Origin of the sequence: Nostoc sp. CALU 1950, from assembly GCF_051172895.1 — a bacterium.
Lineage (GTDB): Bacteria > Cyanobacteriota > Cyanobacteriia > Cyanobacteriales > Nostocaceae > Nostoc > Nostoc edaphicum_A.
Genome location: NZ_JBDNJQ010000040.1, coordinates 1 through 50,776, shown reverse-complemented (window position 1 = coordinate 50,776; position 50,776 = coordinate 1). Strand labels below are relative to the sequence as shown.

The 50,776-nt window shown below is 42.7% G+C and carries 45 protein-coding genes and 1 tRNA gene; 19 read left to right on the top strand and 27 right to left on the bottom strand.

Translation table 11 applies throughout. The annotated features are described in order from the left end of the window. Positions 1 to 322 precede the first annotated feature (322 nt). Positions 323 to 502: a 30S ribosomal protein S21 gene (gene rpsU, locus ABF638_RS13615; protein WP_069073049.1), complete on the top strand. Its 180-nt coding sequence runs from the start codon at positions 323 to 325 to the stop codon at positions 500 to 502. Between the two features lie 193 nt (positions 503 to 695). Here the strand turns inward: rpsU and pth are convergent, their stop codons facing one another. From pth to psbH, 3 genes are all read right to left on the bottom strand, one after another. After that, the gene (pth, locus tag ABF638_RS13610; RefSeq protein WP_435023205.1) at positions 696 to 1,337 is read right to left on the bottom strand and encodes an aminoacyl-tRNA hydrolase; all 642 of its coding nucleotides are present in this window, start codon (positions 1,335 to 1,337) and stop codon (positions 696 to 698) included. Between the two features lie 152 nt (positions 1,338 to 1,489). After that, positions 1,490 to 1,762, bottom strand: coding sequence for a TatA/E family twin arginine-targeting protein translocase (locus tag ABF638_RS13605; RefSeq protein WP_069073044.1), 273 nt, complete (start codon positions 1,760 to 1,762; stop codon positions 1,490 to 1,492). Between the two features lie 149 nt (positions 1,763 to 1,911). Beyond that, a complete protein-coding gene (gene psbH / locus ABF638_RS13600) occupies positions 1,912 to 2,115 on the bottom strand; it encodes a photosystem II reaction center phosphoprotein PsbH (protein WP_069073047.1) in 204 nt (67 codons plus the stop codon). An 85-nt stretch (positions 2,116 to 2,200) separates the two neighbouring features. Between psbH and psbN the strand changes: the two genes are divergently transcribed. Continuing rightward, the gene (gene psbN / locus ABF638_RS13595) at positions 2,201 to 2,332 is read left to right on the top strand and encodes a photosystem II reaction center protein PsbN (RefSeq protein WP_012410654.1); all 132 of its coding nucleotides are present in this window, start codon (positions 2,201 to 2,203) and stop codon (positions 2,330 to 2,332) included. A gap of 279 nt (positions 2,333 to 2,611) precedes the next feature. Here psbN and ABF638_RS13590 read toward each other — a convergent pair whose 3' ends face one another. Then, positions 2,612 to 5,908 carry an alpha-mannosidase gene (locus ABF638_RS13590; RefSeq protein ID WP_435023204.1) on the bottom strand — a complete coding sequence of 1,099 codons (3,297 nt, stop codon included), beginning with the start codon at positions 5,906 to 5,908 and terminating at the stop codon, positions 2,612 to 2,614. 87 nt (positions 5,909 to 5,995) lie between these two features. On the opposite strand from ABF638_RS13590, the gene ABF638_RS13585 reads away from it, so the two are divergent. Together ABF638_RS13585 and ABF638_RS13580 are read left to right on the top strand one after the other, a co-directional pair. Next, positions 5,996 to 7,636, top strand: a complete 1,641-nt coding sequence (locus tag ABF638_RS13585; RefSeq protein ID WP_435023203.1) for a hypothetical protein — start codon at positions 5,996 to 5,998, stop codon at positions 7,634 to 7,636. Positions 7,637 to 7,991: 355 nt separating this feature from the next. Further along, positions 7,992 to 8,288 carry a hypothetical protein gene (locus ABF638_RS13580; protein ID WP_181928597.1) on the top strand — a complete coding sequence of 99 codons (297 nt, stop codon included), beginning with the start codon at positions 7,992 to 7,994 and terminating at the stop codon, positions 8,286 to 8,288. Positions 8,289 to 8,292: 4 nt separating this feature from the next. Here ABF638_RS13580 and ABF638_RS13575 read toward each other — a convergent pair whose 3' ends face one another. From ABF638_RS13575 to ABF638_RS13560, 4 genes are all read right to left on the bottom strand, one after another. Further along, positions 8,293 to 9,183: a lysophospholipid acyltransferase family protein gene (locus ABF638_RS13575; RefSeq protein WP_435023207.1), complete on the bottom strand. Its 891-nt coding sequence runs from the start codon at positions 9,181 to 9,183 to the stop codon at positions 8,293 to 8,295. A 486-nt stretch (positions 9,184 to 9,669) separates the two neighbouring features. Beyond that, entirely contained in the window at positions 9,670 to 11,127 is a 1,458-nt protein-coding gene (locus ABF638_RS13570) for a cadherin-like domain-containing protein (RefSeq protein ID WP_435023202.1), read from the bottom strand. After that, positions 11,090 to 12,574, bottom strand: coding sequence for a hypothetical protein (locus tag ABF638_RS13565; RefSeq protein ID WP_435023201.1), 1,485 nt, complete (start codon positions 12,572 to 12,574; stop codon positions 11,090 to 11,092). The genes ABF638_RS13570 and ABF638_RS13565 overlap by 38 nt, the downstream gene beginning before the upstream one ends. 59 nt (positions 12,575 to 12,633) lie before the next feature. Further along, a complete protein-coding gene (locus ABF638_RS13560; protein ID WP_435023200.1) occupies positions 12,634 to 13,695 on the bottom strand; it encodes a TIGR03032 family protein in 1,062 nt (353 codons plus the stop codon). 412 nt (positions 13,696 to 14,107) lie between these two features. On the opposite strand from ABF638_RS13560, the gene ABF638_RS13555 reads away from it, so the two are divergent. Then, on the top strand, positions 14,108 to 15,028 hold the full coding sequence (locus ABF638_RS13555) for an alpha/beta hydrolase (protein WP_435023199.1): 921 nt from the start codon (positions 14,108 to 14,110) through the stop codon (positions 15,026 to 15,028). 105 nt (positions 15,029 to 15,133) lie between these two features. On the opposite strand, the gene arsS is transcribed toward ABF638_RS13555, so the two are convergent. The 5 genes from arsS to ABF638_RS13530 all read right to left on the bottom strand — a co-directional run bounded on the left by arsS (position 15,134) and on the right by ABF638_RS13530 (position 19,776). Next, on the bottom strand, positions 15,134 to 16,141 hold the full coding sequence (arsS, locus tag ABF638_RS13550) for an arsenosugar biosynthesis radical SAM (seleno)protein ArsS (protein WP_435023198.1): 1,008 nt from the start codon (positions 16,139 to 16,141) through the stop codon (positions 15,134 to 15,136). A 168-nt stretch (positions 16,142 to 16,309) separates the two neighbouring features. Continuing rightward, positions 16,310 to 17,269, bottom strand: coding sequence for an anion permease (locus ABF638_RS13545; RefSeq protein ID WP_435023197.1), 960 nt, complete (start codon positions 17,267 to 17,269; stop codon positions 16,310 to 16,312). A gap of 107 nt (positions 17,270 to 17,376) precedes the next feature. Next, the gene (gene arsM, locus ABF638_RS13540) at positions 17,377 to 18,345 is read right to left on the bottom strand and encodes an arsenosugar biosynthesis arsenite methyltransferase ArsM (RefSeq protein WP_435023196.1); all 969 of its coding nucleotides are present in this window, start codon (positions 18,343 to 18,345) and stop codon (positions 17,377 to 17,379) included. 275 nt (positions 18,346 to 18,620) lie between these two features. After that, entirely contained in the window at positions 18,621 to 19,295 is a 675-nt protein-coding gene (locus tag ABF638_RS13535) for a response regulator transcription factor (protein WP_435023195.1), read from the bottom strand. Between the two features lie 193 nt (positions 19,296 to 19,488). After that, complete coding sequence (locus ABF638_RS13530; protein ID WP_334852683.1) at positions 19,489 to 19,776, bottom strand: Mo-dependent nitrogenase C-terminal domain-containing protein; 288 nt, start codon at positions 19,774 to 19,776, stop codon at positions 19,489 to 19,491. A gap of 528 nt (positions 19,777 to 20,304) precedes the next feature. Between ABF638_RS13530 and ABF638_RS13525 the strand changes: the two genes are divergently transcribed. Continuing rightward, a complete protein-coding gene (locus ABF638_RS13525) occupies positions 20,305 to 20,922 on the top strand; it encodes a class I SAM-dependent methyltransferase (protein ID WP_435023194.1) in 618 nt (205 codons plus the stop codon). A 103-nt stretch (positions 20,923 to 21,025) separates the two neighbouring features. Here ABF638_RS13525 and ABF638_RS13520 read toward each other — a convergent pair whose 3' ends face one another. Together ABF638_RS13520 and ABF638_RS13515 are read right to left on the bottom strand one after the other, a co-directional pair. Continuing rightward, the gene (locus tag ABF638_RS13520; protein ID WP_435023193.1) at positions 21,026 to 21,523 is read right to left on the bottom strand and encodes a GNAT family N-acetyltransferase; all 498 of its coding nucleotides are present in this window, start codon (positions 21,521 to 21,523) and stop codon (positions 21,026 to 21,028) included. Between the two features lie 354 nt (positions 21,524 to 21,877). After that, complete coding sequence (locus tag ABF638_RS13515) at positions 21,878 to 23,533, bottom strand: mechanosensitive ion channel (RefSeq protein ID WP_435023192.1); 1,656 nt, start codon at positions 23,531 to 23,533, stop codon at positions 21,878 to 21,880. Between the two features lie 252 nt (positions 23,534 to 23,785). On the opposite strand from ABF638_RS13515, the gene ABF638_RS13510 reads away from it, so the two are divergent. Further along, entirely contained in the window at positions 23,786 to 24,226 is a 441-nt protein-coding gene (locus ABF638_RS13510) for an SRPBCC family protein (protein WP_435023191.1), read from the top strand. 112 nt (positions 24,227 to 24,338) lie between these two features. Here ABF638_RS13510 and ABF638_RS13505 read toward each other — a convergent pair whose 3' ends face one another. Then, a complete protein-coding gene (locus ABF638_RS13505) occupies positions 24,339 to 25,163 on the bottom strand; it encodes a SirB1 family protein (protein WP_435023190.1) in 825 nt (274 codons plus the stop codon). A 553-nt stretch (positions 25,164 to 25,716) separates the two neighbouring features. On the opposite strand from ABF638_RS13505, the gene atpD reads away from it, so the two are divergent. From atpD to ABF638_RS13490, 3 genes are all read left to right on the top strand, one after another. Further along, entirely contained in the window at positions 25,717 to 27,165 is a 1,449-nt protein-coding gene (gene atpD / locus ABF638_RS13500; protein ID WP_181928584.1) for a F0F1 ATP synthase subunit beta, read from the top strand. A 143-nt stretch (positions 27,166 to 27,308) separates the two neighbouring features. Then, positions 27,309 to 27,722, top strand: a complete 414-nt coding sequence (gene atpC, locus ABF638_RS13495) for an ATP synthase F1 subunit epsilon (protein WP_435023206.1) — start codon at positions 27,309 to 27,311, stop codon at positions 27,720 to 27,722. A 153-nt stretch (positions 27,723 to 27,875) separates the two neighbouring features. Next, positions 27,876 to 30,050 (top strand): SPFH domain-containing protein, encoded by a 2,175-nt coding sequence (locus tag ABF638_RS13490; RefSeq protein ID WP_435023189.1) that lies wholly within the window; start codon positions 27,876 to 27,878, stop codon positions 30,048 to 30,050. A gap of 123 nt (positions 30,051 to 30,173) precedes the next feature. On the opposite strand, the gene ABF638_RS13485 is transcribed toward ABF638_RS13490, so the two are convergent. Then, complete coding sequence (locus tag ABF638_RS13485) at positions 30,174 to 30,836, bottom strand: hypothetical protein (protein ID WP_435023188.1); 663 nt, start codon at positions 30,834 to 30,836, stop codon at positions 30,174 to 30,176. A gap of 129 nt (positions 30,837 to 30,965) precedes the next feature. Here ABF638_RS13485 and ABF638_RS13480 point away from each other — a divergent pair, with 129 nt between their 5' ends. After that, positions 30,966 to 32,729 (top strand): protein kinase domain-containing protein, encoded by a 1,764-nt coding sequence (locus tag ABF638_RS13480; protein ID WP_435023187.1) that lies wholly within the window; start codon positions 30,966 to 30,968, stop codon positions 32,727 to 32,729. An 8-nt stretch (positions 32,730 to 32,737) separates the two neighbouring features. Here the strand turns inward: ABF638_RS13480 and ABF638_RS13475 are convergent, their stop codons facing one another. After that, positions 32,738 to 33,037 carry a 30S ribosomal protein PSRP-3 gene (locus ABF638_RS13475; protein WP_094333099.1) on the bottom strand — a complete coding sequence of 100 codons (300 nt, stop codon included), beginning with the start codon at positions 33,035 to 33,037 and terminating at the stop codon, positions 32,738 to 32,740. A gap of 137 nt (positions 33,038 to 33,174) precedes the next feature. On the opposite strand from ABF638_RS13475, the gene ABF638_RS13470 reads away from it, so the two are divergent. The 4 genes from ABF638_RS13470 to ABF638_RS13455 all read left to right on the top strand — a co-directional run bounded on the left by ABF638_RS13470 (position 33,175) and on the right by ABF638_RS13455 (position 36,494). Then, a complete protein-coding gene (locus ABF638_RS13470) occupies positions 33,175 to 33,645 on the top strand; it encodes a DUF29 domain-containing protein (protein ID WP_435023186.1) in 471 nt (156 codons plus the stop codon). Between the two features lie 55 nt (positions 33,646 to 33,700). Then, positions 33,701 to 34,171, top strand: coding sequence for a DUF29 domain-containing protein (locus tag ABF638_RS13465; protein ID WP_435023185.1), 471 nt, complete (start codon positions 33,701 to 33,703; stop codon positions 34,169 to 34,171). A 44-nt stretch (positions 34,172 to 34,215) separates the two neighbouring features. Then, positions 34,216 to 35,019, top strand: a complete 804-nt coding sequence (locus ABF638_RS13460; RefSeq protein ID WP_435023184.1) for a TIGR01548 family HAD-type hydrolase — start codon at positions 34,216 to 34,218, stop codon at positions 35,017 to 35,019. An 86-nt stretch (positions 35,020 to 35,105) separates the two neighbouring features. Further along, positions 35,106 to 36,494 carry a cytochrome P450 gene (locus ABF638_RS13455; RefSeq protein WP_435023183.1) on the top strand — a complete coding sequence of 463 codons (1,389 nt, stop codon included), beginning with the start codon at positions 35,106 to 35,108 and terminating at the stop codon, positions 36,492 to 36,494. 226 nt (positions 36,495 to 36,720) lie between these two features. Here ABF638_RS13455 and ABF638_RS13450 read toward each other — a convergent pair whose 3' ends face one another. After that, positions 36,721 to 37,524, bottom strand: a complete 804-nt coding sequence (locus tag ABF638_RS13450) for a tetratricopeptide repeat protein (protein WP_435023182.1) — start codon at positions 37,522 to 37,524, stop codon at positions 36,721 to 36,723. Between the two features lie 155 nt (positions 37,525 to 37,679). Next, positions 37,680 to 38,780, bottom strand: coding sequence for a Holliday junction branch migration DNA helicase RuvB (ruvB, locus tag ABF638_RS13445; protein ID WP_181928553.1), 1,101 nt, complete (start codon positions 38,778 to 38,780; stop codon positions 37,680 to 37,682). Positions 38,781 to 39,024: 244 nt separating this feature from the next. Here ruvB and hisF point away from each other — a divergent pair, with 244 nt between their 5' ends. The 3 genes from hisF (at position 39,025) to ABF638_RS13430 (ending at position 40,258) form a co-directional block, all read left to right on the top strand. Next, positions 39,025 to 39,798, top strand: coding sequence for an imidazole glycerol phosphate synthase subunit HisF (gene hisF, locus ABF638_RS13440; RefSeq protein ID WP_435023181.1), 774 nt, complete (start codon positions 39,025 to 39,027; stop codon positions 39,796 to 39,798). A gap of 99 nt (positions 39,799 to 39,897) precedes the next feature. Beyond that, on the top strand, positions 39,898 to 40,089 hold the full coding sequence (locus tag ABF638_RS13435; RefSeq protein WP_069071057.1) for a hypothetical protein: 192 nt from the start codon (positions 39,898 to 39,900) through the stop codon (positions 40,087 to 40,089). 96 nt (positions 40,090 to 40,185) lie between these two features. Beyond that, a tRNA-Ala gene (locus ABF638_RS13430) sits at positions 40,186 to 40,258 on the top strand. Positions 40,259 to 40,565: 307 nt separating this feature from the next. Here ABF638_RS13430 and uvrA read toward each other — a convergent pair. Further along, positions 40,566 to 43,457 (bottom strand): excinuclease ABC subunit UvrA, encoded by a 2,892-nt coding sequence (uvrA, locus tag ABF638_RS13425; protein ID WP_435023180.1) that lies wholly within the window; start codon positions 43,455 to 43,457, stop codon positions 40,566 to 40,568. A gap of 182 nt (positions 43,458 to 43,639) precedes the next feature. Here uvrA and ABF638_RS13420 point away from each other — a divergent pair, with 182 nt between their 5' ends. Further along, on the top strand, positions 43,640 to 44,386 hold the full coding sequence (locus ABF638_RS13420; protein WP_435023179.1) for a Uma2 family endonuclease: 747 nt from the start codon (positions 43,640 to 43,642) through the stop codon (positions 44,384 to 44,386). A 149-nt stretch (positions 44,387 to 44,535) separates the two neighbouring features. Here the strand turns inward: ABF638_RS13420 and ABF638_RS13415 are convergent, their stop codons facing one another. The 6 genes from ABF638_RS13415 to ABF638_RS13390 all read right to left on the bottom strand — a co-directional run bounded on the left by ABF638_RS13415 (position 44,536) and on the right by ABF638_RS13390 (position 50,673). Beyond that, on the bottom strand, positions 44,536 to 44,925 hold the full coding sequence (locus tag ABF638_RS13415; protein ID WP_435023178.1) for a VOC family protein: 390 nt from the start codon (positions 44,923 to 44,925) through the stop codon (positions 44,536 to 44,538). Positions 44,926 to 45,072: 147 nt separating this feature from the next. After that, the gene (locus ABF638_RS13410) at positions 45,073 to 45,609 is read right to left on the bottom strand and encodes a GAF domain-containing protein (RefSeq protein ID WP_435023177.1); all 537 of its coding nucleotides are present in this window, start codon (positions 45,607 to 45,609) and stop codon (positions 45,073 to 45,075) included. 150 nt (positions 45,610 to 45,759) lie between these two features. After that, on the bottom strand, positions 45,760 to 46,206 hold the full coding sequence (locus tag ABF638_RS13405) for an HNH endonuclease (protein WP_435023176.1): 447 nt from the start codon (positions 46,204 to 46,206) through the stop codon (positions 45,760 to 45,762). A gap of 2 nt (positions 46,207 to 46,208) precedes the next feature. Next, entirely contained in the window at positions 46,209 to 46,508 is a 300-nt protein-coding gene (locus ABF638_RS13400; RefSeq protein ID WP_435023175.1) for a hypothetical protein, read from the bottom strand. Between the two features lie 96 nt (positions 46,509 to 46,604). Continuing rightward, positions 46,605 to 50,165 carry an Eco57I restriction-modification methylase domain-containing protein gene (locus ABF638_RS13395; RefSeq protein WP_435023174.1) on the bottom strand — a complete coding sequence of 1,187 codons (3,561 nt, stop codon included), beginning with the start codon at positions 50,163 to 50,165 and terminating at the stop codon, positions 46,605 to 46,607. A gap of 286 nt (positions 50,166 to 50,451) precedes the next feature. Further along, on the bottom strand, positions 50,452 to 50,673 hold the full coding sequence (locus tag ABF638_RS13390; RefSeq protein ID WP_435023173.1) for a hypothetical protein: 222 nt from the start codon (positions 50,671 to 50,673) through the stop codon (positions 50,452 to 50,454). Positions 50,674 to 50,776: the final 103 nt, after the last annotated feature.

Here is a 50,776-nt window from a genome sequence, read left to right as displayed (position 1 = left end):
TTTGCCCCCCTTTTTAAGGGGGGTTGGGGGGATCAAAAGCCTGTGGCGCAACTCTAGAAGACTTGTGTGTACACCGTAGCCTTTTTAAGGGGGGTTAGGGGGGATCTAAAATTTTTGATATCGACAAGAGGACTTTTCAAACATCCTTTTAGAGCGCTTAAATTAACTTTTGGTTAAGTGTCGATTTCACGTTCAAGAAGCACACATAACTAGCGTCAAATGGACGAATAGCTTCTTAACGATGACTTCTACTCAAGGGGATTTTACTAAGGTTGAGGGTAATATTAGAATGGAAACTATTGATGATGAGGAAAAGCTAAGAATGACCCAGGTGGTTCTAGGAGAGAACGAAGGAATAGACTCAGCTTTGCGTCGGTTTAAACGCCAGGTTTCCAAAGCTGGGATATTAGCTGATGTGAAATATCATCGGCACTTTGAAACACCGATAGAAAAACGCAAACGTAAGGCAGTAGCAGCTAGACGAACCAGACGTTTTAAATAAAACCTATAAGAAAACTATGCCGCACCTACAATTAGGGTATAGATGAGTCGCTTTTCCTAAGCACAGAGAACGTTAAGGGCTTTATCTTGGTTGGATGGAAGAAGCTAAAAGCGCTACCCATCAACCAAAATAAGCGCCTTTAAGCATCGGTTAGCTTCCTTTCGCAAGCTGATAGGGCAGTATTCATCTAACCCTAAGACTCAGAATTATTAATGGTGCGGCTATTACAAACATTCATCGCCTTTTCTACTCCCTGCTTGAGGCTTAGTTCAAGACACTCAACCACGAACTGAAGTACAAGAGACATCTGCTGATTCTCCGCAGAGGAAAATCGCCCCAGTACATGGGAGATAGCACCGGAATCATCGTTATTAGCTGCATCTTTGGGTTTACCAATACCGATTCGCAAACGGGGAAAGTTTTGGGTACTAAGATGTGCGATCGCACTTTTCATGCCGTTATGTCCCCCAGCCGAACCAGATAAGCGTAGACGAGTTTTTCCCAAAGGCAAATCCATATCGTCATAAATTATCAGCACTGACTCAGGTGGCAATTTATACCAATTTGTCACCGCTTGTATTGCTTGTCCTGAGCGATTCATATAAGTTAACGGCTTTAGTAAGCGAATCTTACCTCCACCTGGGGCTATACCCTCGCCATACTCACCCTGAAACTTGCGGTTTTCTGCTAAGGAAATGCGCCAAGAACGGGAGAGAGTTTCTACAGCAGCAAAGCCGATATTATGGCGTGTTTGGTCATACTTAGCTTCTGGATTCCCCAATCCAACAATTAGCTGGGGAATCACCAAAGCTGGTTGCGTAACTGCTTCTGTCATTTTGCCTACAGTCAATTGATGAGCAACACATTACTAGTATTTTGTCAAGACAGTTTGGAGGGTTTGTAGTAAGGACTTTAGTGCTTAGAAAATTCAGGACTAAAGTCCTTACTACGAACTTGCTTACCCATCAATTTCAACTTGACAAACTACTAGCTAGGTTGAGAAGAACTAGCGGTATCCTGCTCAGATTTAGCAGGGTAGATTTGCTTAGGTTCCAATTCAGCAGTAGTCTTGACAACTTCTTCTAACTGTTCTGCTTCTTTTTGAAACTCGCTTTGAAACTCTTTGGAAGCTTCTTGGAAACTACGAATTGTTTTGCCCACACTCCGACCAATTTCTGGTAGCTTTTTGGGGCCAAAGATTAACAGCGCCACTACCATAATTACACCCATTTCTGGCAGACCGATACCAAATATATTCATTTTTGTCTCCTGTAAACTATGGAACTACTACAGAAACTCACATACTATAAGAATACTCAATAGTTAGTGTGGACTGAGCATTCACAAAAAAACCCGGATGAACCGGGTGTAACTTAACTTGTTATCCAAACTTGATAGCTGTCTATCCGTTAGCGTCCTAAACTGCGCCAATCGACAAATACATCCTGAACCAACAGTGATTGATTGTAAAGTTGCAGAATAATCAGCAGAAACACGAAAAATAGCAGAATAAAAACAGCCATCACCGGGGTAGTACCCCAACCTGGAGCCACTTTCCCATACTCAGAGTTAAGTGGTTTCAGGATATCTCCCAACCTAGTCCTTTGTGCCATAGTTCACCTAAGATTACTTGCCAAAGCTTTTTTTAATCTTCTGTAATATTCTATAAGAATAGCACTCATAATCAATCTCTCAATTATGGAACCCGCAATAGTTCTTAGCATTTCTATGGCTGCCGTAGTGGTTGCCATCACTGGAATTTCAATTTATACCTCCTTTGGCCCTCCTAGCAAGGAATTGAACGATCCGTTTGATGATCACGAAGATTAAAGGAGTTAGCAGTCAAGAGTCAACACTAGTAAAGCTTGACCTCTCTCCAAACCTCTCTCCTAAAAGGAGAGAGGCTTTGAATCTTACTCCCCTTCCAATACGGTTCGGATAAGGTTTTTTGATGACACGCCCTAGATTGCAAAGACGCGATAAATCGCCGTCTCTACAAAGGACTGATTATTGTAAAGACGGCGATTTATCGCATCTCTTGCCTTAACCGAACCGTATTGACTCCCCTTCCCTTGTAGGGAAGGGGCTGGGGGTTAGGTCTGTATTGACTTATGCAAGACTGGAATTAATCGCTGGTATCACCTTGAAGCTAGCGATTTTCCAAGGCTGTATCGTCAAGATTTGTTGCCCAGATGAGAATTCAGTGTTAGAGGAACGCTCTAATAAATCTACTGTTTCTCCTAGATTCAACCCCAAATCACTTTGCAAAGATAACTCGGTTGTTTCTCCGTGACATTCATAACACCGCAGAATTAACTGCTGTGGGTCGTCCTCTGATGGCTTCAAGGCCATCAAGATTAAATTTTCAGCGGATAAATCTAGGAAACTCACCCCTTTTATAGTGCTGTTAGCGGTAACGAGGCGTTGAGTCAGTGCTGAATTTTGAGTTGTGAGTGGATTTAATATCACTTGTAACGGGATATTCAATTCATAGCCACGCCGTACCGTATGGGCTGATTCCCAGCTACCAGCATGAGGATACAAGGTATATGTGAACTCGTGAAAACCTCTATCAGCCTGTGAGTCTGGCCAATTAGAACTGCGTAGCAGTGTCAAACGGAGTTGATTTGGCTTGCTGTCGTAACCGTATTTGCAATCATTCAGTAAACTGACACCATAAGAATTTTGGATTTTAGATTTTGGATTTTGGATTGTATTTTCTGCTGTTAAGTCAGCCCAACGCAAAGCGGGGACTTCCCATTTTGCTTGTTCTGCGGGGGTTTGTGGTTTAGTTGGGCGGCGAATTGCGCTACAGGGAATTTCATAAGTAGCAAAGTCTGCTTCGATATTTAGAGGAAAAGCAGCTTTCACCAATACATGATTTTCTTGCCAATTGACGGTAGTAGCTATCTTTAGCAGAGGTGAACCAGCTTGCAGAATATAGTCTTGGCAAAATTCCGATTCACCCAACTGACGCACCACGCGCACACGACTTTGCACTGGGCCTGGTTCTAACCACTGAATCGATTGAAGATTTGTTGAGGGTAAAGGATGTTGAGCATAATTGGGATCTATATTCCAAGCATCCCAATATTGACCACTGTCTTTAAAAGCTTGTAGTTGATTCCCCGCCCCACTCAAAACTTCTCGTTGATAAGTTTTATCAAAAACACTTGATAAATCTCCAGTATCAGGATCTATAACAACTCGTAGGAATTCATTTTCTAAAATCCAGTCTGGGAGGAGGGGGGATGAGGGGGATGAGGGGGATGAGGGGGATGGGGGAGAAAGCCAAAATATGCGGTAGCCTATGGGTGGAATTTCGGTGGCGAGAAATAGTAGCGTTGATGGTTCAGAGAATTGGGAGACAAGCTGCTTTCCAGAAGTGTCGTAAATCTGCCATTCTTCTGGTGTGGGTAAGGTTACAGAGACTACCTCAGAACGTTGCCAGTTGAGAGAATTGAAAACGAAAATAGGCAAACTATCGGGTTTTGGTGGTTCTGATAGGGTAATGTGAGATGCGATCGCTAAAAGTGATTCTTGTAATATCTTCGTTCCTACTTGTTCCACTTGCTGCCACTGGGGCAACGCATCTGTGTAAACTTGGGTAATTGAAGAACCAGGTAAAATGTCGTGAAACTGTTGAAATAACACTTGCTTCCAAGCTGCTTCGATTTCTGCTTTGGGATATGTCACGCCACAGCTTACGGTTGCCAAGGTAGCAAAGAGTTCAGCTTCATACAATAAGTTTTCACAACGACGATTCCAGTGTTTTTGATCTGCGTGGGTAGTGTAGCAACCGCGATGGAATTCTAAGTATAGTTCGTCATTCCAGGTGGGGAAGGGAGGGGGAGCAGGGGAGGCAGGGGAGGCAGGGGAGGCAGGGGGGGAATTATAATTACTGACAGACGCGATGAATCGCGTCTCTACAATTTGCTGTAAATATTTTTCAGATGTTGTGAATTCTAAGTCTGGGAAGAAAGGTGACTTTTGCCAGCGTTGGGCGGTTTCTAACATATCACGGGTGGGGCCGCCGCCGTGGTCGCCGACACCGGGAAGCCAGAGGGATTCTGATAAACCAGTTTGGGTTTGCCATTCAAGAGCGTAGGATGCCATTTTAACTGGATCAATGCTTTCACCGATGGGTGCAGACATCAAACTAAAGACTTCGCTACCGTCAGGCGATCGCCACCAAAAAGCCCCATAATCAAATTTGGTAGTATCATTCCACCGCAACTTCTGTGTCACAAAATATTCAATACCGGCATTCGCGAAAAACTGCGGTAAAGTTGCACAAAAACCAAAAGTATCTGGAACCCACACTATGGTTGAAAGCTTGCCAAATTTTTCCTGGATGTAGCGTTGACCATACAATAGCTGACGAACTATTGATTCACCAGAAATTAGGTTGAGTTCTGGTTCCACCCACATTCCGCCGACAACTTCCCAACGTCCAGCGGCTACCTGTGCTTGAATTTCCCTAAACAAATCCGGGCGATGTTCTTCAATCCAGGCATAAAGTGCGGGAGTCGAATGACAGAAAATTAACTCAGGAAAATCTGCTTGCAACTTCAGAACCGATTCAAAAGTGTTTTGCGCCGCATTCCAAGTTTCACTCACAGGCCATAGCCATGCTAAATCTAAGTGAGCATGACCCAATAAGAAAATTTTAGATTTTTGATCCCCCTTCAAAAAGGGGGCTAAGATTTCAGATTGAATTAGGTTTTGGCGTAGAGATAAAAACGATTTTACTAACTCTTTCTTCTCCTCCGTGTCCTCTGCGCCTCTGGGGTTCGCAACCTCCGCCATCATCGCCGCCAAAACATCTAACTTTTCCGGTGCAAACTTTTCCAAATAAAGTTGCACCACAGCTAATTCATCAGCCACAAAGCCCGGATCGGGATTATTATCAACAGTAGACTCGTAAACTAGGAGCGATCGCACTAAAGCACCATCACAATGTCCCGGACTCACTAACCGCAAAGCCACAATAAATTCTTCTCCTGGCTTCACCTCTTGACTGAGAAGCACTCTCGGCGAACAATCAAATAAATCACCCTCCAGCACTAACTCCCCATTTACATAAATCTCAGCAGAATCTGCCCACCAAACCAGCGCCAGCCGCAAAGATAACCCAGTTAAGGGATAACCCTGTAAATCTTGGGGAACCACCAATCTTTGCACTAGCCATAGCACTTTTTTCCCCCCTGTCCAAGCGATATGTTCTTTCGCATTCAACTCGACAGGTTGCCAATGAGACAAATCAGCAGCTACAACATCAGTAATAATCAGGTCAGATTCCTGGTATAGCCAAGTAGACTGAAGATTAACTTGACAAAAAGAGCGCAGTTGCTCAATTGCTTGTGAGATGGATTTGGTTTGGGATTGAGAGACAGTCGGGGTCATATTTTCGCTAAGATGAGGTGTTGGTCGTTTTTATTGTTTGGCGCGAGTCTCACAACTTAACAAGACTTGAACTAAAAAATTACTACTATGTCTTCTGGTTCCTCTGGACGTTATCAAAGCAGACTATTTAACTTTGTCCACCAGCAATCTCGGCGGGTGACACAACAGTGGGAACACACCTTCCGGCATTTGCAAGTTGCTACTAAGTGGGGTGTCGAGGCACTACTTTATCCAGTGTATCTACTGTTTCAGTCATCGGAATCGTCTGGGAAAACGCTACACACTAAAGAACCACAAACTAGACTAAAGTTACAACCAAATGATACCGATTTCCAGCCAGAAACTCTGCCAAATGCTGATACTCCCATTCAAAATGTATTAGAGGCAGTCAATTATCTATCATTAGATGAACCCGCCTGCACTCCTACGAAAACATCTGAACATTTCAATCTCTTGGCTTCATTGGGAGTTTTTCGGCTGAAATTCGTTAATCATGGCTCTAATATTACTCAATCATCAAATATTCCAGAGAATAAAGCCGGAAGTCTCAACCCTTCACACTTGGAAAATGACCTTCAACAGCATCTTCCAATAGTGCGCGGAATTGCCACAAATTTGATGAATCGGAATTTAGTACTTGTTACTGCCGATAATGAAATTTTAGATATCTTAACACCCCAACAGCAGACAAAATTAGAAGACCGAATAATTAACGAAGTTGCTAAGTATTGGCAGTATTGGCGGTTGATTATAGACAAAAAAGAAACGCAGTTACTACCACAAATTGACCGATTATTAGCAAAACTTACTGGCGGAAATTCAGCCCAAATTCCAGTTATAGCTGAGGGTATACCAAAAGATTTACTTAATACGGATAGATTATTAGCATTTTTAGATATAGCTGTTGCTAAGTTGGAATCAAATGCTTTAGTCCCAGCGCAAGAACGTAGTCAAGAAATTGTCCAAGTTGCTCAAACTCAGTTAAACATATTTCTTTATGGCAAAGAGCAATTAGCTGGTAGGGGAGAAATTGCACCCAATGCTGATGGTTTGGAAACTCATACACTAAATATTCAGGCTTTGATTGAGGCGGCGCTTAATTACTTTTTTGGTGTTGGTAGTAGAAAAACCCTTGAGCCAACAACCAGTGATGAGAGATTACCAGGTAAACTCTTCTCATCACGCTTTATAAAAGCTTTTTCCAAAAGCCCTCAATTGGATAATCAGGATTTAACAGATGATCCTTGGCTAACGTGGAATGATTTATTTGGTAACACCGAAACCGTTGCTGACAACTCAGTTACGCTTTCTCAAATAACAAATCCTGCTTTAGTTCCAAGTTTATCAGTAGGGCATTTTCCACAAAAGAATTTGAGTGTAAAACAGCCTAAATTTGGCTCTGGCTTGGTACGAAGAAAACAAACAACTAGTAATCTCGTTTCCAGTCAAAAAGCATCTGGAAAAGTCGCCTCTGCAAAACAAACCGAAGCTCGCATTTCTCAAACTAAAAGCGAGAGTAGAAAAGGGGAAATTTTACAACAGCAATTTCACCAAAGTAGTCAAGTTGAGGCACAGCCAGACTGGATAGAAATTAAAGCAACTTCAAATGGGTATGAGAAGCATCCCTTAGAGCAAGTTCTGGAATGGCTTGATTATGTTATGCTCTGGCTAGAAGAGAAATTTGTAAATATTTTTCAGTCGTTGCGACAGCTATGGCAGGGAAAATAATACTAATTCGTAATTCGTAATTCGTAATTCGTAATTCGTAATTCGTAATTCGTAATTCGTAATTAAGACTCGTCAGATTTAATCTGGGTTTCCAGGTTTATAAGAAGAATTCAGAACTCAGGAGTCAGAATTCAGTATGAATTCTGTACGAGTGGGTGACGAATATTGGTTAAAAGCGAGTGTTTAGTGGGCGAAAAAAATTAAAATGTTCTCACCTTAAAACTCTATCCCTTTATGGGTAGAGTATTCACCAATTCTGAATTCTGAATTCTGTATTCTGACTCCTGTTTTATATTGAGCGTGACTTTTAGTCATGTGAGGTTCAATATCTATAATGTTATTGGTGGTTGTCTAAGTGAAAATTATTGTTTACTGTAAATACTTCAATTTCAAAAATCCATTAGATAAACCAAAAATTGAGACATTTGTGGTAAATGTGCCTCAAATCCCTAAGATAGGTGAAACAATTGTAGTCGAAAGAATTTCACCCCAAAAGCAGTTTGTAATTATCTTTGAGTACATTGTGACAGCAGTACAATTTAACGCTTCTAGGGAATCGGTTGATTCCGCAGATGCTCAAGTAAGTGCATTTTTAAACCACTGTTGGGAGGGGACATCAAATTTCAAAGTTACAAACTTTTTAGAACAATAATCCCTCACCACAATATATGATTAAGGAAATAACGTAACAGCTTTAAACCTGTTGGTTCTTGATAGTCAGTTGGCAACAAAGCTAGCATCGCATTCTGCAATTTTTTTAAAGCTAGGTCAACTTCCTGGCGTTTTGGTCTGGTTGTTTGGGCAAAGTGTAACGGTTCACCTACCCGAATTGTTAACTCTTTTCCCAAATAGAGGTCATGAGTTCCAATCAGCGCAACTGGAATAATTGGTACACCAGCCCGCAAGGCATAAATCACAGTCCCGCGCTTCAAGGGGAGATGCAACTGAGCCTCAGTAGTTCCTAGTCGTCCTTCGGGAAAGAGAATCATCCCATCCCCACGAGTCAAAATTGCCAGAATAATCCGGTCTATTTGTCGCAGTGTGTGTATATCTTCCCCTGTGGGTACTGTCTGTTTAATTGCTGCGGCTAGCTCAACTAAATCTTGCCTTCCTGCTTTAGCCGCTTCCATGACAGCAATTTCTTCTTTCCACACCCGTTCTAAAGGAATCACGCCCCCCGCAAAATCGAGGATAAAGCGTTTCCAGCACTTGTTATAGAGGGTACGAGCATCACCCAGGATGTAATAGTAAGGTTGGGTGGGAAGTTCGGCTAGGAGGAGTAAGGGATCGATGTGGTGGAGATGGTTGACAGACAAGATTGCAGCTTGCTGAGGTATTCTTTCGAGGTGTTCTACTCGTACCTTAAAAAAGGAATGGATGAGCGATCGCATTACAAAACGACGTAGCCCAGAGCTAGCTTTGGGTTCGGAATGCCCCTGATTAATAGCTTCTAGGTGATTGAGAGTTTTTTCGATAATTTGACGAACATCGCGATCGCTAGCCGCCGCTACACCCTCCTTTACCCGCTTGATTGCGGCGGCTGTCAAAGGCGGCAAAGTTTCTGATTGTGTTCTATTTTCCTGCTGATGGCTAGATTCTGTATGAACTTCGGAAGTTACTTCATCAGCTAGGTCTTCTTGAACAGATTCGCTAGAAGAACTTTTGATAACACCCTCTTTGAATTCATAAACTAATCATAATTCTTGAGGTTATATCATTAACCAACCTACGGTTAGAAGTTGTGGAATTATTTCAGGATATTTTAAATACATGAGGTTAATCCAATTCCCTGTAATTCTTCCATAGCCAGGAGCTATTTTTATCTAAAACGGCAATTCATCCACTGTACTTTTTAGGTACGGTAGATGAATTGCAAGTGATTTGATAAGAGTTATCGCAATACTACTCGGTTAAGCATTTTGAACCCAAAGTTTGGTTTTGGAAAAGGGTTAAAAAGTAAGGGTTAAAGGTTTTTAATTTCCCTTTCCCCTTCCCCTTTCCCCCTTAACCGACAAGTATTGAGAGTTATCGGACTATGCCTGCAACATAAAATCTGATGCCGTGAGAGTTGGCGCACCAGTTAAAGTTGCAAATAGACCACCACTGCCAAAACCAGCCGTGCTGCCATTTTGGTTGTAGAACAATTGTCCACTCACAGAATCGTAGACAATTTTTGCCGTGCTAGCCGCTGCTGAAGAAGTGATTTGAAAATCATTGGTATTACTGAAACCTGTTCCCGGAGCAGAAGCGATTGCACTAAAGGTAGTCTTATCCAGTACAATTTTGTCACCTTCAGAACTGTTGAAATCAGCGATCGCATCAATACCAACAGCAGTGGTAGTAAAATCAGCATTGCTGTTGTAAAGGAAAAAGTCAGCACCTACACCACCGATGAGAATATCATTGCCTCTGCCACCCACAAGAGTATCATTGCCTTCTCCACCGATGAGAATATCATCGCCTGACCCGCCCCGCAAAAGGTCATCACCACTATTACCATTAATGATATCGTTACCCTCACCAGCAGAGATGTTATCGTTGCCGCCACCGCCAGAGATATTAGCACCAACAGCGATCGCAACTCTAGCAGTACTAGTCAGGCTACCATCGCTGATGGTGTAATTAAAATTGGCATTACCACTAAACCCATTAATTGGGGTAAACACGATGAAATCATCTGTCGAGTTGCCTGGAGTGCCGTTATTATTCAACACAGCAGTACCATTAATTGCACCAATAACCCCAGTAATACTGAGGTTACTGCTATCGATATCAGTATCATTAGCCAGCAGAGTAGTAGCAAGGATGGTTACAGCAGTATTAAAGCCAGTAGTTAGGCGATCGTTGACGGCAATGGGTGCATTGTTAACGGGCTTGACATTGAGGTTGAAAGTATTAGTAATGCTACCGCCATTACCATCACTAACAGTGAAAGTGAAGCTGTCAGTGCCGTTGAAGTTGGCATTGGGGGTGTAAATGAAGAAGTCGTCACCGGAGTTGTCTGGAGTGTTGTTGTCGTTAAGTGACAATGTGCCGTTAGTGGGGCTGGTGAAGTCACTAATAGTTAAGGTATCGCCATCGACATCTGTGTATCTACGTAGAATATTGCTAGCAAGGATGTTAACGGCGGTATCTTCATTAGTGGTAGCCGTAGTTTGAAAGCCAAAGACCACGTAGCTTGACCCTGCATCAAGCTGTCCGTTGAGGTCGGCATTTGGTGCACCGATAATCAAGTCATCGAAGCCGTCGCCGTTAACGTCCCCCGCACTGCTGACGGAATAGCCTGAGTTGTCAGACCGAGCAATGCCGTTAATCACAAAGCCGTTGCTGCCATCCAGGGACGAGAGGTTGAATTGGGCATCAAAGCCACTATTGCTACCAAATACCACGTAGCTTGACCCTGCATTATACTGACCGTTGGGGGAGGCATTTCTTGCCCCGATAATCAGGTCATCAAAGCCGTCGCCAAAGTTGACCATTGGGGTCAGCACCTGTTGCCCCAATAATCAGATCGTCAAAGCCGTCGCCGTTGATGTCCCCCGCACTGCTGACAGAACTGCCTGAACTGTCAGACGCATTAATGCCGTTAATCACAAAGCCGTCACTGCCATCCAGGGACGAGAGGTTGAATTCGGCACCAAAGCTACTACTGCGACCAAACACCACGTAGCTTGTCCCTGCACGAAACTGACCGTTGGGGGAGGCATTTCTTGCCCCGATAATCAGGTCGTCGAAGCCGTCGCCATTGATGTCCCCCGCACTGCTGACAGAACTACCTGAGATGTCACCTGCAATACCGTTAATCACAAAGCCGTCACTGCCATCCAAGGACGAGAGGTTAAGATTGGCTGCAAACCCACTACTGCTGCCAAACACCACGTAACTCTCCCCTGCATTATACTGACCGTTGGGGTAGGCATATCTTGCCCCGATAATCAGGTCATCAAAGCCGTCGCCGTTAACGTCCCCTGCACTGCTGACGGAATAGCCTGAGTTGTCATATACAGCAATGCCGTTAACCACAAAGCCGTTGCTGCCATCCAAGGATGAGAGGTTGATTTGGGCATCAAAGCCACTATTGCTGCCAAACACCACGTAGCTTGACCCTGCCCCAGACTGACCGTTGGGGTCGGCATTTGGTGCACCGATAATCAGGTCGTCGAAGCCGTCGCCATTAATATCTCCCGCACTGCTGACAGAACGACCTGAGTTGTCAAACGCATTAATGCCGTTAATCACAAAGCCGTTGCTGCCATCCAGGGACGAGAGGTTGAATTGGGCATCAAAGCCACTATTGCTACCAAACACCACGTAGCTTGACCCTGCCCCAGACTGACCGTTGGGGTCGGCATTTCTTGCCCCGATAATCAGGTCATCAAAGCCGTCGCCATTGATGTCCCCTATACTGCTGACAGAACCGCCTGAGTAGTCAGACTGAGCAATGCCGTTAATCACAAAGCCGTTGCTGCCATCCAGGGACGAGAGGTTGAGTTGGGCATCAAAGCCACTATTGCTGCCAAACACCACGTAACTCTCCCCTGCATTAAGCTGACCGTTGGGGGAGGCATTTCTTGCCCCGATAATTAGGTCATCAAAGCCGTCGCCGTTGATGTCCCCCGCACTGCTGACAGAAGCGCCTGAGATGTCAGACTCAGCAATGCCGTTAATCACAAAGCCGTTGCTGCCATCCAGGGTTGAGAGATTGAGTTGGGCATTAAAGCCACTATTGCTGCCAAACACCACATAGCTCTCTCCTGCCCCAGACTGACCATTGGGGTCGGCCAAAGGTGCACCGATAATCAGGTCATCAAAGCCGTCGCCGTTGATTTCCCCCGCACTGCTGACAGAACTACCTGAACTGTCATATATATCAATGCCGTTAATCACAAAGCCGTTGCTGCCGTTAAGCTCAGATAGATTTAAAACTGCATTAGCCATTGTTGTTGATTCTCCTTATGATTTTTTGTCGGCTCTAGAAACGTGAAATTTCACGTCTCTCATCCCATCGTCACTATTCGCCGAATTTCATCACTCTTAAAACCGATCGCCATTGGATGACGCACCTCTGGTAGTGCCACTACGTCGTATAATTCCAGTACCGCCCCCTCCATTCGCAGGGAATGCACAATATCCCCGCTTTTCAGGTCAATCACTAATAGCCCACAGCGAGGTTCAGTATTTTTTTGCAATAATTTCTCGTCTAGAGGCAAACCACTAAAAGTCTTGTTGTGCCTGGGCTGAGAAACTCCGACGATCGCAAAGTCGCCATGAAATGCACAACCACGCATATATCCCGGACAAAATGCCACAGGTTCAAAGCTGCCCCGTTTCAAGTCTAGGTAGCCAAAATCTCCTGTCCCAGAGTTGAGTAACCACAGCTTATCTTTATACCATCGAGGTGAATGGGGCATGGAAAGTCCTGTGGTTACTATCTCGTTACTTTCCACATCAATGACGCAACCACCATCGGCCCGCCTGTCCCGCCATCCTTCTGCCACATCCGACTGACTCACAGCAGTGACGTATCTGGGTTGACCATCTCGTATTGCTAATCCGTTGAGATGACACCTGTCTTCTGCTGCCAATTTACTAATAAACGGCGGTTGCCACAGGGGAATGAAACTGTGGGTTTGACTGACTCTTGCTAAACAGCTAAATAAAGTATTGACAAATATTAGATTCTCTGAATCATTATTTGCTTGAGAATTACTTAGGGCGATATCATGGATATCTAAGTCTCCAGTCACATAACTCACTTGGGGCAAATAGACGACATCGTAGTTGTCGTGAACTTGTCCCGGTTGTAGGGTGTTTTCAAAGCGCCACAGTTGATACAGCGAACTCATGTATAAGCTGCCACCTTGGGCATACAAACCCATGCAACGTTGAAAGGTGCGCTCGAAAACAGATAGTTTGCCGCTAGATTGCAAGCCGATGAAAAATAATTTCCCTGCTTGATAAGTGGTAAACGCCAGACTCAGATTTTGCTCGAATAGCCAGGGAGTAAACTGGCGGGAAGCGTTCACCTCGAAGGCAGGAGCTACAGGATTTTGATTCATTTTTCTCCTAGCAAGGAAGATGAAAGATATTCACGAGGCAGACAGAACTTACGCTTAAAAACGTGGGATTGAATTAAGGATCGCTACTTGCTGTAGCCAGTGAAACTCTTTCAGCGCAGTGGTTTCGCTTTATATCTTGCTGCACTTAACGCTCGTACCAATATCTTCTTTTTAAACTGGGCTTTCTACTGAGAACTAAAGTTTCTGTTAATACTTTTTTCCTCCAGCAAGAACTGCCTTCTGTTAATAAGAATAGAATGTTGGCTCATCGTTTCTTGTCCGTTCTTTTTTTACCACTTAAGCAAAGTCAGGTAACCTTCTTTACCCAATCTTTATAATTTGAATTTTTATACATCAGATAAATCTTGACTTTTTAGTAGCTTGTTGGGAAAATACGTAAAAAATTAACCCTATGATTGACCATAGCGATCGCATACTCTCTCATAGAGAAGGTAGATTCCAAGGTGTTGGAGGACTTGATCTTTATTACCAAAGCTGGCATCCACAGGGTAAAGTCCGGGCAATATTAGCTATTTTGCATGGACTTGGAGCACACAGCGATCGCTACGGTAATGTAATTCAGCATTTGATACCCAAGCAATACGCTGTCTATAGTTTTGATTTGCGTGGTCATGGACATTCACCAGGTCAGCAAGGCTATATCAACGCTTGGAGTGAATTTCGCGACGACCTGGGAGCCTTTTTACAGTTAATTCAGACTCAGAATCCTGGATGCCCAGTTTTTCTCTTGGGTCACAGTTTAGGCGCAGTAATTGTTTTAGATTACATTCTGCGCTATCCCCAACAAGCATCATTATTGCAGGGTGCGATCGCTCTTGCGCCAACCTTGGGAAAAGTTGGGGTTTCACCAATTCGGGTACTTTTAGGAAAAATGCTCTCACGGGTGTGGCCGCGTTTCACCCTAAATACAGGCATTGACATCAGCGCTGGTTCACGAGATCCGCAGGTTTTGGTCGCCTATGCTCAAGATACACTGCGACATACTCGTGCTACTGCCCGTCTAGCTACAGAATTTTTTGCAACAGTTGATTGGATTAATGCTCATGTATCTGATTGGCAATTACCATTGTTGATTCTCCACGGTGGCGCAGACCGAGTGGCTTTGCCAGCGGGAAGTGACATCTTTTACCAACGGGTAAATTGCCAAGATAAGCTGAGAATTGAGTATCCAGGAGCTTATCACGAGATTCAGAGTGACATAAATTACCGCGAGGTAATGGCTGATTTGGAAGATTGGTTGGAGCAACACCTACCATCTGAAGTGGCGCAGTTGGCACGGGGAAACGCTCAGTTAGAGTTTCCTAATTCTTAGCTTTCAGCAGGTGAGGCTTGATTACCGAAACAGTTCTGAGTGCTGACTTGAGATCAAGAGTGCAAAATCAACCTCCTGCCCCCTGCCTCCTGCCTCCTGCCTCCTTCACAGCAAGGCACCACTACAACTAGAACCAGACCCAGCAGTGCAACCATAGCAATAAGCAGCAGTTTGTATCTCACTAATCAAGTCTAAACTCCCAGCTTCTAACAATTTACCAACTGTCAAGGTTTCACCATTGCGAGTTTTTGCTGGCAAATTCATCATTTGGTTAAAGTCGCAATCATATACATTACCCAGATAGTCAATTGAAAGTTCATCGCGACACATTAAATGTTCAACTGTGTTGGGATTAAAATGCAACTCTAAAAACTGCAAATAGCTGGTGTACAGTTTTCTGCGTTCTAAATGCATTTTAGTTCTACCAACTGGTAGGTTGGTAATGGTGAAGAGGTTGTTAAACACAATATCAAAATGTTCTTGTAAGAACATTTTGTAATCTTGTTCTAGGTTACTCTGTTCGGGAGCTAAGGAGAAATTTTCACCATTGGGCAACTGGGGATTAAAAACCAAGTCCAAAATTAAATTTTCGTCTTTACCATAGCCGAGTTGATTAAGCGACTGTAAAGCTTTGACTGAACTATCAAAAACACCAGCACCGCGCATTTTATCAACATTATCGACTAGATAACAGGGTAGAGAAGCCACAATTCTTACTTGGTGTTTAGCAAAGTATTCTGGTAAATCACCAAATCCATCTTCAAAATAAATGGTCAAATTAGACCGGACAATCACTTGTTTACCAGTTGTTCTTGCTGCTTCTACTAGTGGCTTAAATCCATAATTCATTTCTGGTGCACCACCAGTTAAATCCACAATTTTAATTTCGGGAAATTTATGGATTAGCGAAATCAATTGTTCGCAAATTTCAGGAGAAAGTTCTTCTGTACGTTTTGGCCCAGCTTCCACATGACAATGTGTACAGGCGAGGTTACAGCGCTTACCTAGATTAATTTGTAAAACAGTGATTCCTTTTTTTGTCAAAGGTGAACTGAGTTTGTGGTTAAACGGTTTGACCGCTGTATCTAGTGTAATTATTGATTGAGCTTGCATTATGTACTATTCCTTACAAATCACACAACTATATTCAATTTTTCGTAAGAATTCAGGAGTCAGAATTCAGGAGTCAGAATAACATTTGATGAATAAATATACTAATTATTCTAAATTCCTTATAAATTCTGACTTCTGACTCCTGGGTGCTGAATTCTTACAATTTTTCTAACCTTGCAATAATCTGTAGGTTATTCCACTAATAATTGCAGCAGTAGGTAAAGTTAAAATCCACGATAGTAGGATCTGATAAAAAACACGCGTATTGGCTTTTTTGCTAATTAATCCTACTCCAAAAATAGAACCAACTGAAATGTGAGTAGTGGAAACTGGAAGCCCAAACCGACTAGCAACAATGACCAGAACTCCAGTTACTATATTTGCTGATAAGCCTTGAGTATGATTCATTGAGGTAATCTTTTCACTCATAGTTACTGCAACTTTTTGGGAGTTGAGTAAACCGCCAAGTGCCATTGCGATCGCTATTGTGATCATTCCTCCCTGAATTGAGAAATATTCAATAATCAGAATGAGTGAAACAATCTTAGGAGTGTCATTTAATCCTCTCGCAAAACTGACAATTCCAGCGCTGATAAAATGGCAAGTATCAATCATTTTTTGATTGACTGGTAGATGCCATTTTGAATTAATATAGTTAGATAAACTGTAAATTCCTGCTCCCAAGGGAATAGCAATGATTGGACTGAGTAATAGAGGTAAAATAAAGTAAGTTCCCAAAAGTGCGAAATTAACTTGAAGTCCGAATGCTACTAATCCAGCACCAAGAATAGCACCTGTCAAACTGTGAGTAGTGGAAATGGGAAACCCCATCAGAGTGGCAATGAGTACAGTTAAACCAGCAGCGATCGCTACTGCTATATGAAACTCAGGGGCGTTAGCGATCGCATCAGGTACTAGTCCTTTCCCTGAGAAGTTTTTAATTAATGCCCCTGCGAAAAAAGTCGCAGTTATTGCACCAGCAAAGGTTGTAAAAGTTGCCCACAAAATTGCTGTTTGATAGCTGCTTGTTCGGCTACCAAACAGCGTTGCTACACCTTTGAAATTATCATTCGCACCATTTGAATATGCTAAAAAAAGCGTAGCTAAAAACAGACTAATTAACAACATTTTGGGGTTATAGAGAAGAAGTCATAATCCAGAATTCAATTGTCCATTCATTACCCATTTGCACAGAATTATTTTGAATTCTGACACCTGAATTCTTTATTAAGAGATTAACAGCAACCACCACCGCTATAGTACCAGGTTGAATTGGTAACAATTATTTCTAGTGGCTTAATAGCAGCAAGTTTAGCAGCGGTTTTATCACATACGGCTGCGGGAATACCTAGCTGAAGTAGATGACCTGCTGAATCATCAAAGAAGGGTTCAGAACCAGCATAAATTGCTGTTTTACCAGTAAAAATGCAAGCACCATCTTCTGGAATAGCAACTTTAAAAGAGACAGAATCCAGACTTTCTAAAAGTAGGTTTTCTTCTAAATTATAAGTCTGAGAATCTAGGAGACGGTAAGGACGACGGGCGCGAATTTCAATTTGACCAAATCCAGCATTTATGATCCGTTCAGTATACTCTTGATATGTGAGTGCGCCTGATAAACACATGGCTCTCAGTCGCTCATCTTGTTGAAGATGTGCTGGAATTGGACGAGTAGCAATTGGATCGCTCATTTGCAAACGTCCACCTGGTTTTAATACCCGATATGCTTCTTTTAAAGCGCGAGTTAAATCTTCTGGCTCAAAGATGTTGAAAAGGCAATTCTGTGCCACGATATCGACGCTAGCATCAGCAACAGGTAAGTTAAAAGCATCGCCTTCACAGATTTCTACAAAGCTGGTGTCAAACCAGGGGTTTTCTTGAGCAGCAATTTCCAAATTACGTGTGGCTGCTTCTCGCATAGCCCCAACCGGTTCAACGGCAACTACAGCACTTGCATGGCGAGAAAAATAAGCAAATTGCAACGCTTCTAAGCCGCCACCAACGCCGACATAGAGGACAGTAGGTTGGTTTCCTAGTTCGGTGGGGTGAACAGTAGTACCACAACCATAGTTCATTTCCTGCATTGGCAAAGGAATTTTTAATCCTGGTAGTTGCAGGGGCGTACTTTGCACACAACAAAGTCCAACTTGCGGGGTTTGGGCAACTTCGCTATAGAATTGCGCTGCTGTTTCTAGATAGGTCATGCAATTTTGGATTTTAGATTTTAGATTATGACAGCTTTGTGCATCCTAATATAATTAACTCCGAGTTGGATGAGTTTTTACTGAGATTGCCAAAAACCCCAAATCTTCATAAAATAGTGGGTTTTGGGGACTGGGGATTGGGGACTGGGGACTGGGGATTGGGGATTGGGGATTGGGGATTGGGGGTTGGGAAATGGGGCAATTAATTATTCTTCCCCTGCCTCCCCTGCCTCCCCTGCTCCCCTGCCCCCTGCCCCTTCAGCCCAATCCCAAATTCAATCACGTAATGTGTAACCAACACCGCTCACAGTCTGAATGAGGCATTTTTCGTTATTGGCTTCAAGTTTCAGGCGCAGGTAGCGAATGTAAGCTTCAATGATGTTGGCATCGCCCATGAAATCGTAACCCCAGACTTCCTCTAAAATGCGATCGCAGGTAATTACCTGTCGCGGATGGGCCAGTAGATATTCTAGTAAATCAAATTCCTTAGCAGTTAACTCAATTAACCGCTGATCTCGGTACACTTCCCGCGTGCGACGATTTAAACTCAGGTCTTCAAATTCTAAAATATCTGCGGTATCTGCTTGGTGGCTTCTTTGCAGGTGGTTGCGGACTCTGGCTAATAATTCATCAACGCTGAAGGGTTTAACGAGGTAATCATCAGCACCAGCGTCTAAGCCTGCGATGCGATCGCTCACTTCATCTTTGATCGTTAATAAGATTATCGGTACTTTATCACCAATACTTCGCAGGCGGCGGCAAATTTCCAACCCCGACAAACCTGGTAACATCCAGTCTAAAATTACTAAATCCAGATGCAACTCCCGCGCTGCGGTGAGTGCAGTCAATCCATCGTAGGCAATACTGACTTGATAGCCTTCATAATTCAATTCCAATTCGACAAATCGTGCCAGTTTGACTTCATCTTCAACCAGTAAGATGTGCGTCATGATGATGTTAATGATTTCAGCAGGATACGGTAAGCAAAAATACTGTCTGGAAACACTGTCTTCGAGGTGCCAGCTAATTAATAGCTAAACATCTAATTAGGTGTACGTTAGCTTAGTATAAACCCAGGCAAGTAACAACCGTAAGTCTGCAATTACCGATGGTTGCTTGATCAAAGAACAATCCAACTGTCTATTAGCAATAAGCCGTGACATCTTCACCGCATTCATCGGCAAGATAACAGAGCGCTTTAAAACGCAAACCAACCACTTCCTCGTATAGGGGATTTAATTTACACATCGGTGGAATGTGAAATAACTTCCGACCAAATAGTGTGATGTCTCGCTCAAAGGGACACTGAGCAGGAATAGCTTTGCACAGGAAATGAGCCAATTTGGAGTTATGAATTTCTATCGTTTCCAACCACTCGCGGACTGGATGCAGTAGATCATTATGTAACCGAACTTGAATAAAGCTTGTCATAATTTTTCACCTTAATAATTTCAAACTAGATTGAGTTTTTTGTATTTGAACCTCTATAGCAATCCGATTTGATTTCTGAATCACTCGTAGAGGTAAGGGACTGGGGATTGGGGACTAGGGACTGGGAAGAAGGAATAAAAGTGTACTGAGTTTTGTTCAAAAATCAAATATGATTCCTATATAAATACATACGGTTAGGTTCTATAGTTTTATGCGCTGATTGCTCGTTCTTTAGTTCTCTACAGAGATAGAATAAGTTTCTAGGCACACTATTAACTACAAATTCAAGTGCTACAGTTCCCGATAATTTGTCAAAGCGAACATATCTTTTGTGCCAAACTGCATTGTCGTAAGATAGTCGATGCGTTGTGTTATGCCGTAGGCTAACGCACCGACTATCTTAACTAACCCGACAAAAGCCAGATATCATAACCAATTCAGAACCGCTATAGTTAATTTGTGTTGTTAACCAACTTCTTGGAGGCGCGGCTAAAAAAGTATCAAGCTTTAAGGAAGCTGCGAAAACTAATGACTGATGACTTTTTCAGCAATAAAAAGCTACTTTTTGATCTATGGGCACCAAGTTATGACTGGCTCTTTCCTTCAATATTTTATCGAGCCGTTCACAAACGGTTGCTGGAATACGTCGATTTACCAGAGTCAGCAAATGTACTTGATATAGGTTGTGGTACTGGACGCTTACTTGAGCGCCTTGCTACTCAGTTTCCCGATCTGCAAGCCACCGGATTGGATTTATCTGCTAATATGTTGCGGGTAGCAAGACAGAGCAACCGCCACCGCCCACGTTTAATTTATATGGAGGGAAAAGCTGAGTCTCTTCCTTTTGCTGATGGTCAATTTGATGCTGTTTTCAGCACTATCAGCTTCTTACACTATTTGGAACCTAAACAGGTGCTTAGTGAGATAGCACGGGTACTTTCTCCTGGTGGACGCTTTTATTTGGTTGACATTACTTCCACAAAAGAGACAGAACCCCAATTATTGCCCATTTCTCCCCGTGGAATTCGACTCTACAGCCCTAATCAACGTCAAATTCTTGGTTCCTCTGCTCAGTTATTGTGTTTGAATCACCATTATTTACTAGGACCTGTCTTACTAACGATTTTTGCTAAACCTCCGATTTGAAAATGGGGAATGGGGAATGGGGAATGGGGAAAAGTAAAGGGTTGCAAACAGCTTTTTTCAAGCTTAGTTTTGCATATCTTAATTACGAATTACGAATTACGAATTACGAATTAGTCTGACCTCGATATTCCATAAGCACCACAGGAACTCTGAGCAGCCTTTTAGCTAATTGCGACAATCTAAATTTACCCTTGAGCGTAGACAAGCCTCTTGTCCTGGGAAATTTTGGCAAGTCTTCAAAAGATATTGGTACAAAGTCAAAGCGACTGTAAAACTGCGCCAGTCGCTGACCTAAACATTCAAGATAAAGTGGTTGCGTTGCTGTATGAATCAAATGCTGGGTTAGCAAAGTACCTAAACCGCGACCTCTCCAAGCTGATGCAACGACTAAACTACCAAGTTCTTGTGCCCCTGAGAAATTACGTAGTTGTCCGCAAGCTACGAGATTTCCATCGCATTCAATTACCCAAAATTGCTGCCAATTTAATTGGGTTGGGTCGAGTTTCGCTGAGAATACCAGCAATCGAATCGACCACTGATCCGCAGAGATTGCTTTGCGAAGGACACACCCAGATGGTAACGATAGATTGCTCTGGTTCATTCAATTACACTTTGATGGTTTATCGAGTAAGGCAGAAGGCAGATAGCGCAGTCTTAGCGAGTCCGTGAGCGTCAGGCTTTCTGCCTCCTGTCTCCTTGCTCCAACTCAATAGGTTCGGTTAAGGTGCATAGTTCTTAAAAGATCCCCCTTAGTCCCCCTTAAAAAGGGGGAAATAGAGCCATTCTTAGCCCCACCTTTTTAAGGGGGTTGGGGGGATCGAGTCTTATCTAAACCGTATTTAGCTCTAACTTTCAAGCTCTTAGTTAAAATTGCCGATAGATGTTATGCACTATTATTGATGCTTACGGCTGCACTTTCCGAGATTTACAGATGAAGTTGCGCCTTCATCAATTTTTAGTTTCTACCTTTGAAAGAGTTTAGCCATTCTTGAACTTGCTCTCTTGCAATATCGCGCCCTCCCAGACCAAAGGCTAGGGCAATAGCAACTGCGATCGCACCTAATAAAAGTCCAAAAGCCAAATTCACAATATCACTGGCAACTCCAATCTGTTGCAGTGCCATTGCAGAGACTAAGGTAATGATGGCAATCCGCGCCACTTGACCTAAAATCTGTGCTTGTCGATCGCCAGAACTGGTAATGATGTTAAAAGCCAGATTTGCTAGGAATAAGCCAATGGCAAAGATCACCAATCCTGCTAAAATCCGCCCGAATATAATCACAATTCCAGACACTAATGCTGTCAGGGCTGGAATATTCAAGATATTCACCGCCGCCACCGTAGCAAACAGCATGATACCCACTAAGGCAACAATACCTGCAATTTCCGATGGAGTGCGAGTTGGAGTAGGTTCAACTGTTGGTTCTGTTGAAATTTCGATTCGTCTAGTGGGTGTTGTCAGACCCAAAATCGTGAAAATGTTATTAAAGCCTAAATTGGTGAGGATACTTGTCACCAAATCTGCGACAAACCGCCCAACAAAATAGGCAACAATCCAAATTGCTATGGCCGTGAAGATAGCAGGTAGGGCGTTGAGAACCTGTTGCAGCATTGCGATCGCAGGCAATGATATCGCAGCAATTCCCAAAGCATTGAGAGCTGCGATCGCCACAGGAATCAAAATCAAAACATAGACAACTGTGCCGAGAATATTTGATAGAGGTTGCACTCCCGCACTTGCAGATAATCCCAACCGACTACCTAAATGATCGATGCCAGTTGTCGCCAGCAAGTTCGTTACAATCCGCCGGACTACATTAGCTATGAACCAGCCAACTACAGCAATTAATATTGCCGCTAGAATGTTTGGCAGAATTAGCAGAACTTCTGTTATTAAAGCTTGTACTGGTTGTAGAGCCTCCCTGAGTCCGAGAGTATCTAAAACTGGTGCGAGAAACAGTAAAAATATAAACCAATACAGAGCATTGCCAATCGTTTCACTTAGAGACAGCTGATTAAGGCTGGGTGCCCTGTCTTCTGGTTCTGGATTCAAACGCTCATCCAGATTGAATGCCTGTAATGAGCGGACAGTGATAATCTTCACAATGGTCGCCAAAAACCAGGCGACTCCCAAAATGATTCCCGCACCAACCAACTTTGGCAAAAAGCCAATAAGTTGATTGAGAAAATTATTGAGGGGTCGAGAGGCTATCTCCAGATCCAATGTCTGTAAAACAGCTACCGCCGTCAATAGGATAATGCTCCAAAAGACTAAAGTGGAAATGATTTTCTCCACTTGGGGAACATCTTGACGACCCGTTATCCCAGAGGCAATACGGTTATCTATGTTTGTTCGATTGAGGATTCCTCGCGTCACCGCTGCTGCGATCGCTGCAATTAGCCAACCTACCAGTAAAATTGCTACCGCCCCCAATAAACGAGGCGTAAACAAAATCAACTGTTGAACAATACCTTGCACATCAGCGATTCCTTGATTCACTGCTGGTTGTACTGGTTGTAGGCTCGGCGATGATTGTGCCAAAAATTGCTGTCCCCTCATCGATAAACCAATATCTATCAACTGGGTTATTCCCTGCCAAGTTGTGTTCATGGTTTTCCGGTATTAAGGTTTTTAGGTGTTTACCAAAAACACTGGAGATACTTATGAGGTGCTTAGAGGGTGTTTGAATGAATAATGTTGCACCCCAGTAAGTTTACTAGTGTTTTGCCTATCAATTTACCAGCAAATTACCCGTAAACTCATTTTATTTATGATTTGGATAAATGTTCAATACTCAATTAATGTGCTGAAAGTGCTTGATTTTGGGTTATTCTAAGTGCAGCAACAGCATAAAAAAGTAGAATGTCCCAAATTTTGGAACAATCGATTCAAATTAATGCTACAGCTACGGTGGTGGAGCGCTGTATTAGCGATTTGACCCTCATGCACCGCTGGCTCAACCCCGTCCTGCGTTGCGAACCTGTAGGCGAAGCTTGGAGTACGGATATCGGCAGTGAAAGTCGTTTTATTATTCAAATTCCTCTACTAAAACCCACTTTGAATAGCGTAGTTGTAGAACGACAACCGGGTTTAGTCGTTTGGGAATTTCAGGGATTTTTTCAAGGACGCGATCGCTGGGAATGTCAACCCATAGAAAAGGGAACGCTCCTACTCAACCGCTTTGAGTACGATATCCCTAACCCATTAGTAAGTTGGGGTTTTAACACCTTTGCCGCATCTTGGACAAAAGCAGATATGCAAGCCCAGCTGCGCCGCCTCAAACGAGTCGCAGAAAATTCGTAATTGGGCATTGGGCATTGGGCATTGGGCATTGGGCATTGGGCATTGGTTCTTCTTTCTCCCCCTGCTCTCCCTGCTCCCTTATCCCTCCTCCCCACTCCCCATTCCCTATTCCCTATTCCCCATTCCCCAACTCGGTAAGTAGCCGCCGAATCACAGATGCATCTTCGGCATCGGGAACTTTTACTAAATATTTTTGTAAGTCGTCTACGGCTTGGGGGTAGTAACCGAGCTGATAATAGATTAAACCGCGATCGCGCAATTCTAAAGTTAAACCAGGAAACAGCAATAAAATTCGTTCAACGGCTGCCAGTGTTTTTTCTAACTCTTGCTGTTTGAGGTAAATAAATTTTAAATTTGTCAGCATCCTTGCCAAAAATTGCCGATTACTGACTACGGCTAAAAATTCTGGTTGTAGCGTTACCGATTGCTGATAAAGCTCAGACAGCCGTTCTTCGCAATCTTGGGCAAATATTATTTCACCGCCATTGAAAGCATCGACAAAAATCTCTATATCTGGAATATCCGGGCGAATTAGGAAATGTCCTGGCATTCCCACACCCACCATCGGAAAATCAATCCGTCGAGCAACCTCTAGGTAAACCAGCGCTAAAGTAATGGGAATTCCCAGTCGGCGGTCAATTACATCATTGAAAAAGCTGTTGCGCGGGTCGTAATAGTCAATTTTGTTACCAGAAAAATTTAAATCTTCGTAAAGATACTGATTAATACTTTGAACTATCCGCAGAGGATATCGTGAATCAGGGAGGCGTTCTTGAAGCTCCCATGCCATTGTATCAAGGGCATTGAGGTATTCTTCTTGATCTAGCTTGGGATATTCTTCTTGTGCAATATACAAAGCTGCCTTTGCTAAGTCAATGTGCTCGTCAGACTGCTGAATCTCTTGGTAAAAATATTGTCGTGCTGACGAGAAATTCATAAGCTGTTGCTCGGTGGAAGTGTGAGGATAAAGCCGCAGCTACGCCTAACCCAGGCATCACGGCTTGGCTAAAAGCGGTTTTTTGTATCTATCTTTATCTTATGGATATTCAGAAGTTTTGGAAATGTAGTTTGTAGATAGCCTTACCATAATATCTATTGCCAAAGCTGAATTTTTCGTTGCTCCTCCCTTTCCGTTTCCCAGAGGGAGGCTGGGAGGGAGAGGTTCATCGAACTCATGTTAATTTTATGAAGCAAAAGCACTTGTATCAAAATCTAGGTTTTTTGCTATAAGTGCAAATGTAAATATTTGGTAAATTTAGTATAATAGCATCTTTCGGTACACGGCGTGATAGCTAGGGCGATCGCATCTGAAAAATGAGATTAGGGATCAAGGTCAGGATGAGGGCTACAACCACAGCCGCCAAACTCCTTTTTAAGGAATTACTAAGGGAGTTATGTCCCCGTCCGGTGCTAAAGTGAAAATTGACATTGCTTATTATTATGTCTTCTCCGACCGTATCTGAAATATAGCTTCACTCATTAGGCGCAGCATGGTCACAACCGCAGAAAAAACAAACATTGGCTACATTACCCAAATCATTGGCCCAGTTGTAGACGTTAAATTTCCCGGCGGGAAATTGCCACAAATCTACAACGCTTTGAAAATCAAAGGCACCAACGAAGCTGGACAGGAAATCAACATCACCGTTGAAGTACAGCAATTGCTGGGCGACAACCAGGTGAGAACTGTTGCAATGAGTTCCACCGAAGGCTTAGTGCGCGGTTTTGAAGTTACCGATACAGGCGCTCCCATTACTGTGCCAGTTGGTAAAGCCACCTTGGGTCGAATTTTCAACGTCCTTGGCGAACCTGTGGACAACAGAGGCCCAGTAAATGCTGAGGCGACTCTACCCATCCACCGCTCTGCTCCCAAATTTACTGACCTGGAAACCAAACCTTCGGTGTTTGAGACTGGGATTAAAGTTGTTGACCTTCTGACTCCCTATCGACGCGGCGGTAAGATTGGTCTATTCGGCGGTGCTGGTGTTGGTAAAACCGTGATCATGATGGAGTTGATCAACAACATCGCTACCCAGCACGGTGGAGTATCCGTTTTTGCTGGCGTGGGTGAGCGCACCCGTGAAGGCAATGACCTCTACAACGAAATGATTGAGTCTGGGGTTATTAACAATGACAACCTCAACGAATCAAAAATTGCTCTAGTTTACGGTCAAATGAACGAGCCACCCGGAGCCAGAATGCGGGTTGGTCTTTCAGGATTGACAGTAGCAGAGTACTTCCGCGATGTGAACAAGCAGGACGTGCTGTTGTTTATTGACAACATTTTCCGGTTTGTACAAGCAGGTTCAGAAGTATCGGCGCTACTGGGTCGGATGCCTTCAGCGGTAGGATATCAGCCCACATTGGGAACCGACGTGGGTGAACTGCAAGAACGGATTACCTCAACTACAGAGGGTTCCATTACCTCCATTCAAGCAGTGTACGTACCTGCGGATGACCTCACCGATCCCGCACCTGCTACTACCTTCGCCCACTTGGATGGTACAACAGTACTGTCTCGTGGTTTGGCATCGAAGGGAATTTATCCCGCAGTTGACCCGCTGAATTCAACTTCCACCATGCTCCAGCCCAACATTGTAGGTGACGAACACTACAATACTGCGCGGGCGGTGCAATCAACCCTGCAACGTTATAAAGAACTCCAAGACATTATCGCCATTCTTGGTCTAGATGAATTGTCTGAAGATGACCGTCTCATCGTAGCGCGGGCCCGGAAAGTTGAGCGTTTCTTGTCTCAGCCGTTCTTTGTAGCAGAAGTATTCACCGGTTCTCCTGGTAAGTACGTGAAGTTGGAAGACACCATCAAAGGGTTCCAAAAGATTCTGTCTGGTGAGTTGGATGATCTGCCAGAACAGGCTTTCTACTTGGTTGGCGATATTAACGAAGCGATCGCTAAAGCTGCAAAAATCAAAGGTTAGTCATTAGTCGTTGGTCATTGGTCATTGGTCATTGGTCATTGGTCATTAGTCATTAGTTCAAGTGCTAATGACTAATGGCAATTACAAATGACAAAGGACAAAAGACAGAGGACAAAGGACAACAGACAAAGGACAAAAGACAAATGACATTAACCGTTCGTGTAATTTCCCCAGACAAAACAGTATGGGATGCCCCAGCTGAAGAAGTAGTTTTGCCTAGCACTACTGGCCAACTAGGTATTTTAACTGGACACGCACCACTTTTGACCGCCCTGGATACTGGTGTAATGCGAGTCCGCGCTGCTAAAAATCAGAATTGGCAAGCGATCGCTCTTTTAGGCGGTTTTGCCGAAGTTGAAGAAAATGAAGTGACAATTCTGGTTAATGGCGCTGAACGTGGTGACAAAATTAACCTTGATGAAGCCCGTACTGCTTACAACCAAGCAGAAGCGCGTCTGAATCAAGTTACAGGAGACGATCGCCAAGCCCAAATCCAGGCAAACCAAGCCTTCAAACGTGCCCGCGCTCGGTTTCAAGCAGCTGGCGGTTTGGTCTAATTTAACTTTCTATTTCTACTTTGTAGGTTGGATATTGCCCAACCTACAAAATATTTATTAACTTTTAAAAAAATTACGTCAAGTTTAAGAAATCGAGGCCAGCCTTGGTGAAGTGTTAACTTAACTAATTAGTTGCCCAAATGGGCACAAATTATGAAAAGCTTTTCATCTTTGCTTGGTACTCGTAAACAAAATAAGGTAGCTTGTTTTGCAGCATCTATCGTAGCAACATTAGCGATGGCTGCGCCAACGTCTTTGACGAACGCTACGCCAACGTCTTCTCTAAGAGACGCTACGCGAATGACAAACGCTAGTAGTATTCATTCTGCTAATGCTACTACCGTAAAAATAACTACTGCAAAAGAAATTACTTCGGCAACTGTCCAGCGAAATCAGACTAAACCAAATATTGCCCAATTACAAACTAGCAGTATTCAATATCAAGCTGCTGGAATTGATCCTGTTGTACTAATTCCCATCGTCCTTGTGGGCGGTTTCATCATATTTGTCCCTCTGTTCTTTGGCGGACTTGTAGTCATTGGTGAACGCGAAGTAGGCATTGTAGTTAGGAAATTTACCCTTTCCGGGCGTGGACTCCCCGCCGGCAGTTTGATTGCCCTCAACGGGGAAGCTGGCTTACAGGCAGATACTTTAGCTCCTGGTTGGCACTGGGGCTATTGGCCTTGGCAGTATTCTGTAAAAAAAGAGACGGTAATTGTCGTTCCCCAAGGGGAAATCGCTTTGATTGTGGCAGCAGATGGCGCATCCAACCCACCAGAGCGGATTTTGGGTAAAATCGTGGGTTGTGACAACTTCCAAGATGCTCGGAAATTCCTCACCGAAGGTGGGGAAAAAGGGCGGCAAATGGGTTTTCTCACCGCAGGTACGTACCGGATCAACACTGCCCTATTTAAAGTCATCATGGCATCAAATGCCAGCGCTCATGGCATGACTCCAGAACAGTTGCGGGTGTACAGTCTGGCATCGGACAAAGTTGGCATCGTCACTACCTTAGATGGTTTGCCAATCTCTGCCGGTGAACTCGCAGGCCCCACAATTGACGGACACGACAACTTCCAAAATGGTCAGAAATTTATTAATGGCGGTGGGCGGAGAGGCTTACAAGAGCAAACGTTGCTATCTGGTTCTTGGAACTTGAATCCTTGGTTTGTCCAGGTTGAACAAGTGCCGATGACGGAAATTCCTATTGGGTATGTGGGTGTGGTAATTTCTTTCGTGGGTAAGGCACATCAAGATGTCAGCGGTGCGGCTTTCACCCACGGCAATTTGGTTAATCCTGGACATAAGGGCGTATGGATCGAACCGCTGTATCCTGGTAAGCACCCGATTAATTCCCGGATCATGAAGATGGAACTAGTGCCAACGACCAACATTGTCTTAAACTGGTCAGGTCGCACCGAACGTCACAGCTATGATGCTCAACTAGCTTCCTTGACAGTGCGATCGCGTGATGGGTTTGCTTTTGATTTAGAAGTAGCGCAAATTATCCATGTGGGTGCTTTAGATGCGCCGAAGGTAATTTCTCGCGTTGGTGCAATGCAAAATCTGGTAGACCATGTATTAGAACCAACTATCGGTAATTATTTCCGCAACTCAGCCCAAAACTGTACTGTACTAGACTTTCTGACTGCTCGGAGTGAGCGGCAAACTGAGGCTGCTGAGTATATTAAAACAGCATTGCGGGCTTATGACGTGCAAGCGATCGACACCCTCATTGGTGATATTCAGCCACCAGCATCGTTAATGCAGACACAGACAGACCGGAAAATTGCCGAAGAAGAACGCAAGACTTATGAAGTCCAGCAGATGGCGCAAACCCAACGGCAGCAACTTGTCCGGGAAACGGCACTGGCTAATATCCAGCAAGAAATGGTGAAATCGGAGCAGAGTGTACATATTGCTGATCTAAAAGCCCAAGCCCAAATTAAAGAGGCAAACGGTGAAGCCGAGGGGACAAAACTCCGGGCAATTGCTGAGGCTGAAGGTATCCGGGCCACAGGTAACGCCAAAGCTGAAACCTACCGCGCTGGTGTGGAAGCTTTGGGGTCACAAGGTTATACAGCAATGCAACTGATGCAGATTATAGGCGATCGCAATGTCCGCTTGATTCCAGATGTCTTAGTTGGCAGCAACGGCAGCAATAACGGCTTAGTAGATGGGCTACTATCCATGATTTTATGGAATCAAACTGGTAAGGGCGAATTGACACCAACACCTTTGCATCCGCAACCAGTAGTTACCAAAGCGCAACCAACCACAGATAACGGTCTTCCACCGATAGTTGTGAATTTTCCTGTAGATAAGTAACATTAGCAACGTATGTTCGGGGCGTGGATATGTGCGCCCCCAATAAAGTTTGGATAAGCAGAAGAGGCAATAGTTACAAAGAGAAACGTTCAGCCTCTTCTGGCAAACTAAAATTTAATCGTTTTACCTTCGTATTGTCCGTCGCGCAAGATAGATTCGCTCTACATCAGAACGAGCAGCGATCTTTTGGATTAACAAAGGGGTAACTTCCGCCACCACAATTGGTGTATAAAGAGATTGATAAATGACCCGTTGGTTACTTTCCTTAAGTTGGTTTACAAGAGGTTGCTGAATTACTTGATAGTGAGATTTAAGAGTATTTAAGTGATTTTGATGCTCAGTACGGTTCGATCCTCGATAAGGCTGAACTGTTTCTCCTTTTAGATGAAAAATGACCCTGATAGGGCTATTGCTTCCTTGACTAATGCGATTCGCTAATTCGGTTTCCAATTTGCCAACGAAGCCCTTATTATTGATTGCTTGAATAGCCTGTTCTAATGCTTCCTGACTAATTTGATTGCCAGCAGCATCAAGGGATACGCCATAGATATTGCCTTGGGTATCTATTAGCTTAAACCGCGTGATTCCAGTATCAGCTAGAGTTGCTTTGTTAACTACAGTGAGGTGTTCAGCCGCGATACCTGTAGTCTTAGAAACCTCTAACTTAGCTTTTTCAGCCAAATTGTTTAGTGTCTGGTTTCCTGAGAGCGGAAGGCTAAAGGCTACTGTAGGCACAAATGAGATAACAGCAGATAAACAAACAGTTAGACCTAAGAATTTCTGCATCTTCTTGATAACAAGCTATTTTTACTAGTATTTTTTAGCAATTTTTATACTTGCTCGTAAGCAATTCCGAGTTATAAGTAACTAAAAACAGCTATATTTTATTGTGGATGCTATGTAGGCAAAGAAATTTTGCTTTTACAAGAACGTTATTGTTTACTCAAGCAGATTGGTAAAGGGGGATTCTGTAAAACCTTCCTCGCAATAGACGAAGGTCAGTTTCCGCCAGTTCCTTGCGTCATTCAAGAATTATCGTTGGAATACGAAATATCTAAAAATTTCCAGCAAATGGCGCAAAAACTAGAGGAATTAGGAAAGCATCCGCAAATTCCAACTTTATTAGCTTATTTTCAGCAGAATGGGCATTTTTATTTAGTGAAGGAGTTTATTGCAGGCACTAATTTAGCTCAGGTGGTTGAAGAAGAAGGCGCTTTTAATGAAACTCAGATTTGGCAACTGTTAGAAGATTTGTTGCCAGTTTTGCAGTTTATTAGCGATCGCAACATCATCCACCGCGATATTAAACCCCACAATATCATCCGTAGATCCCCAATTACCAAAAAGGGAAACTTTCTCATAGTCGATTTTACCACTGCTAAAATCATCACAGAAATTGATCGGCTAATATCCGAAACCAGTATCGGCAGTCCAGAATACTCTCCACCAGAACAAACAAGGGGAAAAGCGGTTTTTGCTAGTGACTTATATAGCTTAGGTGTCACTTGTATTTACTTACTTACCCAGATTCCTCCCTTTGATTTATTTGATATTGCAAATGATTGCTGGGTTTGGCGAGATTATCTTACTAGTGGGATAAGCAATCGCTTGGCGCAAATCCTCGACAAGCTGCTGCAAAATGCTGTTAACCGCCGCTTTCAATCGGCTGATGAAGTTATGCAAGCAATGGGTATGGAATATAAGACTCAAGATTTTAAATTACCAAATCCTCCTTGGCAATGTTTGCATACCTTAACGGGGCATTCTGGGACATTGAGTAGTGTGAATGCCCTTGCCATCAGTCCCGACGGTTACACTTTAGCCAGTGCTAGCGATGACAAAAACATCAAATTGTGGGATTTAAATACCAAAAAAGTCCTAGCTAGCTTATCAGGACATTCCCAAGCTGTAAAATCAGTTACCTTCAGTCCTGATGGGAAAATTCTGGCAACTGCTAGCGACGATAAAACGATCAAATTGTGGCAAATTGAAACATTAGAGGAAATCTGCACCTTATTGGGACACTCACACGCTGTAAAATCAGTTGCTTTCAGTCCAGATGGGCAGATTCTCGCTAGTGGTAGTTGGGATAAGACAATCAAACTCTGGGATGTCAATACTGGCACAGAAATTTGCACCATAACTGGACACCAATTACAGGTAAATTCAGTCGCATTTAGTCAACAAGGGCAGGTTTTAGCCAGTGCTAGTTATGACAGAACAATTCGCTTGTGGCAGATATCTGCATTAGCAGGTTCCCACAAAGAACTTCAAAACCGCCCATGCTATAGCTTGTTAGGCACCCTTTCGGGTCATGCATGGGCGGTTTTGACAATCGCTTTTAGTCCCGATGGGAAAATTTTGGCGACGGGTAGTGATGATAACACTATTAAATTGTGGGACGTAAACACAGGTCAGCTAATTTGCACACTTGTAGGCCATTCTTGGTCTGTGGTGGCTGTGGCTTTTACTGCCGATGGCGAAACGCTCCTAAGTGCAAGTTGCGACAAAACAGTTAAACTTTGGAGGGTAAGCACAGCAGAAGAGATTGTTACTCTCTCTGGTCATGTAGACTCAGTATCTGCTGTTGCTGTGAACAAAGTTACACAATTAATTGCAAGTGGCAGCCGGGACAAGACTATCAAACTGTGGCAGCTTGTAGAACAGCACAACAGCTAGTTGTAATATCAAGCGCTACCTGTGAAGGCAACTTCTGGAAATTTCAACTGAGCTTCTGCCATTGGACGGTTTCTGCCTTCCTCTTGCCAGTAGTTAATCACTTCTGTTGCTTTGTTAAGCAACTCGACACGATCCAGGTCAGTAATCCAATGTTTGGACTCTAATTCCTTCTTTAACTCTTCCCAGGCATCATTTCTGGGCCAAAAAAAGTACTTAGTCAAAGGACTGGTGCCTTTGCCTACAACTTGATCGACTGCTAGAGCAACGTTCTCGTCTAGCCACAGAATTTTCAAAATAAACTTGGTCAATCACACCTCCGGGAATTTCCGGGCATTACTTAACTAGGATAGCGATCGCTTATTTTAACGCAATACTCTATCAAATGACCAAACAGTGATTGGATTGGGCTAGCATAAGGTGTAGTCGGCGCTAACTAAAGATGCTTATGACTGCTCAACTGCCCCAATCTCAAACAACATCTGGTTCAGGTTTGTATGAGCAAGACTTTTACCTGTGGATTCAAACCACAGCAGAACTGCTCAAGCAAGGTCGGCTCACAGAACTGGATTTGGAGAATTTGATTGAAGAAATTGAAACAATGGGCAGGAGTGAAAAGAAAGCACTTAGAAGCAATTTGGAAGTGGTGCTAATGCACCTATTGAAGTATAAATATCAAGCCGAGAAGCGCTCTGGTAGTTGGCGTGCAACAATTCGGGAGCATCGCAAACGCATCAGACAAGCTCTAGAAGAAAGTCCTAGCCTCAAAGCATATTTTGATGAGGTTTTTGGGCTATGTTATGACGATGCTAGACTCTTGGCTGCCGATGAAACTGAATTGCATTTGGCTACCTTCCCCGAACAATCTCCCTTTACGCCAGAGCAAGCCCTCAACCCCGATTTTTTACCGGAGCCATAATCACACCTTGATTTAGAAGATTTTGCTGTTAATTTTGAATTCGGAGCGAAGCGACGTGACTGCCCAACTGCCCCAATCTCAAACAACATCTGATTCAGATTTGTATGAGCAAGACTTTTACCTGTGGATTCAAACCACCGCAGAACTGCTCAAGCAAAAGAATTTCACACAACTGGACTTAGACAACCTGATTGAAGAAATTGAAACGATGGGCAGAAGTGAAAAGCGGGCATTGGAGAGCTATCTGGAAGTGTTGCTGATGCATCTGCTCAAATATCAAATTCAAACTGAAAGGCGCTCAAAAAGTTGGCAGTACACTATTTTGGAACAGCGCAGGCGAATCCAAAAAGCACTCAAGGAAAGTCCGAGTTTAAAGCCTCACTTTGATCAGGTTTTCGATGAAAGCTATCAAACCGCTAGACGACTGGCTGTCATTGAAACTGGATTAGCGATCGCTATCTTCCCAGAAAAATCTCCCTTTACACCAGAGCAAGCCCTTGACCCCGATTTTTTACCTGAGTCATGATTTCACGTTTTATGATGATGTAAAACTCTTTTGCTTCCTACTCCATGACTCAAAAAACTTTTACAAAGGCGATCGCTATTTTTGATATTGATGGCGTTGTGCGCGATGTTAGCGGTTCCTATCGCCGGGCGATCGCAGATACCGTAGAATATTTTACTACCCAAGCATATCGCCCAAGCCCACTAGATATTGACCAACTAAAGTCTGAAGGCGTGTGGAATAACGATTGGGAAGCATCGCAGGAATTAATTTACCGCTACTTTGAAACCCAAAAACAGAGCCGTGAACAACTGCAACTAGATTACACTGCGATCGTTGCTTTTTTTCAATCCCGTTACCGAGGCTCAGATCCAAATAATTTTACAGGGTATATCTGTAATGAACCTTTGTTATTGCAACCTAGCTATTTAGAACAACTTACCGAAGCAGGTATTGCGTGGGGATTTTTCAGCGGTGCAACTCGTGCTTCTGCGAACTATGTATTGGAAAAACGCCTGGGTTTGGCATCTCCGGTGTTAATTGCGATGGAAGATGCACCAGGTAAACCTGACCCTACGGGACTTTTCGCTACAGTTCGTGAGTTAGAAAATGGAATTGAGCAAAGATTAGCGATCGTGTATGTGGGAGATACGGTAGCAGATATGTATACCGTTGAGAAAGCGCGGAGTCTAGATTCTACTCGCACTTGGCTTGGTGTAGGCGTTTTACCTCCCCACGTCCAGGAAACAGCAGCGCGTAGTGATGCATATAGTGAGACACTGCTAGCAGCGGGAGCAGCAGTAGTTTTGCGTAATGTGCAAGAATTAACCCCAAGGCAGATTCAAAAGTTGGTAAGTTCATCTGCCTGATCTGTGTTCTAAAATCAATCAAGCTATGCGTGGATGAATGACTAGCTGATAACAATTATGCTCCAATTATTGGGAGGTAAATAAAAATGTCTGCACTTAAACTGCCTAATGGCCCCCAAACTCACCCTTGGGTACAGACGTATCAATGGCTGACTAACCCATTGGAATACATGGAAGACTGTGCTAAAAGCTATGGTGATATGTTCACTCTCCGAATTGGCCCAGTTTTTACTCCTCAAGTCTTCATTAGCAATCCTCAAGCGATTCAGCAGATTTTTACCACAGATCCAAAACAGTTAGATTCTGGTGCAGCAGCAGGTTCAGGCTCGCCTTTATTGGGGCCAAATTCTCTACTATCCTTAGAAGGAAAACCTCACCAACGCCAGCGTAAACTGCTGACGCCTCCTCTACATGGTGAAAGAATGCAGGCTTATGGTGATTTAATCTGTGAAATCACCCAGCAAGTAACTAGTGAGTGGCCAGTCGGAGAAACCTTTACAGTCTTGTCATCCATGCAAGAAATTTCCTTTCAGGTGATTTTGAAGGCTGTATTTGGTCTAAAGGACGGACTTCGTTATGAAAAACTCAAAGAAATCCTGATTGCGATCCTGAATCCAAAAAGACCTATTGTACGGGCAATACTGCTCATGTTCCCATTATTACGACAGGATTTAGGGCCTCGTAGTCCTTGGGGAAGTTATCTACGTTTGCGGCAGGAAATGGATGATCTCATCTATGCTGAAATTCAAGAAAGGCGATCGCTTGCCGATCAGTCTCGAAGTGATATTCTGTCTTTGATGATGGCGGCTCGTGATGAAGCAGGTGAGCCGATGACAGACTTGGAATTACGTGATGAGTTGATGACTTTGTTGGTTGCAGGTCATGAAACTACGGCTAGTTCTTTGGCATGGGCGCTGTACTGGATTCATCATCAGCCTGAAGTAAGGGAAAAACTGATACAAGAACTGGATAGCCTCGGTGACAACAAAGACCCAAACGCCATTTTCCGATTACCTTATTTGAATGCAGTTTGTTCAGAAACAATGCGCCTATATCCAGTGGCAATGTTGGGATTAAATCGATTGGTTAAATCACCTTTAGAAATTGCAGGCTACAAATTTGACCCTGGTACTATATTGGTTCCTTGTATTTATTTGAACCATCATCGAGAAGATTTATATCCCAATTCAAAACAGTTTCAGCCAGATCGTTTTCTAGAACGCCAATTTAGTCCAGCTGAATATTTGCCCTTTGGTGGTGGTAATCGTCGCTGTATTGGCATGGCATTTGCCCTGTTTGAAATGAAACTGGTATTGGCAACTGTACTATCTACTTGGCAAATGAAACTAGCTGATACAAAACCAGTACTCCCAGTTCGGAAAAGCTTCCTCTTAGCACCAGGCGGTGGTGTACCAATGGTGGTAACTGGAAAGCGTCAGCAAAATCAGCGAGTTCTTGAGATTAACTCAGTGTAGAAAGTTTCAGAATCAGGTGGGAGCGATTGCTTCGCTTCCCCTTTTGATTTACCTGCTAACATTTTGAGGAGTCTACGCACAGCGTCTGTTATAGAATAATTCGTAGAGTGTGCGTAAGTCCTATTAATTATGAATTACGTTAGCGAGTCCGCGTACTCTTACAGAGAAGCAAGCTACGCTTTTAGCATCTCGTAGAGAGCGTGATTACGAATTACGAATTATTTAATTACTGGATTTTCAAGAACTTATCCAAAGCTGTAACTAAGCTGGGAGGCCAACGGCGGATATTTTTTACCCAGTCGATATCCTTGTAGCGGCTATCAAGTCCATAAGCTGCTACCCAGTTACTTTCGGCTTCACCTTGTTCTCCATTCACCCAATATGCCGCTGTGAGGGCGGCACGCACATCAGCAAATTTGGAGTATTTACGGGCGATATTTCGCATTTCGCGGATTGCTTGCTCTTTTTGACCTGTTTCATAAAGAGCGAGGGCATAGTTAGCACGGGCGAAGGCAAAATTTGGCGCTATCTCATTAGATTTTTTGTAGTCTGCGATCGCATCTTCCCATTCTCCTAAACCTGTTTTGGCATTTCCCCGATTGTTATACGCCATCGCATCCTTAGGATCGAGTTCTAAGACATGATTATAATCTGCGATCGCATCGTCCCATTTTCCCAACCCTTCCAATGCCGCACCCCGATTCAAATATGGATCGGTGACATTCGGCGCTAGTTCTATGGCTTTGTTATAATCTGCCAGCGCCTCTTGCAACTTATTCTGACTCACCCGCGAATTTCCCCGGTTACTCCACGCCCCGGCATTAGTGGGAAATTCCTCAATAATCTTTGTCCAGTAAGTTTCAGCCGTCGCAAAATCACCTTGATTCGTTGCTGTAAACGCTTGATTTGCCCACTCATCGCCTTGTTTTAACTGTTCTTGAGTAATGGGCGGTTGAGATTGTGCCATAACTGGAGTAGCCCAGCCAAACACAAGTAACAGACTGAGAACAATACCAATCAATTTAATCATCTAGGTTTACCTAATTTGTTCTTTGTCATTTGTCATTTGTCATTTGTCATTTGTCATTGAGCATGGGGCAGAAGAATGGAGTTCAAAGGCTCATTAATGGAGTTCAAAGACTCATTTACAATCAATGCCCAATGCCCAATGCCCCATGCCCATAATTACAATAATGACAACTGTTCATTAGGCGGCGTAAATCCCAAATGCTTGTATGCTGCCTTAGTCGCCATTCTGCCGCGATGAGTCCGAGTTAAATACCCAATTTGCATCAGGTAAGGTTCGTACACCTCTTCAATGGTTTGGGTATCTTCACCCGTCGTTGCTGCCATTGTTTCTAACCCCACTGGCCCACCATTAAATTGTTCAATTATCACACTCAGCATTTGACGATCTGTCCAATCTAAACCGCATGGATCTACTTGGAATAGTTGCAATGCCTCAGATGCAATGCTTTCATTAATCTCACCAGATATTTTTACCTCAGCATAATCACGCACTCTTTTAAGTAGCCTATTAGCTATCCGTGGCGTTCCGCGTGACCGACGGGCAATTTCTGCGGCACCATCTTCTGTAACAGGGGTTTTAAGTAATTGAGCAGTTCGCAGTACAATTTTAGTCAGCTCATCAACTTCGTAAAATCGGAGTTTTTGAATCAAACCGAAGCGATCGCGCAGTGGTGAAGTTAAAGCACCTACACGCGTTGTAGCCCCTACTAGGGTAAACTTTGACAGCGGCAAACTTCTAATACGAGCGCTGGAACCCTTCCCGATAGTAATATCTAAGCGATAATCTTCCATCGCCGGATAGAGAATTTCCTCCGTCATCCGCGAGAGGCGATGAATTTCATCCACAAATAAAATGTCCCCTGGCTTAAGATTTACCAGTAGCCCGACAATATCTCGTGGACGTTCTAGGGCTGGCGCACTGGTAATTTTGTAATTTACCCCCATTTCCGATGCTAAAATCATTGCCATTGTGGTTTTGCCCAATCCCGGCGGCCCATAGAGTAGCAAGTGATCCAGTACCTCACCACGAGACTTGGCTGCTTTGATGGCAATATCTAGCACATCCTTTAAATCTTTTTGCCCAATGTAATCGGCAAATCGCTGCGGTCGAATACCCTCTTCTTGCTTATCTTGTTCATCAATAGCAGCTTCAGGTTGCAAAATATTGTCTGTGGATGGTGCTTTCGCCGACTCTCGACGCTGCTTTGGTTCTCCGTTGGGTTCTGGAGGCTGTTTTTTCGAGGAGATTATCGCCATAATTCAGCTATCTACTTTTAAGGGACTAGGGAGTGGGGAGTGGGGAGTGGGGACTAGGGACTGGGGAAGATGAGAGGACAAAGGGAAAAGGATAAATAAACAAACCCCTTCCCCCTTCCCCTTTACCCTTTACCCTTTTTCATAATCCCCCATACCCCATTCCCGTGAAAATTTTCGTTTGGAAATACCCGCGCCAATTTAAAATTTAAATTCCGGTCAATTACCCAGAAGTACAAAAGTTATTATGTTATCTAAAAGAATCTTACCGTGCTTAGATGTGAAGGCGGGACGGGTTGTAAAAGGAGTTAACTTTGTCAATCTCCAAGATGCAGGCGATCCGGTAGAGCTGGCCAAGGTTTACAACGAAGCCGGTGCTGATGAGTTAGTATTTCTGGATATTACAGCTACTCATGAAGACCGAGCTACAATTTTAGATGTGGTCTACCGAACTGCTGAACAGGTCTTTATTCCATTGACTGTGGGTGGTGGTATCCAATCCTTAGAAAATGTTAAAGCTTTGTTACGAGCGGGCGCAGATAAGGTTAGTATTAATTCTGCGGCGGTGCGTGATCCAGACTTGATTAATCGGGCCAGCGATCGCTTTGGGAATCAATGCATAGTTGTTGCTATTGATGCCAGACGCAGAAATAACCCGGAAAATCCAGGTTGGGATGTGTATGTGCGGGGTGGCAGGGAAAACACAGGCTTAGATGCTCTACTTTGGGCACAAGAAGTTGAAAAACGGGGGGCCGGAGAACTGCTAGTTACAAGTATGGATGCGGATGGAACCCAAGCTGGGTACGACATCGAGATTACACGGGCGATCGCCGATGCTGTAGAAATTCCAGTTATTGCTTCTGGTGGTGCAGGTAATTGTGAACATATCTACACTGCCCTAACCCAAGGCAAAGCGGAAGCGGCATTACTCGCATCCCTGTTACATTACGGGCAATTAAGCGTAGCAGAAATTAAGAATTACTTGCGCGATCGCAATGTGCCAGTCAGACTAATCTCCTAAACCTCCATTTAGCATTTAATGACATCTATCTGAGGTTAGACACACTTCCCTGAAAGGGTGTTAATATTATTTTACAAGTATTAACAAATATTAAAAAATATGTTGCTTCCTATTTTACTTTTTGATGTAGCCCTGGTAGCGTGGTCGCTGCACTTAATGGAAAGAGCCTACGAGAGTAAAGAATTTTCTCTCATGTTGGCTGGTACATTGGTTGCTTTGGCTGCTGCTGCCATGTTAGTAGTTTACTTTTTGATGGGGCACTGTATGACCTATTTGTTGCAAGTGTCGTAGTGAGTGTTAGGTGCTTGATGAGATATTTAAAATTTAGTTTCCATAAAAGCTTGACAAAGTACTAATAATTAAGCCATTATGTATAATGGATTTTAAGGGGTTATAGCGCAGTTGGTAGCGCACCTCAATGGCATTGAGGGGGTCAGCGGTTCGAATCCGCTTAGCTCCATTCTTCAGACCTTAAACTTCTCCATTAATTGATGAGAGTGGAAGCATAACTTTTCCGTATAGAAAAAGCTTATGCTTCCAGCTTTTTGACTTAACAAAAATGCCATAAAGTCATGACTACTTTGTTATATGATCTCCGCTAAATCACCCATAAGAAACAGCTTGTAGTGGGGACTTCAGTCCCCAAAGCCAGGACTTTAGTCCTTACTACGAACATTTTTATTGGGCTTGATTAACCGGACATGATATTACATAAATTTAACACCTTGAATGTACTCATAAGGTGCGTTACCTTTCACCAAAGCATTCTACGACTTCTTCACCGCCGGATATTGCTGCAACACTTGCTGCAAATATTGCCCAGTATAAGACCTGGGATTTTTTGCAACTTCCTCCGGTGTCCCCACAGCAATCAATTCTCCGCCTTTGTCGCCACCTTCTGGCCCCAAATCTATCACCCAGTCAGAACAACGAATTACATCTAAGTTATGTTCAATTACTAATATTGAATTACCTTTATCTACCAATCGTTGCAATACATCCAATAATTTGTGGACATCGTAAAAAGATAACCCTGTTGTCGGTTCATCTATTAAATAAAGCGTCTTACCTGTGGCGCGTCGAGATAGTTCTGTTGCCAATTTTACCCGCTGCGCTTCACCACCAGATAAGGTTGTCGCAGGTTGTCCTAGTTGGACATAACCCAACCCGACATCAAATAAAGTTTGCAAACGCGCGATCGCTTTGGGGATATTCTGGAAAAAGTCTAAGCTTTCCTCAACCGTCATTCTGAGAACATCAGAAATCGACTTATCTTTGTACTTCACCTGCAATGTTTCGCGGTTGTATCTTGCACCTTTACAAATTTCGCATTGCACGTAAACATCCGGGAGAAAGTTCATTTCAATCACATTCACGCCCTGTCCGCTACAAGCTTCGCAACGTCCACCTTTAACGTTGAAGGAAAATTGTCCAGGTTTGTAACCCCTAGCTTTGGCTTCCACTGTTTGGGAGAATACATCCCGAATCGCATCGAAAATTCCTGTGTAAGTTGCAGGGTTAGAACGTGGTGTGCGTCCAATGGGAGATTGATCGATAACGATCGCTTTATCAATCGCGTTTAATCCCTGAATTTTATCCAAATGTCTTGGTAAAGGGACTTTCTTGGTTAAATGGTGTTGCAGAGATGGGTAGAGTAACTCGTTAATCAGGGTAGATTTGCCAGAACCAGACACACCAGTAATGGAGACGAGTTTACCTAGCGGAATGTCTACATCTATATTTTGTAAATTGTTGCGATGGGCATTTTTAATTCCCAAACTGCGCCCATTTCCTTCTCGGCGTTCTGCTGGTGTGGTAATTACTCGCCTTCCTGATAAATATGCACCCGTCAAAGAATCTTCTGCTGCTAATAACGCCTCAAAATCACCTTGGGCGATAATATTTCCGCCGTGAATTCCTGCACCAGGGCCAATATCAACTATATAGTTAGCGGCACGAATTGTTTCTTCATCGTGTTCAACGACAATTAATGTATTACCCAAATCGCGCAACTTAGTTAAGGTTTTGAGCAACCTACCATTATCTCTTTGATGCAAACCAATACTCGGTTCATCTAAAACGTAGAGAACTCCCGTTAAACCAGAACCAATTTGCGTTGCTAGACGAATCCGTTGGGCTTCGCCACCGGAAAGGGTCATGGCTGGACGATCAAGGGTAAGATAATCTAAACCGACATCTAACAAAAATTGCAATCTGGCTTTGATTTCTCGCAGGACTAAATCAGCAATTTGTAACTGGCGATCGCTCAATTGAAATTGCTCAATTCTCTCTCGACAATCCCGAATTGAGACGCTAGTTAATTCTAAAATTCCATATTGACCCAATTTCACCGCCAAAGCTTCCGGTTTTAACCGTTTTCCATGACAAACTTCACAAGGTTGATCAATTAAATACTGCTCTAATTTTTGCTTAACTAATTCCGAACCACCCTCATACTGCCGTTGCAAAATTGGAATAGCACCTTTAAAACTCTGCTTCCTCTGTGCTTCTGCGGCTCGTTCATCTTTCTCGCCAAACAAAATAATTTGCTGCTGTTCTTCTGTCAGCTTGCTCCAATTTGTCTGTAATTCAAACCCATAAATCTGTCCGACGCTATAGAGTAATTCCAGATAATAAGAATTATCTTTTTCTGACCAAGGCGCGATCGCAGCATAAACTGGCGCTTCCCAGTCAGGTACTATCAAATCTGGCGCAAATCTTCTTAAAGTCCCGATTCCATGACAGTGCGGACAAGCACCATAAGGCGAGTTAAAGGAGAACAATCGAGGTGATAGTTCCTCCATTACCGCGCCATGTTCTGGACAAGCAAAGTTTTCCGAAAATACTAATTCTTCTTCTTTTTCTTGTCCGTCGTCGCCAAGCAGACTCACCAGAATGGCTGCAATCCCACCCGATTGCTTGAGACACGTAGACAGGGAATCAACCAAACGCTCTTGGATATCAGCTTTTTTCACCAAGCGGTCAATTACCACTTCGATGGTGTGGGTAAAGTTTTTATCCAATTCAATGGAATCTGACAGTTCGCGGATCTCACCATTGATTCGCACGCGGACAAAACCTTGAGAAGCAAGACTTGACAAAAGCTTACGATGTGTGCCCTTTTTCCCCCGGACAACGGGTGCAAGAATTTGGAAGCGGGTGCGATCTGGTAATTCCATGATGCGATCGCACATCTCATCGATTGTCTGGGGTGCAATACAGCGATCGCATATCGGACAATGGGGTTCACCAGCCCGACCAAACAATAGCCGCAAATAATCGTAAATCTCCGTCACCGTACCCACAGTGGAACGCGGGTTATGAGACGTTGACTTTTGGTCAATAGAAATTGCTGGACTTAAACCTTCAATCGCCTCCACATCCGGCTTATCCAACTGTCCGAGAAATTGCCGTGCGTAGGCGCTGAGGGATTCCACGTAGCGACGTTGCCCTTCAGCGAAAATGGTATCAAAGGCTAGGGAAGACTTACCAGAGCCAGAAACGCCAGTAAATACAATTAGGCGATCGCGTGGCAATTCCAAGTCAATATTTTTCAGATTATGCTGCCTAGCACCCCGAATCCGAATGGTATTCTGGCTGTTGTGGCTGGGGTTGGGAAGATGTCCATTCAAGGATGCTGCTAGCTGTTGGTCTGACATATTGGGCGGCGAAGAAGGAGTTTCTTATGAAACAGTCCTTAATAATACTATCTTTAATTAGTTTATAGTAGAACAATCGTACTGTTTTAATTAGTTATCCTTCCAGATTCATGCCGCAGACATCCTTAAGAGTCTGCTAATTTGGAAGCATCTCGATTAAATATCCTTCTGAGGGCGAAGCTATGGTATTGCAAATCCAACCGCCGACCCAGCCAGAGGTCATCTACCCAGATAGTGACGGACAACCAATTGCTAACAGTACCATACAGTTTGGCTGGATTGTAGAACTTAAGCAGAATATCGAGTGTCTATTTGCGGACGATCCAAATGTATTTGTCGCTGGCGATTTGTTTTGGTATCCAGTAGAGGGACGCAACAAAATTGTTAACGCCCCAGATGTGATGGTGGTATTGGGTAGACCAAAAGGCGATCGCCTCTGCTACCAACAATGGAAAGAGGAAGGAATTGCACCACAAGTAGTGTTTGAAATTCTTTCTCCCAGCAACACCCAAACTGAAATGGACAAGAAATTACTTTTCTATGACCGCTATGGCGTGGAAGAGTATTACATTTACGATCCTGAGAAAAATAATTTGCGTGGATGGTTGCGTAGTGAAGATGGGTTAGATGTCATCCCCCAAATGGAAGATTGGGTGAGTCCTCGGTTAAAAATTCGGTTTGTTCCATCATCAGAGGGTTTGCAGCTATATCGCCCTGATGGAGAACGGTTTTTAACTTATACAGAAATTTCTCGCAACGCCGAGCAAGAAAGGCAACGAGCAGAACAAGAACGCCAACGGGCTGAACTTGCAGAACAAGCTAGAAGAGATGCCATACCCCGATTATTGCAAATGAATTTGAGCATCGAACAGATTGCTCAAGCTTTGGGATTGCCAGTGGAAGAAGTGCGAACCCTGGCTCAGGAGTAAAGCCGTGTGCAATGGTTAGCAGTTCAGTTAACAGCGTTGGGAGTAGAAGCAGAGCCTTGACTCGGAACGGAGATTCAGAACTGCGATCGCGTTTTTTCTGTATCAAGCGATCGCTTGCCTAATTAATCGTGTTCAAAGCAACTTGCTACTTAGCCACTCACCAACGACACCAACACGCCATTGAGATCACGCACACGAGCAATAGTTTTTCCCCCAGGCTGCGTTTTAGGAGCATCTAATACTTTTGCGCCAGCCCCGATCGCTCTCATGTAAGCGCTACCAACATCAGGAGTGATAAATGATATCTGGATTAATGGCGGTGGTTGTGTAGCGTCGTTAGGATGGAAACCACCAGGAAATAACTTTTGTGCTTCGCTACTAGAAGAGAAAGCTAGCGTGGTGTTTCCAGTTTCGATTTCCGCCCACGTAGATTGTCCTTTATCCTGGAGAGTGCGACGAACTAGACCAAAGGCTTTTTCGTAAAACTCAACTGTTTTAACTACATCGTCTACCCAGATGACCGTGTAACCAAATTTCATAATTCTTTCTCCTTATCTAGAAAAAATTGAGGGTTTCAAACCCACGGAGGTGGGTTTTGTCTGTGTAGACGCGGTTTCTAACCGCCCTTTTAACTACGAATTACAAATGACAAATGACAAATGACAAATGACAAATGACGAATTATTTTAGCTCTCCAGAATATTACTATCTGTTGCTAGAGTTTGTGCCCCTGCTTGCATCATTTCTATATCTAATGGCGACCAATCATGAGGCCCTTGACAGTGATGTGCTACTAGCAATCCCCATAATCCTCTAGGAATGATAATTGGTACAACCAAGTTGGCGCGAACCTGCATATTGCGGAGAAAATCGCGGTGACAAGGCTGGATTGGCTCTAATTCAATATCAGCGATCGCTTTTACCCGTCCTGCTAAGTATAAAGCAGCATACTCGTTGTTAAAACAATCATCTGGGCCAGTGGAACCAAGTATTGAGAATTCTTGAGAACTTAAAGATTCAAAAGTCACCTGACCTTCCCACTGACTGTAAAAATAATACAACACCACCCGATCAACCTGAAGCGATTCTCTGAGTTGATTTGTTGTTTGCCGGACTAACTCATCGCGCTGCATTGTTTTAACAAGGCGATCGAGCAAATTTTGCAAACCCTGTTCACGGCGATCGCGGCTATGGTTAAATTCGGAGTGAGGATAAATTTGCACGGTTCTCAAATTACGACTAGGTAAATGCTGCCGGATTTATATAGTAATTTATTACACCTTATTTAAATACATTGTTGTATTTATAGCAGCAATTCGATTTTAACGAAACATAATCGTAGTTACGGTAAACTAACAATGCTGTTTCTTTTATTATTGACATAGATCGCCAATAGGTGGATGCCAACCTGCTGTTAACCAAAGTTGACGGGAATTTAGAATAAACCCATCATCGTGGTCTTGATCATTAAAATCAAAACGACTGCAAGTTGCACGACCTATAGGAGTTGTGCCAATGATATTTAACTTATTTTTTGTCCAGATAAAATGATCTGACCAATTTTGATTTCTTGGATTAAATAATGCAACTTCTGTTTGTGTTTCTGGATCAATTGCGGTTGTAAAATTATACCGTCTTTGATTACAACGATGACAAGCTAAAGCCAAATTATTGAGGTCGTCCGATCCTCCTAAAGATTGAGGAATAATGTGATCAATGGTAAAGGGTGTTGCATTTGATCGTTCTGGAGAGTGACAATATTCACACAAATATTTTGCCCTTTTACGGACATTTAAACGAACAAAATTGTTAATAACCACAATTAAGAAGCAAGTTGAGCGTTGATAAAACTGAAGATTTTTTCTAATTCCAATAAACCAGCTAATTCTGCTTGTTCATCTGGATTGAGTAAATTTTCTTTATTTTTTTTTAATAGTTCTTCTAGACGAAATTGTAATTCTTCAGTAAAAGAAAAAGGGCGAAATTGATCAGAAAGATTAAGTTTTATTCCATTTGGTAGCCAAGATGAAGGCTGTTTCATTAATTCTTTCATGGGTATCTCCATTAATTGAGGATTGTGGTCAACGAAGGCCATGTTAGCACTGAGCTGCCGAGTCAACATGCTCTTGAATTTATGGTTGGACAGGCATTGCTGGTAGTTATCAGATTATATTGAGATTCTTTAATACAGTAATATCATGAATCGCTTCTACAGCGTCTACTTTTGCGTCAGTTCTATTTTTGAGTTTGCAAACATTGGGGCAAAGGTACGATAAGCTGACAATGCTGCTTCTTTAACGGTTGCATTCACAATCGGAAAGGTAGTGAGGATGTAGCTAAATTCATCTTCGGTTAAACCGTAAAGATGTGCTACCATTCCATCGAGTTCGGCGCGGAGTTTGGCGCGTTCTGCTTCGTCGGTAACGCCTTGTTGATGGGAACCTAAACCGACTTCTTGCGCGAGTTCGTCAAATTCTGGTGTGGTGCAGATGAGTTTGGCGGCGCGTTGTACAATATCGTTGAAGTTGCGATCGTTTTTTGTTAAACGTGGGACTGGTGTTGCATATACGAAAAAGAATGAAAGATGATTAGTAATACTTCGTCTTAAATAGGTATCTATAATATACGAATTCATTATTGTACAAATATAAAGTTTTTCAGCATTGCTGATTAATTGGTAATTAGGGTTAATTTTTCCGTCTTCGACACGAACATCATAAACTTGCTCTAGAGAAACTGTATGCGGACAAAAAACGTTTTTTGGCAATATAGTCATAATCATAGAACGCTCATTAGTGCTAGCCGCTATATCACGGAAAGCTAATCTATAAGATTTATAATCAAGAGCTATTTCTAAATTATCAGGTAATTTAATATAAAGATTTTTAATAATTTTATCTATATGTTTTTGACGTAGTGATAACAACTGTTTAACTGCTTCAGTTTCATTCAGCCAATACTTAGGTTTACCCCATTGATGAGTGAATTGATGAAAAATTTTACCTTCATATAATGGAAGCATCTCTGGTTTTTGCTCTTTAAAATAGAGATGGCTATCATTAGTCATGTGAAATTCATTATGAAAGATTAAATTCCACTTATCCTCAAACTTTTTACTTAATAAAGGAAACTGAGTCATTTTCTCAGCTATGCGGATATCTACTTCATTCTTAAACTCCATTACAGACAACGTATCAGGTGATAGTTTACAAACCATATTAACATTAATCTGCAAACTATCTTTACTAGGAAACTTTTCAAGTTCATGCACATCATGACGCATAAATGCCGATGGAAACTCAGTTGTTGAACTACCTTTAAAAAAAGTAAGAACAACAAACTTAAAACGGCTATCAACTTCTTCAAAAATAGTTTTGCGGTTCTCAAAGCAAAAAAGTCCAGTAACTTTAGTTTGACTAAACAACATTTCCCGCAATTGCTTAGTCCCCAAATCAGTGTAAATCCCACTAGGAATTACAATTCCGCACTCACCGCCTGAACGCAAAAGATTAAAACACTGTTCCGTAAACAGCTTATAGAGATTAATATCCGTACCTGCTTTTTTACCATTCACAATAGAAATCTGATTTTTATACTGTTCAGATGAACGATAATAAGCGCTGACATAAGGATATTGACTTTGATATTCTAACCAAGTACTAGCAATTATTGGATTTTGTAAGAGTTTATTCTGCTCTTTCTCAAAATCCTTAATATCCATCTTGTTCTTCGTCACCAATTCATTATGCTGTGCAAAAAACTCTTTCGCCTGTGGCTTAAATATCTCCCACGGCGGATTAGTAATAATTGCATCAAAACCACCGCGTTCTAAAACCTCGTTAAAATGATAACCCCAGTGAAACGGCTTCAAAGCTGCAATATCTTCAACCTTCAAAACACGCTTCTGTGATTTTCCAGTTAACTGAACCTCTTCGTACTTGATACCCAAACGCTTACTAAACTCATCCAACAGCAAAAGATTTAATTTTTCTTGCGATTGTTTATTGAGTTGTTCAATATTTTTGCGGAGGTGTATCAATCGAGTATCTTGAGGTGTATCTGTATCTGGTAAAGCTTTCGGTAAAAAAGCGTGTTTTTTGTACAACTCAACAGATTTATTCTTTTCTTCTAAAATCTTCTTATAATTATCTGCGGCTAAAGACTGTAATAGATTTCCTTGTAGAGAATTTCCCACTGCATCAAAAGCCGTATCATCTACTTTAATCAATCCAATCAACGAATTACCCGCCATAATATTAAAATCAATATTAGGCAAAGGCTCTAACTCTTCCACATCATTAGCAGAAGAAACCAACGCTAAGAAAAGACGCAGTTTAGCAATTTCTGTAGCTTCCTCCATGATGTCTATACCATAGAGGTTATCAGAAACAATCCGCTTTTTGATAAAATAAGGTAGTGATGGATGAAAATTTTCTATCTCTTCAAGCTTAGTTTTGAGAATACCATCATCCATCAATTTAATTGTTCCGAACACCGCACTATAAACTTGGATAAGCGTCTTCATCGCCGCCACAAGAAAAGCACCAGAACCGCAAGCCGGGTCAAGAATTGATAAATTAGGAAGAATATCTTCCATTAGTAGACGACAAACATTTGTATCCAGTTTGATAAGAAGTTCGTTGATATCCTCAAATGGCTTATACTGATCAGACAGCGCATCATTTACGCGGTCTACAATTAACTTGTGTATAGTTCTATCACAGAGATATTCTGTAATTTGTGGTCTAGTATAATAGGCTCCAAAAGCTTTTTGATTAATGTATTTCTCAAAAATATATCCTAAGACATCAGGATTTATCTCATCGTCTTTCCCTTCCGGCGTATCATCCAAATTCCAAGAATAACGCGCAAATAAATCTAGAACTTGCTCAAATGCTTCATCAACTATAGAGATTTGATATTTATCTTCAATATGATGCTTGAGAAATAATCCACCATTCAGGTATTTAACCTTACCTACCAATTCTTGTACAGATAAATCGCGTTCAATCTCAGGTTTTGCAAAGCTTTCAAAAAACAAAGCCTTGAGAAATTCACCATAAAAATGATCTTCACCTTTTTGTTTACTTTGCTCAAGCTTATTTTGCAAATAATTTAAATCTTTGTTATCAATAAAACCCTTACGCTGGAGAAAATAAACAAACATCAGGCGATTCAGAATTACCGATGTATACCAACGTCTATCTATCTCATTATCAATTCCTTTCACAAACAGCAAAAACTTCTGATGTTGTTCTTGAAATTCCTTGTAAAACTTCTTAGTTACTGGCTCAACATCAAAACCGCGTTGTAGCTTATAAGCAATTTCGACAACAGTCGGTTCCCCATGCTCTAATTCAGTAATATCAATAACTAAAGAACCAAGCTTGCTTAAAAATAAGTCTCCTGGTTGACCTTTCACATATAAGTGGTCACGAACAGAGGTTTTACTTCCTTCTCTTTTCACCCAATACCAAAGACTCCGTGTGCGTTCTTCGGTAATAAAAATTAGAAGGTTTTCAGCTATCAGCTTATTAATTTCTTTGTAAATCTCATCTCTAACCTTAGCCTCTGGTATTTTCCCATCTGCTGCGGTGACTTCAAAGATTGCAACACCCGAAAGTTCAGCAATCTTCTGGTATTGATATTTCTTATTATCAATTTTTAAAGTTACAGGTTTTTGTCTTGAGGGTTGCGACCAACCTAATTCCTCAATAAACAAATCACTAAATTGGAAGTTATAGAGTAAATCGCGTGTTCGTTGAAAATTAAGCGACATAATTTCCTATGCTTGAAGAATAAAAAAAGAGCATAGTAAATTTGCCACTCAGAAAATAAATCTGTGGCTCTAAAAATTAAGTCCGCGCTGGCGGACTTAAAGAAACCCTATTTATAGGAGTTAAATTTTAACCATGCTTTTGATACTTTATAAATCCTTTATGCTTGCTTAAGCTTCAGAGATACTACGGAAAGTTATTGAGTTATCTAAACGCCGACTTATTTAGATGCAATTGAGATTTTCAATCATCGAGTATATTTGCTGATTACTTTATCAAAATGCTTAATTACTTTCTTAAAATACCTAATTGCTTTCTCAAAATACTTAAATGCTTTCTCAAAATGCCTAATTGCTTACTCAAAAAGCTTAAATGCTTTCTCATTTCGGTAAATTTAGCAAGCAAAAAGAGGTATTGCTTACTCAAAATGCTTAAATGCTTTCTCATTTCGGTAGATTTAGCAAGCAAAAGGAGATATTGCTTTCTCAAAAGGCTTAAATGCTTTCTCATTTCGGTGTTTTCCGCAATATAACAAAGACGCGATAAACAAAGACGCGATGAATCGCCGTCTCTACAATAGTTAGCCCTTTGTAGAGACGGCGATTCATCGCGT

Coding starts and splice junctions, on each gene's coding strand:
- ABF638_RS13450 (WP_435023182.1), bottom strand. CDS start 37,524: ATGATTAAATTGATTGGTATTGTTCTCAGTCTGTTACTTGTGTTTGGC.
- hisF (WP_435023181.1), top strand. CDS start 39,025: ATGTTATCTAAAAGAATCTTACCGTGCTTAGATGTGAAGGCGGGACGG.
- ABF638_RS13400 (WP_435023175.1), bottom strand. CDS start 46,508: ATGTTGACTCGGCAGCTCAGTGCTAACATGGCCTTCGTTGACCACAAT.
- ABF638_RS13555 (WP_435023199.1), top strand. CDS start 14,108: ATGATTGACCATAGCGATCGCATACTCTCTCATAGAGAAGGTAGATTC.
- psbN (WP_012410654.1), top strand. CDS start 2,201: ATGGAACCCGCAATAGTTCTTAGCATTTCTATGGCTGCCGTAGTGGTT.
- ABF638_RS13605 (WP_069073044.1), bottom strand. CDS start 1,762: ATGAATATATTTGGTATCGGTCTGCCAGAAATGGGTGTAATTATGGTA.
- ABF638_RS13565 (WP_435023201.1), bottom strand. CDS start 12,574: ATGGCTAATGCAGTTTTAAATCTATCTGAGCTTAACGGCAGCAACGGC.
- ABF638_RS13415 (WP_435023178.1), bottom strand. CDS start 44,925: ATGAAATTTGGTTACACGGTCATCTGGGTAGACGATGTAGTTAAAACA.
- ABF638_RS13520 (WP_435023193.1), bottom strand. CDS start 21,523: ATGAACCAGAGCAATCTATCGTTACCATCTGGGTGTGTCCTTCGCAAA.
- arsM (WP_435023196.1), bottom strand. CDS start 18,345: ATGACCTATCTAGAAACAGCAGCGCAATTCTATAGCGAAGTTGCCCAA.
- ABF638_RS13420 (WP_435023179.1), top strand. CDS start 43,640: ATGGTATTGCAAATCCAACCGCCGACCCAGCCAGAGGTCATCTACCCA.
- ABF638_RS13390 (WP_435023173.1), bottom strand. CDS start 50,673: ATGAGAAAGCATTTAAGCCTTTTGAGAAAGCAATATCTCCTTTTGCTT.
- ABF638_RS13485 (WP_435023188.1), bottom strand. CDS start 30,836: ATGCAGAAATTCTTAGGTCTAACTGTTTGTTTATCTGCTGTTATCTCA.
- ABF638_RS13560 (WP_435023200.1), bottom strand. CDS start 13,695: ATGAATCAAAATCCTGTAGCTCCTGCCTTCGAGGTGAACGCTTCCCGC.
- ABF638_RS13490 (WP_435023189.1), top strand. CDS start 27,876: ATGAAAAGCTTTTCATCTTTGCTTGGTACTCGTAAACAAAATAAGGTA.
- psbH (WP_069073047.1), bottom strand. CDS start 2,115: ATGGCACAAAGGACTAGGTTGGGAGATATCCTGAAACCACTTAACTCT.
- ABF638_RS13590 (WP_435023204.1), bottom strand. CDS start 5,908: ATGACCCCGACTGTCTCTCAATCCCAAACCAAATCCATCTCACAAGCA.
- ABF638_RS13530 (WP_334852683.1), bottom strand. CDS start 19,776: ATGACAAGCTTTATTCAAGTTCGGTTACATAATGATCTACTGCATCCA.
- ABF638_RS13460 (WP_435023184.1), top strand. CDS start 34,216: ATGACTCAAAAAACTTTTACAAAGGCGATCGCTATTTTTGATATTGAT.
- rpsU (WP_069073049.1), top strand. CDS start 323: ATGACCCAGGTGGTTCTAGGAGAGAACGAAGGAATAGACTCAGCTTTG.
- ABF638_RS13545 (WP_435023197.1), bottom strand. CDS start 17,269: ATGTTGTTAATTAGTCTGTTTTTAGCTACGCTTTTTTTAGCATATTCA.
- ABF638_RS13505 (WP_435023190.1), bottom strand. CDS start 25,163: ATGAATTTCTCGTCAGCACGACAATATTTTTACCAAGAGATTCAGCAG.
- ABF638_RS13510 (WP_435023191.1), top strand. CDS start 23,786: ATGTCCCAAATTTTGGAACAATCGATTCAAATTAATGCTACAGCTACG.
- ABF638_RS13455 (WP_435023183.1), top strand. CDS start 35,106: ATGTCTGCACTTAAACTGCCTAATGGCCCCCAAACTCACCCTTGGGTA.
- atpC (WP_435023206.1), top strand. CDS start 27,309: ATGACATTAACCGTTCGTGTAATTTCCCCAGACAAAACAGTATGGGAT.
- uvrA (WP_435023180.1), bottom strand. CDS start 43,457: ATGTCAGACCAACAGCTAGCAGCATCCTTGAATGGACATCTTCCCAAC.
- ABF638_RS13470 (WP_435023186.1), top strand. CDS start 33,175: ATGACTGCTCAACTGCCCCAATCTCAAACAACATCTGGTTCAGGTTTG.
- atpD (WP_181928584.1), top strand. CDS start 25,717: ATGGTCACAACCGCAGAAAAAACAAACATTGGCTACATTACCCAAATC.
- arsS (WP_435023198.1), bottom strand. CDS start 16,141: ATGCAAGCTCAATCAATAATTACACTAGATACAGCGGTCAAACCGTTT.
- pth (WP_435023205.1), bottom strand. CDS start 1,337: ATGACAGAAGCAGTTACGCAACCAGCTTTGGTGATTCCCCAGCTAATT.
- ABF638_RS13585 (WP_435023203.1), top strand. CDS start 5,996: ATGTCTTCTGGTTCCTCTGGACGTTATCAAAGCAGACTATTTAACTTT.
- ABF638_RS13395 (WP_435023174.1), bottom strand. CDS start 50,165: ATGTCGCTTAATTTTCAACGAACACGCGATTTACTCTATAACTTCCAA.
- ABF638_RS13535 (WP_435023195.1), bottom strand. CDS start 19,295: ATGACGCACATCTTACTGGTTGAAGATGAAGTCAAACTGGCACGATTT.
- ABF638_RS13525 (WP_435023194.1), top strand. CDS start 20,305: ATGACTGATGACTTTTTCAGCAATAAAAAGCTACTTTTTGATCTATGG.
- ABF638_RS13515 (WP_435023192.1), bottom strand. CDS start 23,533: ATGAACACAACTTGGCAGGGAATAACCCAGTTGATAGATATTGGTTTA.
- ABF638_RS13435 (WP_069071057.1), top strand. CDS start 39,898: ATGTTGCTTCCTATTTTACTTTTTGATGTAGCCCTGGTAGCGTGGTCG.
- ruvB (WP_181928553.1), bottom strand. CDS start 38,780: ATGGCGATAATCTCCTCGAAAAAACAGCCTCCAGAACCCAACGGAGAA.